45 protein-coding genes are annotated in these 57671 nt (G+C 37.2%); 24 read left to right on the top strand and 21 right to left on the bottom strand.

From position 1 onward, the window contains the following. Positions 1 to 295 precede the first annotated feature (295 nt). The 7 genes from AC6CHH_RS07100 to AC6CHH_RS07070 all read right to left on the bottom strand — a co-directional run bounded on the left by AC6CHH_RS07100 (position 296) and on the right by AC6CHH_RS07070 (position 8895). Complete coding sequence (locus tag AC6CHH_RS07100) at positions 296 to 1651, bottom strand: FGGY-family carbohydrate kinase (protein WP_498281224.1); 1356 nt, start codon at positions 1649 to 1651, stop codon at positions 296 to 298. 9 nt (positions 1652 to 1660) lie between these two features. Further along, positions 1661 to 2935, bottom strand: coding sequence for a sugar isomerase (locus AC6CHH_RS07095; protein ID WP_498281221.1), 1275 nt, complete (start codon positions 2933 to 2935; stop codon positions 1661 to 1663). A 27-nt stretch (positions 2936 to 2962) separates the two neighbouring features. Next, complete coding sequence (locus AC6CHH_RS07090) at positions 2963 to 5077, bottom strand: bifunctional aldolase/short-chain dehydrogenase (protein WP_498281218.1); 2115 nt, start codon at positions 5075 to 5077, stop codon at positions 2963 to 2965. 12 nt (positions 5078 to 5089) lie between these two features. Beyond that, complete coding sequence (gene rhaT / locus AC6CHH_RS07085) at positions 5090 to 6166, bottom strand: L-rhamnose/proton symporter RhaT (protein ID WP_498281216.1); 1077 nt, start codon at positions 6164 to 6166, stop codon at positions 5090 to 5092. A gap of 202 nt (positions 6167 to 6368) precedes the next feature. Beyond that, positions 6369 to 6998 carry a 3-oxoacid CoA-transferase subunit B gene (locus AC6CHH_RS07080; RefSeq protein ID WP_498281213.1) on the bottom strand — a complete coding sequence of 210 codons (630 nt, stop codon included), beginning with the start codon at positions 6996 to 6998 and terminating at the stop codon, positions 6369 to 6371. A 3-nt stretch (positions 6999 to 7001) separates the two neighbouring features. Beyond that, positions 7002 to 8180, bottom strand: coding sequence for an acetyl-CoA C-acyltransferase (locus AC6CHH_RS07075; RefSeq protein WP_498281211.1), 1179 nt, complete (start codon positions 8178 to 8180; stop codon positions 7002 to 7004). After that, complete coding sequence (locus AC6CHH_RS07070) at positions 8173 to 8895, bottom strand: CoA transferase subunit A (protein WP_498281209.1); 723 nt, start codon at positions 8893 to 8895, stop codon at positions 8173 to 8175. The genes AC6CHH_RS07075 and AC6CHH_RS07070 overlap by 8 nt, the downstream gene beginning before the upstream one ends. A 432-nt stretch (positions 8896 to 9327) precedes the next feature. Between AC6CHH_RS07070 and AC6CHH_RS07065 the strand changes: the two genes are divergently transcribed. From AC6CHH_RS07065 to AC6CHH_RS07055, 3 genes are all read left to right on the top strand, one after another. Beyond that, positions 9328 to 9915, top strand: coding sequence for a hypothetical protein (locus tag AC6CHH_RS07065; protein ID WP_498281207.1), 588 nt, complete (start codon positions 9328 to 9330; stop codon positions 9913 to 9915). 139 nt (positions 9916 to 10054) lie between these two features. Continuing rightward, on the top strand, positions 10055 to 10981 hold the full coding sequence (locus tag AC6CHH_RS07060; RefSeq protein ID WP_498281205.1) for a hypothetical protein: 927 nt from the start codon (positions 10055 to 10057) through the stop codon (positions 10979 to 10981). Beyond that, on the top strand, positions 10978 to 11661 hold the full coding sequence (locus AC6CHH_RS07055; protein WP_498281203.1) for an ATP-binding cassette domain-containing protein: 684 nt from the start codon (positions 10978 to 10980) through the stop codon (positions 11659 to 11661). The genes AC6CHH_RS07060 and AC6CHH_RS07055 overlap by 4 nt, the downstream gene beginning before the upstream one ends. Positions 11662 to 11716: 55 nt before the next feature. Here the strand turns inward: AC6CHH_RS07055 and AC6CHH_RS07050 are convergent, their stop codons facing one another. Next, positions 11717 to 13501: a M14 family metallopeptidase gene (locus AC6CHH_RS07050; protein ID WP_498281201.1), complete on the bottom strand. Its 1785-nt coding sequence runs from the start codon at positions 13499 to 13501 to the stop codon at positions 11717 to 11719. 11 nt (positions 13502 to 13512) lie between these two features. Then, positions 13513 to 15126, bottom strand: a complete 1614-nt coding sequence (locus tag AC6CHH_RS07045) for a DUF8731 domain-containing protein (RefSeq protein ID WP_498281199.1) — start codon at positions 15124 to 15126, stop codon at positions 13513 to 13515. 483 nt (positions 15127 to 15609) lie between these two features. Between AC6CHH_RS07045 and atpD the strand changes: the two genes are divergently transcribed. The 16 genes from atpD (at position 15610) to AC6CHH_RS06965 (ending at position 33520) form a co-directional block, all read left to right on the top strand. Further along, on the top strand, positions 15610 to 17112 hold the full coding sequence (atpD, locus tag AC6CHH_RS07040; RefSeq protein WP_498281197.1) for a F0F1 ATP synthase subunit beta: 1503 nt from the start codon (positions 15610 to 15612) through the stop codon (positions 17110 to 17112). 22 nt (positions 17113 to 17134) lie between these two features. Then, a complete protein-coding gene (atpC, locus tag AC6CHH_RS07035) occupies positions 17135 to 17383 on the top strand; it encodes an ATP synthase F1 subunit epsilon (protein WP_498281195.1) in 249 nt (82 codons plus the stop codon). Between the two features lie 365 nt (positions 17384 to 17748). Next, positions 17749 to 18639 carry a branched-chain amino acid transaminase gene (locus tag AC6CHH_RS07030; RefSeq protein WP_498281193.1) on the top strand — a complete coding sequence of 297 codons (891 nt, stop codon included), beginning with the start codon at positions 17749 to 17751 and terminating at the stop codon, positions 18637 to 18639. Then, positions 18623 to 20323 (top strand): dihydroxy-acid dehydratase, encoded by a 1701-nt coding sequence (ilvD, locus tag AC6CHH_RS07025; protein ID WP_498281191.1) that lies wholly within the window; start codon positions 18623 to 18625, stop codon positions 20321 to 20323. Before AC6CHH_RS07030 ends, ilvD begins: the two co-directional genes overlap by 17 nt. A gap of 135 nt (positions 20324 to 20458) precedes the next feature. Beyond that, positions 20459 to 22201: a biosynthetic-type acetolactate synthase large subunit gene (ilvB, locus tag AC6CHH_RS07020; protein WP_498281189.1), complete on the top strand. Its 1743-nt coding sequence runs from the start codon at positions 20459 to 20461 to the stop codon at positions 22199 to 22201. A gap of 2 nt (positions 22202 to 22203) precedes the next feature. Then, positions 22204 to 22794: an acetolactate synthase small subunit gene (gene ilvN, locus AC6CHH_RS07015; RefSeq protein WP_498281186.1), complete on the top strand. Its 591-nt coding sequence runs from the start codon at positions 22204 to 22206 to the stop codon at positions 22792 to 22794. 47 nt (positions 22795 to 22841) lie between these two features. After that, positions 22842 to 23309 (top strand): DinB family protein, encoded by a 468-nt coding sequence (locus tag AC6CHH_RS07010; RefSeq protein WP_498281183.1) that lies wholly within the window; start codon positions 22842 to 22844, stop codon positions 23307 to 23309. A 41-nt stretch (positions 23310 to 23350) separates the two neighbouring features. Beyond that, positions 23351 to 24832: a ketol-acid reductoisomerase gene (ilvC, locus tag AC6CHH_RS07005; RefSeq protein ID WP_498281181.1), complete on the top strand. Its 1482-nt coding sequence runs from the start codon at positions 23351 to 23353 to the stop codon at positions 24830 to 24832. A 96-nt stretch (positions 24833 to 24928) separates the two neighbouring features. Beyond that, positions 24929 to 26326, top strand: coding sequence for a 3-isopropylmalate dehydratase large subunit (leuC, locus tag AC6CHH_RS07000; protein ID WP_498281179.1), 1398 nt, complete (start codon positions 24929 to 24931; stop codon positions 26324 to 26326). 19 nt (positions 26327 to 26345) lie between these two features. Next, positions 26346 to 27128, top strand: coding sequence for a methyltransferase domain-containing protein (locus tag AC6CHH_RS06995; RefSeq protein WP_498281176.1), 783 nt, complete (start codon positions 26346 to 26348; stop codon positions 27126 to 27128). A 59-nt stretch (positions 27129 to 27187) separates the two neighbouring features. Then, on the top strand, positions 27188 to 27769 hold the full coding sequence (leuD, locus tag AC6CHH_RS06990) for a 3-isopropylmalate dehydratase small subunit (RefSeq protein WP_498281174.1): 582 nt from the start codon (positions 27188 to 27190) through the stop codon (positions 27767 to 27769). Positions 27770 to 27772: 3 nt separating this feature from the next. Then, positions 27773 to 29236 carry an ATP-binding cassette domain-containing protein gene (locus tag AC6CHH_RS06985; RefSeq protein WP_498281172.1) on the top strand — a complete coding sequence of 488 codons (1464 nt, stop codon included), beginning with the start codon at positions 27773 to 27775 and terminating at the stop codon, positions 29234 to 29236. Positions 29237 to 29239: 3 nt separating this feature from the next. Then, complete coding sequence (gene leuB, locus AC6CHH_RS06980; protein ID WP_498281169.1) at positions 29240 to 30319, top strand: 3-isopropylmalate dehydrogenase; 1080 nt, start codon at positions 29240 to 29242, stop codon at positions 30317 to 30319. Between the two features lie 28 nt (positions 30320 to 30347). Further along, positions 30348 to 31508 carry a 2-isopropylmalate synthase gene (locus tag AC6CHH_RS06975; RefSeq protein ID WP_498281167.1) on the top strand — a complete coding sequence of 387 codons (1161 nt, stop codon included), beginning with the start codon at positions 30348 to 30350 and terminating at the stop codon, positions 31506 to 31508. Between the two features lie 47 nt (positions 31509 to 31555). Continuing rightward, positions 31556 to 32809, top strand: a complete 1254-nt coding sequence (gene ilvA / locus AC6CHH_RS06970) for a threonine ammonia-lyase IlvA (protein WP_498281165.1) — start codon at positions 31556 to 31558, stop codon at positions 32807 to 32809. 189 nt (positions 32810 to 32998) lie between these two features. Beyond that, positions 32999 to 33520 (top strand): DUF2911 domain-containing protein, encoded by a 522-nt coding sequence (locus tag AC6CHH_RS06965; protein ID WP_498281163.1) that lies wholly within the window; start codon positions 32999 to 33001, stop codon positions 33518 to 33520. A gap of 56 nt (positions 33521 to 33576) precedes the next feature. Here AC6CHH_RS06965 and nrdF read toward each other — a convergent pair whose 3' ends face one another. The 10 genes from nrdF to AC6CHH_RS06915 all read right to left on the bottom strand — a co-directional run bounded on the left by nrdF (position 33577) and on the right by AC6CHH_RS06915 (position 46998). Beyond that, positions 33577 to 34563 carry a class 1b ribonucleoside-diphosphate reductase subunit beta gene (gene nrdF, locus AC6CHH_RS06960; protein ID WP_498281161.1) on the bottom strand — a complete coding sequence of 329 codons (987 nt, stop codon included), beginning with the start codon at positions 34561 to 34563 and terminating at the stop codon, positions 33577 to 33579. Between the two features lie 102 nt (positions 34564 to 34665). Further along, positions 34666 to 36771 (bottom strand): class 1b ribonucleoside-diphosphate reductase subunit alpha, encoded by a 2106-nt coding sequence (nrdE, locus tag AC6CHH_RS06955; RefSeq protein WP_498281159.1) that lies wholly within the window; start codon positions 36769 to 36771, stop codon positions 34666 to 34668. Continuing rightward, positions 36731 to 37138 carry a class Ib ribonucleoside-diphosphate reductase assembly flavoprotein NrdI gene (nrdI, locus tag AC6CHH_RS06950; protein ID WP_498281157.1) on the bottom strand — a complete coding sequence of 136 codons (408 nt, stop codon included), beginning with the start codon at positions 37136 to 37138 and terminating at the stop codon, positions 36731 to 36733. The genes nrdE and nrdI overlap by 41 nt, the downstream gene beginning before the upstream one ends. A gap of 23 nt (positions 37139 to 37161) precedes the next feature. Further along, positions 37162 to 37395 carry a glutaredoxin family protein gene (locus AC6CHH_RS06945; protein WP_498281155.1) on the bottom strand — a complete coding sequence of 78 codons (234 nt, stop codon included), beginning with the start codon at positions 37393 to 37395 and terminating at the stop codon, positions 37162 to 37164. 570 nt (positions 37396 to 37965) lie between these two features. Next, a complete protein-coding gene (locus tag AC6CHH_RS06940; RefSeq protein ID WP_498281153.1) occupies positions 37966 to 39603 on the bottom strand; it encodes a RagB/SusD family nutrient uptake outer membrane protein in 1638 nt (545 codons plus the stop codon). 11 nt (positions 39604 to 39614) lie between these two features. Continuing rightward, positions 39615 to 42638: a SusC/RagA family TonB-linked outer membrane protein gene (locus AC6CHH_RS06935; protein ID WP_498281151.1), complete on the bottom strand. Its 3024-nt coding sequence runs from the start codon at positions 42636 to 42638 to the stop codon at positions 39615 to 39617. A gap of 243 nt (positions 42639 to 42881) precedes the next feature. Beyond that, positions 42882 to 44060, bottom strand: coding sequence for a glycoside hydrolase family 76 protein (locus tag AC6CHH_RS06930; RefSeq protein ID WP_498281149.1), 1179 nt, complete (start codon positions 44058 to 44060; stop codon positions 42882 to 42884). Positions 44061 to 44084: 24 nt separating this feature from the next. Continuing rightward, positions 44085 to 45803 (bottom strand): GMC oxidoreductase, encoded by a 1719-nt coding sequence (locus AC6CHH_RS06925; protein WP_498281145.1) that lies wholly within the window; start codon positions 45801 to 45803, stop codon positions 44085 to 44087. A gap of 3 nt (positions 45804 to 45806) precedes the next feature. Next, positions 45807 to 46286 carry a gluconate 2-dehydrogenase subunit 3 family protein gene (locus tag AC6CHH_RS06920; protein WP_498281143.1) on the bottom strand — a complete coding sequence of 160 codons (480 nt, stop codon included), beginning with the start codon at positions 46284 to 46286 and terminating at the stop codon, positions 45807 to 45809. Between the two features lie 52 nt (positions 46287 to 46338). Then, positions 46339 to 46998, bottom strand: a complete 660-nt coding sequence (locus tag AC6CHH_RS06915; RefSeq protein WP_498281140.1) for an HAD family hydrolase — start codon at positions 46996 to 46998, stop codon at positions 46339 to 46341. Positions 46999 to 47193: 195 nt separating this feature from the next. Here AC6CHH_RS06915 and AC6CHH_RS06910 point away from each other — a divergent pair, with 195 nt between their 5' ends. The 4 genes from AC6CHH_RS06910 to AC6CHH_RS06895 are packed head-to-tail and all read left to right on the top strand — an operon-like array spanning position 47194 to position 51505. Beyond that, on the top strand, positions 47194 to 47805 hold the full coding sequence (locus tag AC6CHH_RS06910) for a fumarylacetoacetate hydrolase family protein (protein ID WP_498281138.1): 612 nt from the start codon (positions 47194 to 47196) through the stop codon (positions 47803 to 47805). A 2-nt stretch (positions 47806 to 47807) separates the two neighbouring features. Further along, on the top strand, positions 47808 to 49529 hold the full coding sequence (locus tag AC6CHH_RS06905; RefSeq protein WP_498281136.1) for a M23 family metallopeptidase: 1722 nt from the start codon (positions 47808 to 47810) through the stop codon (positions 49527 to 49529). A gap of 12 nt (positions 49530 to 49541) precedes the next feature. Further along, positions 49542 to 50006, top strand: coding sequence for a thioredoxin-dependent thiol peroxidase (gene bcp / locus AC6CHH_RS06900; protein ID WP_498281134.1), 465 nt, complete (start codon positions 49542 to 49544; stop codon positions 50004 to 50006). Between the two features lie 29 nt (positions 50007 to 50035). Next, positions 50036 to 51505: a glycine--tRNA ligase gene (locus AC6CHH_RS06895; RefSeq protein ID WP_498281132.1), complete on the top strand. Its 1470-nt coding sequence runs from the start codon at positions 50036 to 50038 to the stop codon at positions 51503 to 51505. Between the two features lie 81 nt (positions 51506 to 51586). On the opposite strand, the gene AC6CHH_RS06890 is transcribed toward AC6CHH_RS06895, so the two are convergent. Next, on the bottom strand, positions 51587 to 53902 hold the full coding sequence (locus AC6CHH_RS06890) for a glycoside hydrolase family 95 protein (RefSeq protein ID WP_498281130.1): 2316 nt from the start codon (positions 53900 to 53902) through the stop codon (positions 51587 to 51589). Positions 53903 to 53904: 2 nt separating this feature from the next. After that, a complete protein-coding gene (locus AC6CHH_RS06885) occupies positions 53905 to 55806 on the bottom strand; it encodes an alpha-L-fucosidase (RefSeq protein ID WP_498281128.1) in 1902 nt (633 codons plus the stop codon). 179 nt (positions 55807 to 55985) lie between these two features. Between AC6CHH_RS06885 and AC6CHH_RS06880 the strand changes: the two genes are divergently transcribed. Continuing rightward, positions 55986 to 57479, top strand: a complete 1494-nt coding sequence (locus tag AC6CHH_RS06880) for a catalase (protein WP_498281126.1) — start codon at positions 55986 to 55988, stop codon at positions 57477 to 57479. Positions 57480 to 57671 lie beyond the last annotated feature (192 nt).

The raw sequence follows: 57671 nt of genomic DNA, 5'->3' as shown, positions 1-57671 counted from the left end.
AACAAAGCAATTATTTATCAATTACTTCTTAAGTATAAAAGTAGTTATAGTTAGATTTTTATGCATCCTGCACCATCCTGTAACAATATTTAAAAAACTGTAAATCAATATGTTAAATAAATAAAATTCCATAAAAAAAAGTTGATAATTTTACATGGAACATTAAAAACAAAGAAGCCCCTCTGGCGAGGAACTTCTTTGTGAATCAGGCAAGTTGATCACCTTGTGAAGAAGATCAGATCGCAGGAGCGATCTATAGATGTTGCCTATATATAAATTATTAACAAACCCATTTTTAAGTCCTGAAAAACCGAAGTTCAATCAGGTCATTGGGAATAGGTAAACTATTCCAATGTTCGTGAATCACTAGTGCCGCACCTATGGCCGTTGCTTGTGCCATTGAAGCAGCATATATTTCAATATGCGGATATTCTTGCGCCAAGAGATTCATGTAAATATTGTTTTTACTAAATCCACCATCAACAAAAATACGAGTGGTATTTTCTTGTGATAAAATTAGATTAGTTGATTTAATTTGCGCTTTTACCAAGTGCATAATCATAACATGGTAGGCGAAAATATAATCCGAAAATTGGCTCAAATCTACCTTTGAGAACGACTCAAGGTCCTCTGAAATTTGATTCATGTCAACAGATTTAACTATTTGCCTATTGATTTCCATATTGCGAAATTTTGCTGTAGTGACATCGAAAAAATCAGCAATTCTCTTAGATTGAACATCATGTTCATGGCCTGCAAAGAGTCTTGACGCTTTTACAGGAGTTCCAGCATAGGAAAGGTAGAAAAGGCAATCTTGTTCCAATTCCTTTTTCGTTAAAACAGAGTTGTTGAACGGATTTAACGAAATACACCATGTTCCAGTAGAAATTAAAACAAAAGGTTCATGAAAGTTTAATAAGTACGGAATCAAAGCTGCCGAACTATCGTGCAGACCGCCACCAATCTTAAAGGTACTTCCTGGAAAATTAGCTGCAAAGATTTCATCCGATTTCACAATCGGCGCCAATTTTTTATCGATCCCATGATCTAAAACCCATTGGTGATAGTGATGTTTATTAAAATCCCACAACGCAGTATGACAGCCAATACTGGTCATATCTGAATACATTTTACCCGAAAGTAAAAAACTAAGATACTGGGGCAAATGCAAAGCATATTTGACCCGTTCATAAAGCATTGGCCGCTCGTTTAATAATCGATATATCTGAAGGCCTGAATTTAGACTTCCTAAAACTGGAGAAGCTGTGCTTAAACTAAACTGCTCAGTGCCTCCAGCACTATCATGCAATGTTTGCATTAAATCCTCGGGATACTCTTTTAAATAATTATATAGCGGTGTTAAAGGTTGGCCATCCTCTGCGATATACACGAAACTTGCACCATAGGATGTAAAATTAATAGCCTTCACATCAAATTCAGTCTTTCGAAAAATCTCATGCAAGGAGTCAAAAACAGAAAGACGTAAACTTTCCAAGTTTTCACACAGGTCTCCATCTTCATCCTGAGTTTCCAAAAACCGCGCTGATTTCTCAAAAACAATTTGATAGTGCTCATCAAACAAAAAAAGCTTTTTGTTCGTTTTACCTACATCAAAAATAGCAACAACCGGTATTCTCTTCTTTTGGATCATCCTGATATTCTATAAACCTGTAGCTTTAGTGTTTGACCCTCTTTGCTTGATTAGCTCCTCTCGAATACCCAATTCATTAAAGAGACCAATTGGATCCAAAGCCGCTCCATTATTTAATCTTGCCTGAGCTACTAACGCACGTACATCCGTGCGGAAAGTGTCCTGTAAAATTTGCTGCGCGAGAACAATATCGTTGTTTTTTTGAGCCTGCGATAAAGCTACACGGTCTACAAGCAAAGCTTGCGCATAAGCAATCATAATCGCCTCAACAGATTGCAGTAAATCCACTAAAGGATCCTTTAAGTTATGAGAAGCATCAATCATCCACCCCAAACCGGTTGCATGATCCAAACCTCTTGCATCCATTCCCTCTACGAGTTCATTAAAAATCAAGAACAATTGATATGGCTTAATACTTCCAGCGGTCAAATCGTCATCAGCATACTTACTATCGTTAAAATGGAAACCGCCTAATTTACCTTCCATCAGCAACAAAGAAACAATTTGTTCAATGTTAGCATTGGGAAGATGGTGCCCCAAATCAACTAAAGTGTAGGCTTGAGGACCTAATTTATTTGCCAATAACAAGGATTGTCCCCAATCTCCTATAGTCATCGAATAAAAGTAGGGTTCAAAGGCTTTATATTCTATAAATAATTTCCAATCTTTCGGCAAATGTTTATATATTTCCTGTAAACTCTCCAATGTGTTTTGAAATGCCTGACGAAAATTCAATTGTCCTGGGAATGAAGAACCATCGGCCAGCCAAACTGTTAATGCTTTGGAACCCAAGGCAATTCCATGGTTAATCACTTCAATATTATGATCAACAGCTTGTTTTCTCACCTTAGGATCAACATGATGTAAGGATCCATATTTATAACTATACTCTTGTGTTTCTTGGTCCTGAAAAGTATTTGAGTTGACCGCATCAAACTGAAGATCATAACTGGCGGCTAATTCTTTTATTTTGCTGGCATCCTGGGGAATATCCCAAGGGATATGCAAGGAAATAGCTCCGCTGGATCTATTTAAGGCATGTAATAAACCTACGTCTTCAATTTTCTGCTCCAAATTACCTGGCTCCCCTTTCCCTGAAAAGCGTCCGAAACGCGTTCCTCCAGTTCCCAATGCCCAACTTGGGATAGCGATTTGAAATTTTTGAAGTTTTGCAACAATCTCTTCCGTTTGTGGTAACTCTTCACTGATAAATTTAAAGGCACGAGTATGTTTCGCCTCTAACGTTTTATTATGTTTAAGGATATCTTCACTATGAATTCTCATTGTTTTTCTAGTTTAATTTTTAAGCGACTAACGCACAAATGCCATTGCAACTCCCCCATCAACATTAATCACATTCCCTGTAGATTTATTCAATAAACCTCCAACTAATGCAAAACATGCATTTGCAATATCTTGAGGTAAAATAATTTCATTTAATAGGGTACGCTTAGCGTAGAATGCGGGTAATTCCTCCACTTTTACACCATATGCTTTTGCTCGGCCTTCAGCCCATCCTCCGGCCCAGATATTGCTATCAGAAATTACGGCATCTGGATTGACTACATTCACGCGGATCTTAGCGCTACCCAACTCAGCGGCATTCAGTCGGCTCAAGTGCAATTGTCCGGCTTTAGCGCTACCATATCCTGCATTATTAGGCCCACTAACAAGTGCATTTTTACTAACTACGTTAACGATATCTCCACCAATTTGCTGCGCTTTCATGACCTTTACAGACTCACGAGTAACAAAAAATTGCCCTTTAACCAAAACGTCATACAATAAATCAAGATCTTTAGCCGTATGTTCTTCAATCGATTTTGAAATGGACAATCCTGCATTATTCACCACAATATCAATCCCCCCAAAATACAAACTCGCGTTTTGGAATGCAGCAGTAATTTGATCTTCATTGGTGACATCTAAAGAGACAGATGCAACATTATCCTTACCAAATAATTCAACAAACTCTTTCTCAGCAGCCTGTAAACGCTCCGCATTCAAATCGTTTAGTAGCACAACAGCACCTTCTTGCGCAAATTTCTTAGCAATAGCCTTTCCAATTCCACCAGCACTACCGGTCACCATGGCGATCTTTCCAGAGAGTGCTTTCGGTTTAGGCATACGCTGTAATTTAGCCTCCTCCAATAACCAATATTCAATATTAAAGGCCTCCTGTCTAGGTAAAGAAGTATATTCACTAATTGCCTCAGATCCCTTCATTACGTTGATTGCATTCGTATAGAATTCGGCAGCAACCCTCGCGGTTTGTTTGTCCTTTGCAAATGCAAACATACCTACTCCAGGATAAATTATAATAACTGGATTTCTATCACGTATAGCAGGGCTATTAGGATGTTTACATGTTTCATAATAGTCTGTATACATCTGACGGTACGCCTCAAAAAGAGGTGTTATTTTATCCTTTACTTCCTGAATATCCGAAAGATCTTCTTGAGTTTGTAAGTTTAATATTAAGGGTTGAATCTTTGTCCTCAAAAAATGATCAGGACAACTGGTGCCCAACGGGGCAAGCTTGTCTAAATCATTGGAGTTAATAAATTCTAAAACCCGAGAATCATCCGTAAAATGTCCAATCATATGGCGTTCACTTGAACAAAAACCTCTTAAAATTGGTGCTATTTTAGTGGCTTGGCTTAAACGCTCTTCAGGCGATAAACTGTCTACTTTTTTCCCTCCAAACACGGGTCTTTGTTTACCAAAATTCTCTTCTAAATAATTAGCACAAGCTTCTATAACATCCAATGAATTAACATAACAGTCATATGCCGTATCCGCCCATGTAAATAAGCCATGTGAGCCTAACATAATTCCGCGAATTCCAGGATTCGCTTCCAGACATTCTCGAAGTTGTAACCCCAAATCAAATCCTGGTTTTTGCCAATCTACCCAACCAATTGTTCCTTTAAACAATTCTTTGGTAATCTTTTCTCCATCCTTAGCAGCTGCAATTGAAATGGCCGCATCGGGATGTAGGTGATCAATATGTTTGAAAGGAAGAAAACCGTGTAAAGGCGTATCAATTGAGGGTGCCTTCGAATTTAAATCAAAAATACAATGATTAAACAATTCCACCATTTCATCCTCATACTCAATACCTCGATATACATTTTCTAAATTGCGTAAACGATCTACATACAAAGCAGCAAGACCAGATTTTTTTAAGGTTCCAATATCACCTCCGGATCCTTTTATCCACATCACCTCTACCTTTTCACCTGTTAAAGGATCATTATCCATTACTTTACAGGAAGTGTTTCCACCTCCATAATTCGTAATTCTCAAATCCGAACCTAAAATGTTCGATCGATATAACAATAAAGCAACTTCATCCCCTTGCAAGGTTTGAGCATGCTCATCATTCCATAAATAGTTAACGTGCTTATATGTTTTCAAAGTCATAAATTTTTTAAGTTACACCTCTAATGTTTTAGCGAATCCCACAATACAGATAGACAGTATTATAACAGCTATCCCGGCTATAATAGCCCGATAGGTTGGTTTACTAACTCCTTTCCATTCCTTCAATACAATGCCCCATGCATTGGATATTAATATGATAAAAGCCATATGCAAGATCCAAGAGCTTGCTCCATTCCCTAAACGGCTCTCCCCCATTCCGTAAAAGAAGAACTGAAGGTACCAGGTTGTTCCAGCCACTGCACAAAGAAGAAAGTTTTTGGTCAACGGGCTTGAAGACTTACGATAGTCAGTATATGATTTGTTTTTAATCAATAAATACATACACCATAAGAAATTGGTCGTAAAACCACCCCAAAGAATTACAATATAGGTTACATTGTTTTGGAACAAAAATTCACCTTGATCTGGATTACTTGCTTTCCAAAGATCATTGGCTAGCTGAGCCATCGGCTTTCCGGATTCGATTCCGAAATTAAAACAAGCACTTAAAATCCCTGAAATAATAGCAACAATGATTCCTAGACCAAAATTATAATCTGCTTTTGCTTCTAAAGATATGCTACCTAGACTACGTTCTTTTAGTATTCCAGCCTTCGCACATAGATAAATCCCTATTATACAAACCAATAGGCCAATCATCACACAGATACCAGCTTGATTCGTAAAAAAATAATCTATACCGTGTTTATCTGGAGTTTTATTAAAATAAAAATAAATAGCTGGCATCAAGGATCCAAATACCATGCTCAACCCAAGAATAATACTGCTACCCAATGAGACACCAAGGTAGCGAACACCTAGGCCATACGTTAACCCGCCAATTCCCCAAAGCAAACCGAATAAAAAAGTATAACCTAAGGTACTTGCTTGAGCACTTTGAATAATCTCAGCAAAGCCGGGAATGGTAAGCCAAGCGGCAATTGGTGGAATAATGATCCAAGAAAACAATCCCCCTAGAATCCACATTGCCTCCCAAGACCAACCTTTAACTTTTTTATAAGGGACGTAAAAACTTCCCGATGCGAATCCTCCAATAAAATGAAACAAGACTCCTGCTAATGCATTCATAAACTTCTTTTAAATATATATGATTTAGGTTATAATATAAATCTAAGATATTCCAAATTTTAGAATCAACTGTTATGGACTGTCATGGGATTCCCTTTTTTTTTACGTATTTTTTTATTCGCTCGAATTCAAAAAAAGCATTGGAAAACATCCAATGCCTGAAATCACGCTAAAGAAAAATCAATGTGAAAGTTTATCTTCACTAAATAAATACTTTACCAGCTGTGCTCTGCCTAACCATATCCAAGGATACACCCTCGTGTAATTCAACCACTTTAAAGCCTCCTTGTTCCATTATATCAAAAACGCCAAGTTCGGTAACGATTTTTTTTACGCAACGTAAACCTGTTAAAGGAAGCGTACATTCTTTTAAAAGCTTTGATTCGCCTGCTTTATTTACATGCTGCATGGCAACTATAATATTCTCAGCGCTGGAAACAAGATCCATTGCCCCTCCCATTCCTTTGACCATTTTTCCAGGAATTTTCCAATTGGCGATATCTCCATTTTCAGAAACCTCCATGGCCCCAAGGATTGTCAAATTAATTTTCCGAGAGCGAATCATTCCAAAACTCATGGAAGAATCGAAAAAAGCCGAACCCGCAAGAGTAGTGATGGTTTGCTTGCCGGCATTAATCAAATCGGGATCTTCCTGCCCATCAAAAGGAAACGGTCCCATACCGAGTAAACCATTTTCGCTTTGTAGGACCACATGAATATCATCAGGAATATAGTTTGCCACCAATGTAGGAATGCCAATACCAAGGTTAACATAGTATCCATCCTTAATTTCCTTTGCAATACGCTTTGCAATTCCGTACTTATCTAACATAGCTTAACATTTCTTAATGATTATTGCACTTGCACCACCACCACCATTACAGATAGCGGCCAATCCAAGATTTCCATTTTCCTGTTTTAAAATGGAACATAAAGTAACAATTATCCTGGTCCCTGAACACCCCAAGGGGTGCCCAAGGGATATTGCCCCACCATAAACATTGATTTTATTTTCGGCGATATCTAGTAATTTAGCATTGGCTAGACCTACTACTGCAAATGCCTCATTAAATTCAAAATAATCAATTTGAGCTAAATCTAATCCAGCTTTCTTCAATACTCTTTGCGTAGCTATGGCTGGGCTGGTAGTGAACCATTCGGGAGACTGCTCAGCATCTGCATACGCAATGATCTCGGCTATTGGATTCAACTTTAATTCGTTAAGCTTTTCCTCTGAGACCAGAATTAGAGCAGCGGCACCATCACTTAAAGTAGATGCATTGGCTGCTGTAATCGTACCATCAGATTTAAAAGATGGCCTTAATTGGCTGATTTTATCGAAATTAACCGTTTGGTACTCTTCGTCTTGATCAACCACAACTACTCCTTTTTTAGATTTCACTTGAATAGGAAATACCTCATTATTAAATTTCCCAGAATCCCAAGCAATCTTACTCCGTGTATAGGACTGTATCGCAAATACATCTTGTTGTTCGCGGCTTATAGTATATTTCTCTGCACATAATTCAGCACAGTTGCCCATGGCCTGATCAGAATATACATCTGTCAGACCGTCCTTTAATAAACCATCTATTAGTTTTTGATCACCAAACTTACCACCCCATCTAGCTACTGGATCGTAATAAGGGACTCCGCTCATACTCTCCATCCCGCCGGCAATAACCACATCGGCATCCCCCAAAAGAATTTGTTGAGCGGCTATTGAAACAGCCTTCATTCCACTAGCACAAACTTTATTAATTGTCGTAGCAGGAATACTATCGGGCAATTCAGCAAATTTAGCAGCTTGTCTGGCTGGAGCTTGACCTAAATTCGCTTGTAAAACTGTGCCCATGTATACCTCATCAATGTGATGTTTTTCTAGACCAATCGCATCTATAGTTGCCTGAATAGCCTTTGCACCAAGTGCTGTAGCAGAAAAAGAAGATAGTCCCCCACCAAAACTTCCCAAAGCGGTGCGTTTAGCTGCTACGATAAATACTTTCTTATTCATTTTCATTCCTATTTCTTACGGTTTTTTGTTCAATACGTTTTTCATAACGTTCTCCCTGAAAGATCTTTTGAACAAATATTCCTGGTGTATGAATAAAGTTAGGATCCAATTCTCCAGGTTCAACCAATTCTTCCACCTCAGCAATGGTATATTGACCACACATGGCAACCGCATGATTAAAATTTCGAGCAGTACCTCGATAAATTAAGTTGCCCATTTTATCTCCTTTCCACGCTTTGACAAAAGCAAAATCAGGTTCAAAGGCATATTCCATAAGGTAGTCCTTCTCAATGCCTTGAAAATTAAATCGGCGAACCTCCTTTCCAATTGCCACCTCGGTGCCCACTCCAGCCGGGGTATAGATAACGGGTAATCCATAGCCGCCTGCCATTAAACGCGTTGCTAATGTACCCTGAGGGATTAAATCCACTTCCAACTCACCAGTTAACATCTGCCTTTCAAACTCTGCATTTTCACCAACATATGAAGCAATCATTTTTTTAAGCTGCTTATTTTTCAACAAAAGTCCAAGTCCAAAATCGTCGACCCCTGCATTATTACTAATACAGGTTAAATTCTTGGTTCCTTTAATTATTAAGGCTGCAATTAGATTTTCAGGAATACCGCAAAGACCAAATCCACCGAGGGAAATAACCATTCCATCCTTCACATCTTTAATTGCCTCCAAAGCGCTTGATACTGTTTTATCAATCATATTGCAATTTGGATTATTTGAAAAATTATTTTTGGTCATAATCACTATGAGCCAGTAAGTTTATAATCTAAAAGAAGTTTTCATACAATTAATAAATGCATGAAATTCAGTATAAATTTAAGGAAATTAAGTTAAACCATTCAGATTCAATAATTTTTAATATTCCCTCAAAAATTTCATAATTACCTTCAAAAGTTGGCATCAAAGAACGCATGATATTACAATTGAACGAAGAAATCTTCGGATTCTTAAAGACAAAACAGTTCGACATGAGCTTTGTTTTTAATGACAAACTCCTAAGAACTACAGAAATAAGAAGTAGCAAAAAACATTTTTAGATATCAGCTCGGTAGTGGGAAATTATTAATTTACTTTAGTATGTCTAATTAAATTACTAAACTTGGCCTATAAAGCAAGAAATTACCATACATTATGCGATTATTATCTATTATTTTATTGTTTTGGGTATTAAGCCCATCCGTTTTTGGTCAAACATTACAACAAAAACTAATGACCTCAAGTTTGGACAGTCAATTTGTATATTTAAGTTTACAATCTCGATCTCAGGACGCGAGTTTCAAAGTTATACGAAAAACCAATCTCGAAATCATCCGTCGAAACGTTAGAGATTCCTTAAAAACATACAAACAACAGATTGCAACATTAAAAGGAAATGCCTCAAGTTCAGTAGGTAACATTCAAAACCTTAAAGACTCAGTATCAAACCTTTCAACCTCCCTAGAACTCGAACAAAAGAAAACCAATAGCATTTCTTTTCTAGGCATCGATTTCGCCAAAGGTTCTTACCATACCATGGTATGGTCAATTATTATTGTATTAGGTGCAGCTTTTGCAGGAACGTTATTTGCTTTCCGAAAAGCGAAAGTAGATACAGATGAGTCAAAATCGACTGTAAACGAATTGCAAGAGGAGCTTCAGACACTGCGTAAAAAAACAATGGAAAGAGAGCAACAGTTAAAAAGACAGTTATTAGACGAACAATTAAAAAGAAATTCTTAGAGTCTAATCATACATCCATCAAAAGACTTAGTTTAATTACCAAGTCTTTTGGTGAATTTAGAATCATTGGAGATTTTTTTTAATTTTTTAATTCCATTACATTCAAGGTAAAAAACTCATCCAAAGAAAATAACAATTCATGAATCCAGTTTTCTATCCTTATTTCAGACTTCAATTCAAAAGAATAAGACGAAATATAGAAGACGCAGGATTTCCTATGATCCTTTTCTACCCTGCATTTCTGGGAATCTATTTTTTGCTCTATCAATTCCTAATCCTTTCCCCAAATTGGTCCATTTACCTCATTACGTTATTAAACATCCAAGGTCTCTTTAGCTTATCAGATTCTAGTAGGACCGATTTTCTTAAAATCACCTTCCTTAAAAGAGATTTTTATATTATTAGAGGGATTGAAAACTTATTGCTTGGTGCTGGAACCATATTCATCTTGATTTTATCACACCATTATATATATGCTGTAATCAATTTTATTTTGCCCATTGCATTTATATTCAGTAAGCCTCCCTCAATTTGGGGACAAAGCATTCCAACCCCATTTACAAAAAAACCATTTGAATTTATTCTTGGCCTGCGAAAAACATGGTTGATACTGATTATCATTTATTCCCTATCGATTATCGGTTTTGTGTATGGAAATGAAAATCTAGTCCTTTTCTGTTTATTTTGCATTTGTCTATGCACTTTCACGTATTATCAGGAACCTGAAAATTTGATCATTCTCTGGAACAATAATAGAAAACCTAAGCTTTTTTTAATTTATAAAATTTACAGAGGACTGTTTCAGTTAACAACTTTACTTTCTCCCATTGGGGTATCTCTTTTGATCTTTTTTCCTGAATCCTATTTAAAAATCCTATTGGTTTTGGCCTTCGGCTACTTGTTGATCACCTTTGTAATTTGCCTTAAATACGCCGTTTTTCCACGAAAAATAAATGTAACAGATGCTTTGATCGTGGGTTTATGTTTGTCCTTTTTCCCATTAATATTGGCTATCATTCCATATTATATAATTAAAGCGCAACAAAATCTTAAGAATTTACTATGATAAGCCTAAAAAATGTCACCAAATCTTATACAAACAATACGGTCTTAAACGGGATTGATTATACATTCGAACCCGCAAAAGTATATGGAATAATTGGCGAAAATGGAGCTGGAAAAACAAGTCTCTTCCGCTGTATAGCTGGTCTAGAAGATTATAAAGGAAGCATCCTTGCAGACAAAAAGCCTTTAAAAAATCATTTGGGATTTTTGACCTCCGATCCCTATTTTATGTCAAAGATGACCGCCCAGGAATATCTCTACCTTATGGCAGATGCGCGAAAAATTAAAATCGAAAAATTGGAAGAAAAAAATATTTTTGAACTACCTATGCAACAATATGTCTCTAGTTATTCTACTGGAATGAAGAAAAAGCTAGCGCTCATGGGTATTCTCATCCAAAATAATGATTATTTCATTCTAGATGAACCTTATAATGGTATTGATTTAGAGAGTAGTATCATGTTAACGGCCATCATTTCGAACATAAAAAAAGCAGCAAAAACGGTATTGATTTCCTCGCATATATTTTCAACGCTTAAGGATACTTGTGATGAAATACTAATTTTGGAAAATGGACTGTTTAACAAGGTTGTAAATAAAACAGAATTTAAAGAATTAGAGGAAGAGTTAAAGAATAAAATTTTATTAAAAAATATAGACAAATTACATTTTAATGGTTAAAATTAGCAAGAACAGACTTCCTTAATACCCTGCTCTTGCTATTTGATCCGCTATGCTATGAACTTGTAGATTCTTTGCGGATAATGTGCTCCAATAGGCCACCCTTTGGACTATCAATAACAATTTTTTTATTCTCGGGATTTCCTTTTACGATCCACCTTACTTTAACAGCACTCATTCCCTCAATAGTTGGAATTTCAATTTGATGAGGCTTAAATATCTGTTCCCTGGTCTGATTAAAATCACTGTTTAACACCTGCATTCCAGCAACTACTTCTACCCCTTCTAGTCGAATATGATTTGGCCGCTCAATTTTATGTTTGACATCATGATCTGAATGAGTTGGAATTATTCTTGCATTCCAAACGGTTGCATTAACTTCATAAAGATTAGAACCTAAAGATTTCACCGTGGTTTCTAAAACCTCCAGTTTTGGCATTTGATAGGCGTGATAGATCGTGAACGCTGCATTTCGATGCGCATCTTCCATCAACAAAAATCCCGGATGATTTCGGGTATAATTTTTTTTGGCGCCGCCAATTTCTATTTTTCCAAATTGGGGGTGGTCAAACTCTTTCCAGGATACATAAGCATCTCCAAACATCAACAGTTTATCAAATTCTAAATATTCATCACTTTGAGATAGTCCAGTATCAGACTTTTTATTAAAAAGTTTGTATGTAGTCATGAGTTCATTTGAAAAAGTGAAAATGCCACGGGTGAGGGCAAGAAAATCAATTTCCCCACCAAAAACAGTGTAAAGATCCTTATGAATAACGATATAATCGTATCCTGGAAGCATTTTAGATCCTGTACTGCCAATGGCATCATATACTCGAATATCCTTTGGCGAATAAAATCTATCATCAGCAGCAGCACCTGGCCCGCGTAGAATCATACCTCCATAATTATGATACGACTGTGCTCCTGCAATATTTGGATGTGCATAGACAAAGTTCTTTACTGCCTGTGTTTCAGGCAATGTTCCAGGATAATATAACGCTCCTCGCTGTATATAATTTGGTTGCCAATTCCAACCCCAATCCCTATTAGGGTCGTAAGTACCGGTAATATCTTCATTCACTAAACCATCGCCATCATTATCAAGACCTTCAAAACCCAACATCTCGTATTCGCCAGGCTCTCCGGCCTTTGCTGGAATCATTCCATTTGGATTATCTGGATTTTCATTATATCGTCCGGTTTTCGATTTTCTTCGCATCATCACAATCTGTCCATCCTTATCTAAATCATCGTAAAGATCTTCCGCTACCAATCCGTCTCCATCGTTGTCGAAAGGCCTTCTTCCTGTCCTTGATGAATGCATCGTATTCGGTTCATGGATAAAATATTCCCTTGAATCTGGATTTATAGTGGGTGCAATGTAAAATACCTTATCCTTTAATAAATCCTTAATAAAGGGGACTGATTGAAAATTTTCAACCAAATACCATGCAGTATACATTGAGATTTCAGAACCTTGCAATTCATTCGCATGAATATTTCCATCAATCCACATCGCTGGTTTATTTTCGGACTTTCCTTGAGTAAAATCAGTGATCGTCAACACAAATATGTCCCTACCTTCATAGCTTTTCCCAATGGATTCATATTTCACCAAGTCCGGATAAGACTTTTGCAATTTCTCGTAAAATTCCTCCATTTGTTTAAGGTCGTGATATCGGCTCCAGTTCATGTTTACTTTCGGATTGGAAGGTGAACCAATAGCCCTTAATCCTGCAATTTCTTTTGGCATATCCTCTGTTTTCTGCTGTGCAAAAACAGAATTAATTGAGAGTACCACTACAATATATAGTATCTTAGAAGTCAATAATTTCATATCCAAAGGGATTAAAGGTTAATATCAATGATTTTTTCTCCGGCAGAAGGACATCCGACAATTAATTGTATTTTACCCTTCCCCTTAATTAGCCAAGACATGGTATTCGAACCTCCAGCAGCAAGACTAGGATACAATTGAAGGCGCTTTCCACTTAAAAACTTTTGGTTCTTTTGTATTTCAATTACTGATTTTAGCTTGGAAACATGCTGAATTTTATCGGCAATTTCTGGATAGGTTGGCATCAATCCTACATTATAAACTTGAATTTCAACTCGAAATATTTCATCACCTAAGGGAGTAATTTTTGGTTGGGAGAATTCCAAACTAGCCATAGATTTAGCCAATTTCAAAACAAATTCAGCATGGAGCTCCCCTGATTTTTCCAGGTGGGCGACAGGTGGATTGTGTTTAAAAACAGAAACCATCCCCCCAATTTCGACCTTTTGGTTTGGAAAATCTGGATGAGAGATTTCCTTCCATGGCAACAAAGCCCCTTGGATATGATTGCTTTTGATCCAGTTTACAAATTTATCATCCTGGGTTTTTATATATGGGATCGTTCTGGTTTTACTAGTATCGGACGGAATCCACCATCCAGGGGTAACAAAACTAAATTTCCCCGTATGGTAGTAAATTGTATTTGAAAAACTGCCTTTCTTAGCAGAAAGTTTAGGAGCGCTACCCATGGGCTTCAGCAATTCATTGTAAAATTGGCTAACCATTGTTGAAACCGCCACATCATTCTTTGTCCAAGATGCTACAATCCGTTCATTTGCTCGATGCTGATCAAATTCCTCTGGACTAGAAAGATTGTTCTGCAATCCAAAATGGATGACAGAAGCGATTTGAGGGTAATCAAAAATCAAATCAATGATTGCTCTGGTTTCTGGTTCAGAAGCCGCATAATCTCCCGATTCCGGTTCAAAAAAAGGATAATCAAAAGTGAAATTTCTATCAATATTAACGCCGGATTCGTCATCTTCTGAGATGTTACCATCCTGATCTAAATCGACTCCTTCAGTCAGTAGTAAATAGGATCCCACTTCGCCTTTACTGCGGTCTGCTAGTACCATATAGTGTTCATCTTTACCGTGGGAGTTAAAAGAACCTGCTGGTGATTTGATTCTCATTTGTGAAATTACCCCATCATTGTTCAGGTCGTCTTGAGGATCTTCGTCTTGACGTCCGTCTCGGTCATTATCAATTGAACGGCCATTACCAGAACTCCAGGTAAGCGCCTGAGAATTGCGTTTGTAAGCATCTACATTTAAGATCGGTACAACCCAAATCGATTTACGCGCTAAAAGTGCGTTCAACTCTTGTTTTGGTAAACCTAAGATATTCTCAATAACCTGAATCGACTGAATAGTGCCTGCTGGATGCTGACCATCAATACCTGCGACTAAAAGCAAGGTGGGTTTGGGAGAATCTCCTAATTGAATTTTTATGATTGGAATATCCTGACCCGAATAACTCTTACCAATGGAGGATTTTACTAATAATGGATTGGACGATATACGCTGGATTTGCATTTTCAGTGCGTCAAAATTAGGATAATCCCATTGTGCACTGACATAAAATGGAAAGCTAGCACAAAACAGTAATAAAAACCAATATTTCATATTTAAGTTGTTAGTTCGTGGCTAAAACTAATGAAATAATCGAACATTCAAAACAGGAGAGATCAGTAACAAGTTTGATATATAACAACATCCGTAGAAGCATTGAAATGCAAGCAAAAAAAACGAAAATTTATCTAGAGGTAAAAAAGAAAAAGAAATAGTTACACAAGGGGAAAACTCAACAAAGAAATTAATCGGACCCGGTATTCATTTGGATGGACATTTTACCAAACTTGATAGGGCAATTTAATTTTATTAAATGCTTAAAAGTGATTTCCAATGGATTATTAAGTCATAATAAACAGCCTCTTAAGGTTAGATTTTAATCGCTTTAAATTATAAAATAGGATACCAAAAAAAAAAATAAAATTAAATATGCATATCCCTTTTGGTTTTAAGGAGATAAAACTTATTTTTGCATTCCAAAATACGGATGTAAATAATCTGTTTTTAAATTGATTAATAAATTTTAGTCCCTATAACATGCCCAATATTGGTAAAATAGCGCAAATTATCGGCCCTGTAGTTGACGTCAACTTTGCCGACAATGAAAATCTTCCTAAGATTTACGACGCTTTGTACATTGAAAAAGAAAATGGACAGCGAGTTGTATTAGAAGTACAACAGCATTTAGGTGAAGAACGAGTTCGAACAATTGCAATGGATGCAACCGAAGGATTAGTTCGTGGTATGAAAGTGTTTGATACTGGAGCACCAATAAAAATGCCTGTTGGCGAAGAAATCAAAGGTCGTGTATTCAACGTTGTTGGTGATCCAATTGACGGTTTAAAAGCTTTAGACAAGTCTAACGGTCGTTCTATACATAACGTTCCACCAAAATTTGAAGATTTATCAACTGAATCAGAAGTACTTTTTACAGGTATCAAAGTAATCGACTTATTAGAACCTTATTCAAAAGGTGGTAAGATTGGATTATTCGGAGGTGCTGGAGTAGGTAAAACAGTATTGATTCAGGAATTGATTAACAACATTGCAAAAGGTCATGGTGGACTTTCCGTATTCGCGGGTGTTGGTGAACGTACTCGTGAAGGTAATGACTTACTTCGTGAAATGTTGGAGTCAGGCATTATCAAATATGGTGATCATTTCATGGAAGAGATGGAAAAAGGTCAATGGCCTTTAGATTCTGTTGACCTGGAGTTAATGAAAGAATCCAAATGTACTTTCGTTTTCGGTCAGATGAATGAGCCTCCGGGTGCTCGTGCTCGTGTTGCACTATCTGGTCTTACAATTGCCGAATATTTCCGTGATGGAGATGGCGAAGGTCAAGGTCGTGATATCTTATTCTTCATCGATAACATTTTCCGTTTCACACAAGCAGGTTCTGAGGTATCGGCATTATTAGGTCGTATGCCTTCAGCTGTAGGATATCAACCTACATTAGCGACAGAAATGGGCTTGATGCAAGAGCGGATTACGTCCACTAAGAACGGATCAATCACCTCTGTACAGGCCGTTTACGTTCCTGCAGATGATTTAACTGACCCTGCACCTGCAACAACATTTGCTCACTTAGACGCAACAACGGTATTATCTCGTAAAATCTCAGAGTTAGGTATTTATCCTGCGGTTGATCCATTAGATTCTACCTCACGTATCCTTTCTCCAACCGTTTTAGGAGATGAGCATTACAATACAGCTCAACGCGTAAAAGAAATTTTACAACGTTATAAAGAACTTCAGGACATCATAGCGATCTTAGGTATGGATGAACTCTCTGAAGAAGATAAATTAACTGTACAAAGAGCACGTCGAGTTCAACGTTTTCTATCCCAACCTTTCCATGTGGCCGAACAATTCACGGGTCTAAAAGGTTGTCTGGTAGACATTAAAGATACCATAAAAGGTTTCAACATGATTATCGACGGTGAAGTGGATCAATATCCTGAGGCAGCATTCAACCTAGTAGGTGGTATTGAGGAAGCAATTGAAAAAGGTAAAAAACTATTAGCAGAAGCAGTATAAAATTGTATATACTAATATAAGTATGAATTTAACAATAATAACTCCAGACAAATTAGCATTCGAAGGTCCAGTAACTGCTGTTACTGTTCCAGGTTCAGCGGGGTCCTTTCAAATTTTGAAAGATCACGCAGCTATTGTGTCAACGCTAGAAGATGGCAAAGTCATTATTAAAAATGGTAGCCAGGAAAACACCATTATTATTAAAGGTGGTGTGGTCGAGGTAAAGGAAAACAATATCATTATTTTAGCAGAAGGAATTGCAGAGCAATAGTTAAAAAAATAAAAATAAAGTAGCCCTTAAGACTTCACGTTTTAAGGGCTATTTTTTTGCAGTTTGTTCTTGATTTTTGTCATTTCAGGAAGAATTATCGTCAAAAGTTGAAAAAATTCAAAAATGAAAAAATATACCAATTTTAATTCTAGTCTACAGACAACAAAATTAAAATACACATATTTAAAATTTAGTAAAATAAAATTCTAAATAAACATTATATGCAATATAAAAAACTTTATTAAAATTCTCTCTTTGCCTATTGTAAAGAATTTTTATTCAAGCTAACTTACAATTGTAATAAACACAAGCTCGTTTGTAACGATTTTGAAGATGTAGAATGTAAGGGATTTCAAAAAAGGATTATGCAGTATTACAATCAAGACACTTTGATTTATTTGAACACTGAGTTTGTCAAGGCAAACGATGCAGGGGTTGACCTATTTGGACAGTCTTTACATTACGGTTATGGAGCGTTCGAAGGGTTACGCGCATACAGTACTCATAATGGGACCAGAATCTTCAAGGCAGAAGAACATTTTGAGCGTTTAAAGAATTCATGCAAGGCAATTGGGCTTCCTTATCAATGGGATAATCGTTACCTCATTGAGAAGACATATGAACTTTTAGAGATCAACAATCTTCGAGCAGCCTACATTCGTCCGTTAATTTATTCAGGAGCAAATATGCATTTGACAACCTCAAACTCATCGAATTTGATGATTGCCGCTTGGGAATGGGGACCCTATTTAGGTCAAAACTTAGTGCGTGTTAACATTTCCAAAATCCAGCGGCCTAATCCAAAGTCTTTTCCTACGGACGCCAAGGTTTCTGGTCAATATATCAATTCTATCTTGGCCACTAGTGATGCCATAAAACAAGGCTTTGATGAGGCTTTATTAATGGATCAAAACGGATATGTTGCGCAGGCTTCCAGTGAAAATCTGTTTATAGAAAAAGATCACAAATTATTCACAGCTCCTTTAGGAAACATCTTTCCTGGAATTAGTAGAGAAACGGTCATTGAAATCTGTAAAAGCTTGAATTTTGAGATTATTGAAAAACACTTAACAGTAAAGGATATTTATGAAGCGGACAGTGCCTTTTTGTGTGGTACCGCAGCCGAAATAATTGGAATAAAACAAGTAGACGATGTAATCTTTGCAGAGGAATGGGAAGACTGCCTCGGTTCATCAATTCAACGAAAATATAAAAACTTAGTATTAGAGCAAGAGAATTATGAAGTCATCATCTGACAACCAAAAAGGAATCAACAAGTACAGCCGAATCTTTACACAAGACAAAACACAACCGGCAGCCAAGGCCATGTTATATGGGATTGGGTTAACTGACGCCGATATGGACAAGGCGCAGGTCGGTATTGCCAGTATGGGTTACGACGGGAATACCTGTAATATGCATTTAAATGATTTAGCACAGGTCGTCAAAAAAGGTATTTGGAATAACGATCTAGTTGGATTAACCTTTGGTACGATCGGGGTAAGTGATGGAATGAGTAATGGAACAGACGGCATGCGCTACTCTTTAGTTTCCAGAGATGTTATAGCCGATAGTATAGAAACTATTTGTGGGGGCCAATATTATGATGGTGTGGTCGCCATCCCAGGATGTGACAAAAACATGCCAGGAGCGATTATGGCTATGGGTAGATTAAATAGACCAGCTATTATGATCTATGGGGGAACTATTGCCCCAGGTCACTACAAAGGTGAAGAGTTAAACATTGTTTCAGCTTTTGAAGCTTTGGGTAAAAAAATTGCGGGAACCATTTCAGATGAGGATTATGATGGCGTAATCCGTCACACATGTCCCGGCGCGGGAGCGTGTGGAGGAATGTACACGGCAAATACAATGGCATCGGCTATTGAGGCAATGGGGATGAGCTTACCGTATTCATCTTCCAACCCAGCCACTTCAGAAGAAAAAATGAATGAATGCCTTGAAGCAGGCAAATACATGCGTATTTTATTAGAAAAGGACATTAAACCTTCTGACATTATGACGCGCAAAGCATTTGAAAATGCGATTCGTATTATTGTCATATTGGGAGGCTCAACCAACGCTGTCTTGCATTTCATCGCCATGGGTAAATCTGTAGATATTGAAATTACCCAAGATGATTTTCAAAGAATGTCTGACGAAACTCCAGTTTTAGCAGATTTTAAACCTTCAGGAAAATACCTTATGCAGGATCTTCATCAATACGGTGGTATACCTGCTGTGATGAAATATTTATTGGACGAAGGTTTACTTCATGGAGATTGTTTAACCGTTACTGGAAAAACTATTGCACAAAATTTAGAGGGGGTAAAATCAATCATCGAATATAACCAGCCGATTATAAAGCCATTGAGCGAACCCATTAAAGCCACAGGGCACCTTCAGATTCTTTATGGAAACTTAGCAGAACTCGGTTCTGTCGCCAAAATCTCAGGAAAAGAAGGTGAAAAATTCACCGGACCGGCACGAGTTTTTGATGGAGAACATGATTTAGTAAGAGGTTTAGAAAGTGGACGAATCAAGCCAGGCGATGTTGTCGTGATTAAAAATGAAGGACCAAAAGGTGCTCCAGGCATGCCAGAGATGCTTAAACCTACATCTTTGATCATTGGAGCTGGTTTGGGAACATCTGTTGCCTTAATCACTGACGGAAGATTTTCGGGTGGTACACATGGTTTTGTGGTTGGTCATATAACTCCTGAGGCCTATCAAGGAGGTCTAATCGGACTCGTATTTGATGATGACATCATTGAAATTGATGCCGTTAACAACAGCATTAACCTAAAGATTTCTGAGCAAGAGATAGAAAGAAGACGTGCTAATTGGAAACAACCAGCCTTAAAAGTCACCAAAGGTGTTTTATATAAATATGCAAAATCCGTTGCAGATGCCTCTCAAGGTTGTGTGACTGATTTGTAAAAAGAGAATAAACCCCAAGCCGGAAAGCCTGTGGGATAATGATTAAAAAATTGAAAAAAAAAGACCTTTGAATGCATGAAGTAAAGTGTTAGCAACACACCTTTTAAATTCTAAAGTCGAAAAAAAGAATATATTATGAGTACACTTGAAAAAACGGAAACTCAAGAATCCAAAACTATAGCCGCGAACACACAAATTAGTGGGTCCCAAGCTGTATTGGAAGCCTTAATCCATGAAGGAGTAGAAACCGTATTCGGATACCCAGGAGGTGCAATTATGCCCATTTACGACGCCTTGTATGACTACAATGACAAGCTGCAACATATCCTGGTCCGCCACGAACAAGGAGGAGTTCATGCTGCACAAGGGTTTGCACGCACATCTGGAAAAGTAGGTGTAGCCTTTGCTACCAGTGGTCCAGGTGCTACAAATTTGGTAACAGGTTTAGCAGACGCCATGATTGATAGTAACCCAATTGTTTGTATCACAGGACAAGTCTTCGCCTCTCTATTGGGAACAGATGCCTTCCAGGAAACAGATGTGATTAATATCACAACTCCAATAACCAAATGGAATTATCAGGTCACCGATGCATCAGAAATTCCAAGTGTACTTGCTAAGGCTTTTTATATCGCTAAAACGGGTCGTCCAGGTCCAGTCTTGATCGACATAACCAAGAATGCACAATTGCAAATATTTGATTACTTAGGATATGAAACCTGTAATCATATTCGTAGTTATAGACCTGCCCCTATTGTCAGAAATGAATATATTCATCAAGCGGCTCAATTAATCAACGAAGCCAAAAAACCATTTGTTCTTTTTGGTCAGGGAATCATCTTAGGTAAAGCCGAAACCGAATTTAAAGCGTTCATTGAAAAAGGAGGTTTTCCATCGGCCACAACGGTTATGGGCTTAAGTGCTCTGCCCACAGACCATCCTTTACATGTTGGAATGTTGGGGATGCATGGCAATTATGCTCCAAACGTAATGACCAACGAATGTGATGTATTGATCGCTATTGGAATGCGTTTTGATGACCGAGTAACTGGTCGATTAGACAAATACGCTAAACAAGCGAGAGTTGTCCATTTAGACATTGACCCTGCCGAGATTGATAAAAATGTAAAAGCAGAAGTTCCGGTTTGGGGTGATTGTAAAGAAACCCTCCCGCTACTAACCTCATTGATCCAAAGCAATGATCACCGAGCTTGGCTTGAAAAATTCCGTGAACTCGAAAAAGAAGAAATAAAAGAAGTTATTCAAGAGGAACTAAATCCTACTTCTGATATTTTAACAATGGGTGAGGTCATAAAGGTTTTGAATGAATTAACCGAAGGAAATGCAGTCCTAGTAACCGACGTAGGTCAACACCAAATGGTAACTTGCCGATATGGAAAATTCAACAGCTCCAAATCAAGCGTAACCTCAGGAGGTCTAGGAACTATGGGTTTTGGTTTACCAGCGGCTATCGGAGCTTGGTACGGATCACCTGAACGGGATATTGTCGCGATAATAGGAGACGGAGGAATTCAGATGACCATCCAAGAACTAGGGACAATTATGCAGTTTGGTGCGAAGGTTAAAATATTAATCTTAAACAATGAATTCCTAGGAATGGTTCGTCAATGGCAACAATTGTTCAATGACCGACGGTATTCATTTGTTAATATTACCAGTCCAGACTTTGTGGCCGTAGCCAAAGGGTATTATATAGAAGGGAATAAAATTTCTGATCGCAAAGATTTGAAAAATGCATTAAAAACCATGTTAGATTATGATGGTGCTTACTTATTAGAAGTAATGGTAGGTAAAGAAAACAATGTTTTCCCAATGGTAGCACAAGGAACTAGCGTTTCTGAAATTAGACTGAAGTAAAAATGGAAAAAAGAGAATATACCATCACGCTGTATACTGAAAATTCGATCGGTATGATAGGCCGAATATCCGGAATATTTTCAAGACGTAAAATAAACATCGAGAGCTTGAACACCTCCCCCTCGGAGGTAGACGGTATACATCGTTTTACGATCTTGATCAGCGAATCTGAGGAGGTTGCACGTAAACTTTGTCGTCAGATTGAAAAACAAGTAGAAGTGTTAAAAGCGTATTTCAACACGAATGATGAACTGATCTGGCAAGAACAGGCCTTGTACAAAGTACCGGCTAACATGATTGCGGAGAAAGCATATGTAGAACGATTATTACGTCAATATGGAGCAAACGTGGTCGTGATCCGGAACGATTATATTGTTTTTGAAACAGCAGGTCACCGAGAAGAAATTGACCGTCTAACCTCCGAATTGGGAAAATATAATCTTATTGAATTCGTACGAGGTGCAAGAATTGCAATCATTAAGGATAGTGCGGGATTCCATACCAAACTAAAACAATTTGAAATTAACGAGCCCTCTCAGGACACTGTTGAAAATGAATTTTTAGATCAACAGGACAGGGTCTTTACCATGTAAGGGCAAGGCATTTCAGGTAGGTAAAATTTAATCTATAAAAATTTACAATGAATCATATATTTAAGTTTACGCTGGATTCAAGGAAAGCATTTATCAAACTAATTGATGAATTAAGCTTAACACAATTAAATGAAATTCCTGATGGTTTCAACAACAACATCATTTGGAACTTTGGGCATATTGTGGTGAGTACGCAGATCCTTTGTTATGTGCGTACAGGAATTCGGCCAGATACATCGGTAATAAAATATGCAGATGCATATGCAAAAGGCTCAAAACCAAGTTATTTTGTGGATCAAAACGAAATTGATGAATTAAAAATTCTAGCTTTAGAGACTATCCCGCTGATAGAGGCCGATTACTTAGCTGGAAAATTAAAAAACATCACACCTTTTGGTACATCAACCTTTGGTAACCAACTCAATAGCATTGAAGATGTATTATCAGCCTGTGTAGGGCATGATAATCTACACTTTGGCTATGCAATGGCGCAAAATCGCATAATTAACAAATAAAAACATACTCAGAACTGAAAAATATTTTAATAAGTAAAACAATGGCAAATTATTTCAACACATTACCTCTAAGAGAGCAATTAAACCAATTAGGTGTAGCAGAATTTATGAACTCATCAGAATTCTCTGATGGAGTAAATGCTTTAAAAGGTAAAAAGATCGTAATCGTAGGTGCCGGTGCGCAGGGATTAAACCAAGGTTTAAATCTAAGAGACAGCGGACTAGATGTATCATATGCATTGCGAAAAGAGGCTATTGAACAAAAAAGAGATTCATGGAAAAATACAACGGATAACAATTTCACCGTTGGGACCTATGAAGAATTAATTCCTTCTGCAGATCTTGTAATCAATTTGACCCCAGATAAACAACATACAAACGTAATCAATGCGGTCATGCCATTGATGAAAGAAGGCGCAACCTTGTCCTATTCTCATGGATTTAATATTGTCGAGGAAGGTATGCAGATACGTCCTGATATTACAGTAATCATGGTTGCCCCTAAATGTCCAGGATCTGAAGTTCGGGCTGAATATTTAAGAGGTTTCGGTGTTCCTACATTAATCGCAGTTCACCCTGAAAATGATCCACAAGGAAAGGGTTGGGCTGAAGCAAAAGCATATTGTGTTGGCACAGGTGGTCATCATGCAGGTGTACTTAAATCTTCTTTTGTAGCGGAAGTAAAATCTGACTTGATGGGTGAGCAAACCATTCTATGTGGTTTATTACAAACAGGCTCGATTCTTTCATTTGATAAAATGGTAGAAAAAGGTATTGATCCGGGCTATGCGTCTAAATTGGTACAATACGGAGTTGAGGTAATCACGGAAGCCTTAAAACACGGAGGAGTTAGCGGTATGCTCGATCGCTTAAGCAATACAGCTAAGGTAAAAGCGTTCGAATTGTCTGAAGAATTAAAAGATATTATGCGTCCATTATTCCAAAAACATCAGGACGACATTATGTCTGGTGAATTCAGTAAAACAATGATGGAAGATTGGGCAAATGCAGATGCCAATTTATTAAAATGGAGAGCAGAAACAGGCGAAACCGCATTCGAAAAAACTCCGGCAGGCGATGTTAAAATAGAAGAGCAAGAATATTTCGATAATTATGTGTTAATGTCTGCTTTTGTTAGAGCAGGTGTTGAGTTAGCATTCGAGACTATGGTAGAGGCTGGCATTAAACCAGAATCAGCGTATTATGAATCCTTACATGAAACCCCGCTTATTGCAAATACGATAGCTCGTAAGAAATTATTTGAAATGAATCGTGTAATTTCTGATACAGCAGAATACGGTTGCTACCTATTTGATCAGGCGTGTAAGCCACTTTTAGCTGATTTCATGAAAAAGATAGACACAGATGTTGTTGGAAAGAATTTTAGTCAGGGGAAAGATGGTCGTGTTGATAACGTTAAATTAGTTCAGATCAACGAGGTATTACGTAATCATCCTGTTGAAGTGGTTGGAAGAAAATTGCGTAAAGCAATGACAGCGATGAAGGCCATCAAAACAATTTAATTTTTCGTAAATTAGTTGGCTTATTTAGGGGTAAAAATATGAATTTTATATTTTACCCCATTTAATATTACAAACCGATAAGAGTATTATAGAAAAATGGGAAAAACGTTAGTAGAAAAAATTTGGGATGCACATCTGGTCAAGGAAGAAGAAGGATTTCCGGATATGCTATATATTGATACCCACCTAATTCATGAGGTGACTTCCCCACAAGCATTTGATGGATTACGCAAAAGAGGACTGCCTGTATTCCGACCAAATCAAACCGTGGCAACAGCTGATCATAATGTCCCAACATTGAACCAGCATTTACCCATAAAAGAAGAATTATCCCGCTACCAAGTGGATATGCTCAGTAAAAACTGTAAAGAGTTTGGAATCGAGTTATACGGTTTAGGCCATCCTTATCAAGGTATAGTACATGTAATTGGTCCAGAACTTGGAATTACTCTTCCAGGTAAAACCATGGTTTGTGGCGATAGCCACACTTCAACACACGGCGCTTTCGGTACAATTGCTTTCGGCATTGGCACCTCCCAAGTAGAACAGGTATTTGCTACGCAATGTCTCTTGCTTCAGAAACCGAAAACCATGAAGATTGAAGTTGATGGAGATGTACAAAAAGGTGTAGGAGCCAAAGATATTATCCTCTACATTATCTCTAAAATATCTGCTGCCGGAGGTACAGGATATTTTGTGGAATACGCCGGTTCTGCTATTAGAGCATTAAGTATGGAAGGGAGAATGACTATTTGCAATATGAGCATTGAGATGGGGGCTCGAGGCGGTTTAATCGCACCTGATCAAACAACTTTTGACTATATCCAAGGTCGCCAGTTTGCACCAAAGGGCGAGCAGTGGGATCAATCTCTTGCTTACTGGAAAACATTGTATTCAGATGATGATGCAGAGTTTGATGCTGTTTTAACCTTTAATGCAGCTGATATTCAACCCATGATCACCTATGGCACAAATCCAGGAATGGGAATTGGAATTACCCAAAATATACCAACCACATCCTCTCAAGCGGAAAGCGAACAACCTTCCTATCAGAAAGCACTAAATTACATGGGCTTTAATGACGGAGATCCTTTAATTGGAAAGCCCGTTGATTATGTGTTCATCGGAAGTTGTACAAACTCAAGAATTGAAGACTTACGTGAAGTTGCAGCGTTTGTTAAAGGAAAACATAAGGCTGAAAATGTTGAGGTTTGGATTGTACCCGGATCCAAACAAGTTGAAGCCCAGGCTAAGATTGAGGGTATAGATAAAGTCTTTGAAGAAGCGGGTTTTATTCTTCGTGAGCCAGGATGCTCAGCATGCCTTGGAATGAATGAAGATAAAATACCTGCGGGAAAATACTGTGTATCCACATCCAATAGAAATTTCGAAGGAAGACAAGGACCGGATGCTCGCACCATGCTAGTCAGTCCATTGACTGCCGCCGCAGCTGCTGTAACTGGAAAAATTGTAGATATAAGAGAACTCGTTTAAAGATGTTATCCAACCAACTATGTTAAAAAATAAAATAATCCATCGTAAAGACCAAAATGCAGAAGGTATATTTAATCAACGAAGTTTGACAATCGACTACCGGACACTTTTGCCTCTACTAAAATCTGGATTACGCGTTTTAGACATCGGTTGTGGAACAGGGTCTATAAGTAAGGATATCGCTATAGCGGTTGGACCCCAAGGACATGTCATTGGCATTGACAATACCGAAAGCTTTATTTTACAGGGAAAAGAATTATTCAATGATATAAAGAATCTGGAATTAATTCATCTCGATGTGTTGGAATATTGTCCGGCAGAAAAATTTGATTTAATTATTTCTGCCAGAACCTTTCAATGGGTCAGCACGATAGACCAGGTTTTAACGAAAGTCAAAAGCTGGCTAAACCCAGAAGGTAAAATATCCATTCTAGACTATGACCATACGGCCATTCAATGGGTACCTGAAATTCCGCAAAGCATGCAACAGTTTTATCAAACCTTTCTTCATTGGAGGCAAGAAGCAGGTATGAATAATGCAATAGGCAAAGACCTACCAAGTATATTATCCAACCATGGATTTACTCAAATCGAGTCCCATGTTGCTGATGAACACTATTTAGCTGATCAAAAGGAGAAATTAGCAGTGTGGTCAAAGGTAGCAGGTTCCAGACAGATGGTAGAAGAAGGTTATTTAAAGGAAGAAATAAGAGTAGATGCTATCCAAGATTATGAGACTTGGATTCTTCAACAGGCAAAATCGATGACCATGCGATTGTGGGACGTTCACGCCTCTTTATAAAAAAATCCCTAAATCAACAATTAGTCTGAATTTAAGATTTCTAAAATTGAATTAGTACAATGAAAAAATTTGAAAAACTAAACTCTCGTGTAGTTCCTCTACCGATTGAAAATATTGATACAGACCAAATCATTCCAGCGCGTTTTTTAAAAGCAACTACACGTGAAGGCTTTGGTAACAATCTCTTCCGTGATTGGCGTTACGATAATAACGATCAACCTAAGAAAGATTTCATTATGAATAACCCAACTTATTCAGGAAAGATCTTAGTAGCCGGTAAAAACTTTGGATGTGGATCTTCGAGGGAGCACGCAGCATGGGCTATCGAAGACTATGGTTTTGATGTTGTGGTGAGCTCATTCTTTGCAGATATCTTCAAAGGAAATGCATTAAACAATGGTGTCTTACCAATCACAGTGTCTGAGGAATTCTTAGAAAAAATATTTGATCAAGTATTTGCAAAACCAGAATCCTTGGTTGAGGTTGATTTAGAAAATCAAACCATAACGCTTTTGGACACAAAAGATCAGTTTTCTTTTGAAATAAATCCATATAAAAAATCATGTTTGATTAACGGATACGATGATATCGATTATATCATAAACCATAAATCAGATATAGAAAATTTCGAAAAAAAATAGATAATGCCAGAATTCGTCCGGATAGTAGATCTTAACATATCATACGGTCAGCATGCTGTATTAAAGGGATTGTCTTGGGCAATTTTTCCAGGTGAAAATTATATTTTAGGGGGTAAAAGTGGTTCTGGAAAAACGACGTTGGTCAAAGCCATTTCGGGCGGTCTAACAGGTATTTCAGGAATAAAGCTTGAGTATGGAGAATGTTATTCACCTTCAACACAAACTATTTATATTCCTAATTGGTATCAGTTTACCAATTTAGAAGGGGACCGTAATTTCTATTATCAACAAAGGTACAATCGCCAACAGGACCATGACACCTTAACGGTTAAAGCGGAGTTAATGGCCTTTGCACAGAAAGAAAAATTAGACTTCAATACAATTGAAGATAAAATAAAAGCATTTGGATTTGAAGATCAATTGCATTCTCAATTAATTGAATTGTCAAGTGGTGAACATAAAAAACTTCAATTACTCAAAGGATTATGGCAAAAACCAAAATTACTGATTATCGACGAGCCATACACTGGTTTAGATAGAGATTCAAGAATTACATTAAATCAATTCTTAGATGAGTTAGTTGAGCATGGTGGACAATTAATTCTAATATGTAACGAAAATAATTTACCGAAGACCATCAACAGGTTTGCGCATATTGTGCAAGGGAAGCTCGAAACAGTGAGCAGATTTGATGAATTGATCCAAGATCCCATCCGAAAACGAAAGGAACTTCCTGCCTTCCTAAGGCAAAATCCCAAAGATCAAAATCAACGAGTTGCAAAACTCAAGGATGTTACGATACGTTACGGCCATAAGGAAGTATTAAAAGAGGTTAATTGGGAGATAAAGAATGGAGAGAAATGGTTACTAACGGGACCAAATGGTTCAGGTAAATCGACTCTTTTAAGTATCATAAATGGAGATCATCCTCAATCCTATGGTTTAGATATTGAATTATTCGAAAAAAAACGAGGTTCTGGTGAAAGCATTTGGGATATTAAAAAAAAGATAGGTATGGTGTCTGCGGAATTGCATTGGTATTTCGACCAAAATGCAACGGTATGGCATACCTTAGCCTCAGGATTTTACGACAGTATTGGATGGTTTATTGATGTTAAGTTTAGTGAAAAAAAACAGATTGAAGAACTCATGGAATATTTCGATCTAACTGAACATAAAAATCAGCTTTTGCACTCGCTTCCGTTGGGGAAACAAAGATTAACTTTATTGGCTAGAAGTATGATTAAAAATCCGCCATTATTAATACTTGATGAACCTTGCCAGGGCTTAGATAGTTCTCAAGCAAAGTATTTCAATCAAGTCGTGGATGAGCTTTCCCAACATGGGAAAACCCTGATCTACGTAGGGCATTACGAAAGCCAATTGCCTGAATGTTTAGTGAATAAAATAGTATTGAATAAAGGTCAAGTAATTGCCTTAGAGCATAAAATAGAAAACGTTTTATAATATATGAAGAAGAACATTCTTATTATTCCAGGAGATGGAATTGGACAAGAAGTTACAACTTGGGGTAAACAAGTTCTAAATACAATTGCAGAGAAATTTAATCATGAATTTATTTTTCAGGAAGCAATTATGGGTCATACTGCAATTGAAGAAACTGGAGATCCATTACCGGAAGAAACGCTTCAAAAAGCGAGAACATCTGATGCTATTTTATTCGGAGCAATCGGTCATGCGAAATACGACAATGATCCGAGTGCTAAAATTCGTCCAGAACAAGGATTATTAAAAATACGTAAAGAATTAGGTTTATATGCAAACCTGAGACCTATTCTCTTGTTTGATGAATTGCTGGATGCCTCTAGTTTAAAACCAGAAGTTTTAAAAGGAACAGACATCCTATTTTTTCGGGAATTGACCGGAGATGTGTATTTTGGAGAAAAAAAACGTAACCAAGAAAACACGTTTGCTTCAGATTTGATGAATTATCACAGGTATGAAGTAGAAAGAATAGCTAGAAAAGCGTACGAAGCTGCTAAATCTCGTAATAAAAAACTATGTTCAGTGGATAAGGCCAATGTTCTTGAAACCTCAAGACTATGGAGAGAGGTGGTACAAGAAATTGCTAAAGATTATCCCGATGTAGAAACTGAACATATGTTTATCGATAATGCTGCGATGCAATTGGTCAAGAATCCAAAGAAATTTGATGTTGTGCTAACAGCCAATTTATTTGGAGACATATTAACCGATGAAGCCTCACAAATAGCAGGGTCAATGGGTATGTTAGCTTCTGCATCCATTGGGGATGGAACGGGATTCTTTGAACCTATTCATGGATCAGCTCACGATATTGCAGGGCAAGACAAAGCGAATCCATTAGCCTCCATCCTCTCGGCCGCATTAATGCTGGACATTGCATTCGGTCTACAAGCTGAAGCTAAAGCCATCACGGCAGCGGTTGCCCAAACGCTAAAGGCAGGTTGGAGAACTGGCGATATTGCCAATGCAGACACCCCTATAGATAAAATTTTAGGAACGCAACGCATGGGTGAAAAAGTAATAGAATTTTTAAAGCAGAATTAATCAAGGTATAAACATAAATCTTAAAAATATGTTACACGATCCTAATCACTTATACATTTTCGATACGACCTTACGTGATGGTGAGCAAGTTCCAGGGTGTCAATTGACAACTCCAGAAAAAGTCGAAATTGCCAAAGATTTGGAACGCTTAGGCGTTGATGTTATTGAAGCCGGGTTTCCCGTTTCTAGTCCTGGCGATTTCCAGTCAGTTGTGGAGTTATCAAAGGCCGTAAATGATGTGATCATCTGCGCGCTTACTCGGGCCAATAAAAATGATATTGAGGTAGCTGCTGAAGCGTTGAAATATGCTAAGAGACCGCGTATACATACGGGTATAGGTTCCTCCGATATGCATATTAAATATAAATTTAACAGCACCAGAGAAGAGATTCTTGAACGTGCTATTTCTGCGGTAAAGCATGCAAAATCATTTGTGGAAGACGTTGAGTTCTACGCAGAAGATGCAGGCCGTGCAGATTTAGCTTTCTTAGCACAAATGATTGAAGGCGTAATAAATGCTGGTGCTACGGTGGTTAACATTCCCGACACCAATGGATATTGTTTACCAGACCAATATGGAAGTAAGATCAAGTATTTAAAAGAGAATGTTAAAAACATAGATCAAGCTATTATCTCAGCCCACTGCCATAATGATCTTGGCCTAGCTACCGCGAATTCAATTGCAGCAGTTCAAAATGGAGCCCGTCAAGTTGAATGTACAATTAATGGAATTGGAGAACGCGCTGGAAATACATCCTTGGAAGAGGTGGCTATGATACTAAAAGTCCATAATCAAACTTTTGGTGGATTATCTTCGAATATAGATAGCAAAATGTTTACCTATCTCTCTAGAAAAGTGAGTAAAATGATGAACATGCCTGTACAACCCAACAAAGCTATTGTTGGTCGCAATGCATTTGCACATAGTTCTGGAATCCATCAAGACGGTTTTCTAAAACACCGAGAAAATTATGAGATCATTCGTCCAGAGGATGTCGGTTTAATTGAAGCAGACATTATTTTAACAGCACGATCAGGCCGTCATGCTTTAAAACATCACCTAGAGCGGTTAGGATATCATCTAGACAAAGACTCTTTATCAGAATGTTATGAGCGTTTCTTAATATTGGCTGATGCTAAAAAAGAAATTATAGATGAAGATTTACTCAATTTGGTGAAATCTAACTAACAAATGGGCTTAAAACTGCCCTAAATCACTTAAACCAACGATATAGAATGAGTTTGGATCTATCGACATTAACAATAGACTCTATACAAGCAAAAGATAGAATCAAAGAGGTTATCAGGCGAACACCGTTGCAATTTAACTTGCATCTCTCGGAAAAATATGGCGCAGATATCTACCTTAAAAGGGAGGATTTGCAAGTTGTGCGGTCCTATAAATTACGTGGAGCCTTTAACAAAATAAGTAGTCTTACAGCAGATGAAAGAGTACGTGGAGTGGTTTGTGCAAGTGCAGGAAACCATGCTCAGGGGGTAGCCTTATCATGCAAAAGATTAGACATTAAAGGGATTATCTTTATGCCTGGCCCTACCCCGCGCCAAAAAATTACCCAAACTGAAATGTGGGGAAATGGTAATATTGAGATTGTACTTACTGGAGATACCTTTGATGATTGCCAAAAAGCAGCAATACAATACACTCTAGAAAATAACATGACTTTTATTCCTCCATTTGATGATTTAAAAATCATTGAGGGACAAGGGACCGTGGCTGTAGAGATTCTTGAAGATTTACCTGAAGTAGATGCTCTATTTATTCCAATAGGTGGTGGTGGTTTATCATCAGGGGTTAGTTATCATATGTATAAGAATGCTCCACATGTTAAATGTTACGGTGTTGAACCAGAAGGTGCTCCCTCTATGCAAGCGGCACTGGATAATGGCGGACCAATTGAGTTGGAACATATCAACAAATTTGTAGACGGGGCAGCAGTAAAAAAAATTGGAAACTTAAACTATGAAATAAGCTCACAATTATTAGACAGTGTAAAATCAATTCCCGAGGGTAAGATCTGTACGACAATCCTAGAATTGTACAATAAAGATGCAATCGTAGCGGAACCTGCAGGAGCATTATCTATCGCTGCTTTAGAATTTCATAAGGAGGAAATTAAAGGTAAAAAAATAGTCTGTATCGTTTCGGGAGGAAACAATGATATTGATCGAATGAGCGAGATAAAAGAACTTTCTTTATTATATGAGGGGTTCAAACATTACTTTATAGTTCGCTTCCCACAACGACCAGGAGCTTTAAGGTTACTCGTAACCGAGGTACTTGGTCCAAAAGATGATATTACACGTTTTGAATATATAAAAAAAACAGAACGTGAACGTGGACCAGCCTTAATTGGTATTGAATTAAATGATCCCGGCGACTACATCTCCTTGATAGAACGTATGAAATCTTACAAATTTGATTTCATTGAAATCAACAAGGATCAAACATTGTTTGAATATCTTGTTTAATTCAGAATCATCAAAAAAAATTTTAATATAAGTAGTTAACGGTATGCAATACATACCGTTATTTTTTTACTATAATGAAACGACCTAGTTAATAAAAAAAAATAAAAACGCATAAGTTTCTAAAAATCAACAACAATTTAACCTATTTTTAGTTTTATTATAGAATTCACAACTAAAAAGGAGACACTCATGAAAACAACCACTATTGTAATTTTATTCAGTATGCTTTGTTTATTTAGCTACGCCCAAAACAAAGCAAAGGGTCCCAAAGCAAGCCCTGCAGACAGTTCTATCGTCACTACTGAGGACGGAGTAAGGATAGCAATACACTACAGCAGTCCTTCTTTAAAAGGCCGAGAAATAGGTGTAGACATTGCCAAAGTTGGTCAGAGATGGAGGACTGGAGCAAACGAGACGACTACTGTGGAGTTTGATAAAAACGTAACTATAGAAGGTCAAAAATTAGCCGCTGGAAAATACGCTCTCAACACTATTCCTGGAGAACAGTCGAGCACTATAATTTTTAATTCAAAATGGGATCAATGGGGAACTAAATACGATGAAAAAGATGATGTTTTAAAAATCGAAGTTCCTAATAGAACCAATCAAAAAGTTCAAGAACGATTAAAAATTGAAGCAAATAAATCAGGAAAAATTTTATTGGACTGGGGTCAGTATGGCTTATCATTAGATGTGAAAGCGGACAAATAGCCACTAAATTTTAAACGAATAAATAAAAGGGCCAAAAAAATTTGGCCCTTTTATTTTTAGATATCTACAGAAGCGTCCATCATAAAATCATCGTTCATTAAATGAACAATCTCAGTGGATTTCTCATAATTAGTAGATTTTTTAGAGAAAAAATCGTGTTGTGTTGTCTCCGTGTTCAACCCGTTCAATACAATCGGGTTAACTTGTTTAACCTCAAAAATTGGATCAAAACCCAAATTCATTAAAGCCTTATTTCCATTGTAACGCACATATTCTTTAACCTCAGCTGTTAATCCAATAACAGTATATAATTCTTCTGTGTATTTTATTTCATTCTCATACAGATCATTTAACAGGGATAAAAAGCGCTCTTTTACTTCGGACTTATTCGGTAATTTAGCATAAACCTCCTGCGCCATCAATCCAACAAATACACCATGTATTGATTCATCAGCTATAATCTTTTTGATAATATCGGCAGAGGCAACCATTTGACCCTGACCACATAACCACAGCGGCAAAAAGAACCCAGAATAAAACAAGAATGATTCCAATAGAACAGACGCACCCATAGCCATAAATAACTCTTCATCATTTACGTTTTCTTTATCGATTGCACGATAATATTTGTCAATAGTAGCCGCTTTAAATTGCAAAAATTTATTCTCCGAAACCCAGCCAAATACATCATTGATTTCATTTGTTGTAGAAACTGTAGTAAAAATGGTGGAATAAGATTTAGCATGAATTGCCTCCATCATACACATATAAGACATTACAGCTTTATTCTGCAAAGAATCTATATGATCAATGATTTTGGGCATGCCTGTATGACTTTGAAGAGTATCTAATAGAGTAAGACCTCCTAATGCCTTTTTATAGCATTCTTTCATATCCCAGCTTAAGCCTTTCCAGCTATCAATATCCTTGGAAGGAATATATTCCGTATCGATCCAGAACTGTCTAATATTCTGCTCCCAGAACATCAACGCATAATCGTTGTCTGGCGTATTCCAGTTTACTGCGGTAAATTGTTTACTCATTTATCTGTCAATATCATCTGTCAAAGAAGCTGAATTAGCTCCGTGCAATACGGAATCAAATCAGCTTCTAAAATTATTATTTTTATTTTTTTTGCTACAACACTACGCCGAACAAGAAATACATTCTTCAATTGTTGATTTACGGGTTCGTGTATAATACAAAGATTTTAAACCCAATTTATGACCATAAATATAATACTTCGCCAAATCACGTGTTGAATCTTTTGAGTTTGTATGCAAAATCGTAGAAACACCCTGATCAATATGGCGTTGAATAACGGATACCAACTTGAGTACTTTCATTTGATCCATATCATAAGCTGATTTGAAATAGAAGTAATTATCATTGGTCAAATAAGGCATTGGATAATATGTAGTACTATCTCCGTACTCTCTAACTTCAATGATATCCACTATTGGCATCACTGATGCGGTCGCGTTCATAATATAAGAAGTAGATTGGTTAGGAGCGATTGCTAATCGGTACGCATGGTAAATACCATGTTCAGCCACCTTAGCTTTCAAATTTTCCCAATCCACCTGGGTAGGAATATAAACACCCTCGAACATTTCTTTTACCTTATCTGATTTAGGTAAATAATCACGTTCTACATATTTATCGAAATATTTTCCGTTTGAATAATCAGATTTTTCAAATCCAACAAAAGTAGTTTGGCGCTCTTTTGCGATTTCCATGGAAGCCTCAATCGAATAGTAATTCATCATCATGAAGAAAGTATTAGCGAAATCCAAAGCTTCATTAGATTCATACATCACAAAACTCTTTGCTAAATAACCATGAAGATTCATAGCACCCAGTCCCACTGAATGAAGTTCACGATTCGCTTTTGCAATAGAAGGTACCATTTGAATATCTGTCACATCAGAGACAACAGTTAAGGCTCTCATTGCTGTTTTAACCGTCTCTTTGATCCGCTTATTGTCCATTACTGTTGCAATATTCAATGAACCTAAGTTACATGATATTCCATAACGAATTGTGTCCTCTTCACCATATATGTTGATATCTGAAACCTCAGAAACCTGCATAATTTCAGTACATAAATTTGAAAATTTCACCTTGCCAATACCATTTAACGCATGTGCACGATTCGTGTTCTCCTTAAAGAAAATATAAGGGTATCCAGATTCTTTTTGTGTTTGCGCGATTTTCACCAACATATGGCGCGCATTAATTTTTTTCTTTTTAACGTTAGGATTGGTGATCAACTCATCGTACATCAAATCCATATCTACTTCATCCAGAGCGATACCATACTCCTGCATCACCGTATGCGGATAAATTAAATAGCATGGTTCATCCTTTTCCGCTAATTCCATGAATTTGTCCGGTACAATGATACCTATTGAAAGTGATTTAATCCGTACTTTTTCATCGACATTGATTTTCTTACAATCCAAAAACTCTTCAATATCAGCATGAAAAATATTAAGATACACGGCGCCAGCTCCAGGACGTTGTCCCAACTGATTGGCATAAGAAAATGTATCCTCCATAATTTTCATAATCGGTAAGACACCTCCTGCGCGACCGTCTACACCTTTGATAGCCTCACCACGAGCACGAATTTTAGAGATATTAAAAGATACCCCTCCGCCAATTGAAGAAAGTTTCATGGCAGAATCCACAGCATAACCGATACCATTCAAATTATCTCCAATTTCATCAAGAAAACAGGACACCAATTCACCGGAACGTTTCTTTCCAGCGTTCAAGAAAGTCGGGGTAGCTGGTTGATATTCTTGATTAATCATAATTTCAGCGTACTCAATTGCTTTTTGTACACCTGATTCTCTGGCTAAGAAAAGTGAAACCGCAACAACACGGTCCTCATAGCGTTCCAAAAACTTTTCACCCGAGTCATCGCGCAATGCATAACTCTGGAAAAATTTAAAGGCAGCCATAAAAGATTGAAAACGGAATTTTTTCGAATAAACGAAGTTAAAAACCTCCTCCATCTGTTCAAAAGTAAACCATTGATAAAAATCAATGTAATAGTTGTTCTCAACTAAATAATCTATTTTTTCCTTCAAATTGTAAAAAAACACAGTGTTTTTGTTTACATATTCAAGGAAATAGGCCTGTACAGCCTCCTTGTCTTTGTGCAAGCTAAACTCGTCATCATGTTTAATCATGATTTCGTTGTTAAGCAATATCCAATTTTTCGCTACCTCGTTTGCTATCATAGTATTGATTTTTTATGATGTCAATAAATTGATTAATATCCTCCATTGTGCCAGAAAGTTCAAATTTCATGGCCAAAGGAATTTCAAAATTATCTGCAAGTTTATCTGCTGCAATGGCAAAATTTCTGCCCCAGTTTCGATTCCCACTAGATGTTACTGAATAGATCAACTCTCCTGCTCTATTCATAAAAGATTCTGTCTTCTCTGGAACCTTACCAAAATTGGTTGTATAGGTCACTAAATGACCTGGTCCATTAATATCCATATCTTCCTGAATTTTAACAGCAGTCCATCCGGTAATTTGAATCACTTTGTGTATAAAGCGTTCCACATTCCCAGTTTTAGAATCGTAGTATAAATAAATCATAGCTCCTTAAGTTTATATGATTTCTACAAAGCGATTTGGTCTAGTTCTTCAGGTTTAAATCCAATTATTCGGTTCTTTATTTCATCATCCTCCAATACCAAAACTGTAGGAACAGTACGGACCTTAAACTTAACGGCTAATTCCGGCTCATCGAAAGGATTAATGGTTTCATAGGAAACACCTCTGTTGTCAAGGTATGCCGATACTTGTGCGCATGGCGCACAGTCATTTTTTTCGAATTTAATGATTCTTGCCATGTTATATTAAGTTTAAAAAGAATTTTAGCTGATATAAGCCTAAGTCCCTTAGATAATTAAAAAAACGTTTGATTTGAGAAGACTCAATTCTCAAGTAAAACAAATATCACTTATTTTTTGTGCCTCCGCTAACATGACTTTTCCACATCGAGAATAAAAAAAGGGACAAAACCCACCCAGTCACCTCAAAAAATTGATAAGCCACTGTTCTTCAGTATCATAATTATGTTGATAACTTTGAGTTGAGGTTCTGAAAGGGCTTTTAGCACATTACTATTTTGGTTTTTTTACTGTCAAAAGTAGCTTAATTTTTTGTTTATTTGCTGTAAATTTCTTATAAAAATATAACCCTAAAAAATTGGATTTCTTATGGTTCATTATCTAGAATTTTTTTCCTAAAAACCAGGATATAAAAATTGAATTCAAAACATAATGCAAAATATTATCGAATAAAGAAAATCGAAAATGTGAATTATATTCGCTAACAGCATCAAGCACAAACCAATAAAAAAAAACAGGTTTACAATTGAATTTGTAAACCTGTTTTAGATTTAATGACAGAGATAATTATCAATAACCAGGGTTTTGTTTCAAACCTGGATTAATTGCCATTTGTGTTTGTGGAATTGGAAATATTTCCTTATTCGGATCACCGGTCGGTTGATGATCCCACCAAGTTCCAGTCGTATACTTACCAAATCTAATTAAATCTGTTCTACGTTTACCCTCGAAAATGAATTCTCTTCCTCGTTCAGCTAGTAATTCGTCCATGGTTAGACTTGCCGTGGTATATTTATTAGCGCTCCAATCTTGTGCAAGGAATGCACGTACTCTCGAAGAATTGATTAAATCTACAGCAGCTTGATTAGCAACACCATTATTTTTACGCATGATGGCTTCTGCCTTATTAAAATAAATTTCTGTTAGTCGATAAATAATGTAATCGTTCTCTTGGTAATTTTCATCACTAATTCGACCTGATTTATATTTATTAAATCGTGCTCCAGAGTTTTCTTCCCCTTCAGACATTGAACCAGGAGACGTTTTATCACCTTCACTCTCTCTACGAATAGAGTTCACATAAACCAGTGGTTTTCCAGAATATTCTTCAGTTCCATTTACAGGAGTAGTTGTTCCATATTTATATTGAGGACCGAATAAAAACCAATCTTTCTTTCTAAGGTCTTTCTGATTATAGGCATCAAAAGCAGTTGGAATTACCACAAATGCATTCCATCCACCATAACCAACATCAAGTACTTCCTTCATGTAATCATAGCTCATAAAGAATCCCCCCCAATCAAAGGTGAATCCACCTTTTCTACTAAATTGAAATTGGAATAAAGACTCAGGATTAGCATTATTTGTATTAGAAAATACTGCATTGATATTAGGTGATAACTTAGGAACACCTCCAATACCACCACCAGCACCTGAAATTACTTTATCTGAGGCCGCAATACATTCGTCCCACATGGCTGTGCCTATCCATTTTTGAGCATTAAGATAGAGTTCAGATAACATGGCATAGCCAGCAGCTTTGTTCACCTTACCAATTGTTTCAGAATCTAATGCTGGGAGATTCGGCACTTCTCGTTCAAGTTCTTCCATGATAAACTGGAATACTTCCTTTCTTTCCTTGGTTTCAGGGTTAGTTGGTTTCTCAATCACGTTCTCAGTAGTTACCGGAACATTACCCCACATATCCATGATTTTCATATAATGAAAAGCACGAAGGACTTTTAACTGAGAAAGCACTTCCTTATGTTCCTCAGGTGTCAAACCAATAGCTTCTAGGTCTAATGTTTCTATATCTTGGATAGCGCCATTTATAAACCCAACACCGGTATACATCAATTCCCATCCCGTACGCATTCTATTCTCATTGTCCGTCCAAGTATGGTAATGCATTCGGAAATGATCTCCACCGTCATATCCATGTCTCCCTTTTTGAGGCCACGCTAACTGATCAGCAGACAGCTCTGAATGGTAGTAAAATCCATTATTACCAGTTGGTGCTAACCAAGCTTGCATGTGTGTAAAAGGGCGTAAAGCGGCTTGCATTACCTCCAACTTATTTTTATAGAAAGAATCCTTTTCTAATTCACTGTATAAATTTTCATCTAGATTCGTACAACTAGATAAACTCGCCGAGGCAATCAAAGTTGCAACTGCAAATCGAATTTTATTTTTATTTAATAATTTCATCTTCTTCTACATTAAAAACCAATATTTAACCCAAGTGACCAAGACTGTGTCCTAGGATAGAAACCTCTTGAATCAATACCACCATCAAAACCTGTATCTTGTAATTCAGGATCAATACCAGAATAGGAAGTAATCGTTGCCAGATTTCTCGCTGTTAAGTAGACATACAAATTCCTAACATGAGGAGTTTTTAAACCAAAATTGTATCCCAAAGTAACATTGTCAATTTTCACAAAAGATCCATTTTCCAAGTAATAATCAGAATACTGAGGATCATCCTTTAATTCACTATTCTTACCGAATGCAGATTCAAAAACATTGTTAGGTAACCATTTTTGATTTCCAAAATACATGTCTGCAGAATTCAAGATATCATATTTAAATTTACCCCTTAAAAATACACTTAAATCAAATCCCTTATAGCTGATTCGGTTACCCAATGACACTTGAAACTTTGGAATACCATTACCGATATAGGTTAGATCGTCGTTGTTAATTTCAGAAGCAGGTGCTGTTGAACCATCTGCCTTATAAAAAAGCCATTTACCTTGATCATCAAATCCTGCAAAACGTTTTCCATAGAAGGATCCTACTGATCCACCCTCTTCCAAACGAATAGCATTACCGAGGTTACCTGGAGAAGGAAGACCTCCAAACTCAATCCAGTTACTCTGAAATATATCAGAAGATAATTTGGTTAATTCATTCGTTTGATAATTTCCAGCAAAATCAACTTGCCAAGTAAACTGATCGTTTGAAATCGGCGTTCCGGTTAGTTGTAATTCTACACCTTTATTTACAACCTCACCTACATTATACCAGATACTGTTTTGAACATAAGCAGGCAGTTGCGCTTTATAATCATATAATAAATCCTTGGTACGACGGTTATAAAAATCCAATGCACCTGTTAATCTATTATTAAACATAGCAAAATCAACCCCAATGTTGGTTTCAGCTTTTTGCTCCCATTTCAAATCAGGATTTGGATTTGAGGCAACACCATAAGTTTGATAATAAATATCATTCTGAGGATACACACCACCAGTTCCTAGACGGATTAAAGACAGGTAATTAGGAATACCTTGATTACCCGTTACTCCATAACCTGCACGCAGTTTTAATTCATTCACGACCTCTTTATTGGTGAAAAAATCTTCGTTTGAAATCGTCCAACCTGCTGAAACAGCAGGGAAATTACCCCATTTATTATTCGCACCAAAACGAGAAGACCCTTCTCTACGTAGAATAGCAGTAACAAAATATTTCCCAGCATAATTATAATTAACACGGCCAAAGAAAGCAATTAAGGTATTGTCATCCTTAAAGGAAGCCATCCCTGGTCTTGGTAATTTGTCATTGGTCAATGCAGTCCCTGATCCCATGTTCCAATCTAAGAATCCGTCTGTAGTGAACCCATTATTAGACATTTCGAAATACTCAGAAGTTCCATACTGATAACTGTAGCCCAAAAGCCCTGTCACGGTGTGATCTTCATTAAAAGTCTTGTTATAATCAACAGTACTCTCAAAAGTTTTCGTCCAATTTAAATCGTTTCTTTTTAAGGCATACGCCATACCTTGGTAATCGGAGGTTTGTCTCTGGTCCCAATCCAGCGTTGAACGATATCTTCGGTCATTCCAATTATCACGAACATACGAACCAAATGCAGAGACACTCAACTCATCTAAAATTTTGAATTTTAATCTAGCATCACCAGAAAAAGTCTGTTGGTTACGATCTTCTATACGATGAGCCAATCTACTCAACGGGTTGTAATTATTATAATCCTGTGTTTGGTAGAACGTTCCATCTGTATTGAAAATAGGCGCTGTTGGATTACGTTGAATTGCTTGTTCAAAATCACCCGTTTTCCCTCCTAATAAATCAGCCTTATTAAAATTGGCGGCCACATTCGCCGAAAAGGTTAATCGATCTGCCAGACCAGTTTGTGTAAAATTAAAACGTCCGCCAAATTGTTCTTTATCGTTTTGTTTCGCTATACCTTGAGCCTGTTCGTAATTAAAAGAAGCACGATAGGTAGAATTTTCACCCCCACCACTAGCTATGAAATTATGGAAATGAGAAAAATTATCTTTATTAATCAATTCATCATACAAATCAGTTGTTGCGCCCAAATCCAATTCAGGTTTATTCAATCCATTCACCACTTTATCCCTAAATTCACTAGCCGAGAGCATACTTGGCTTACGATTCACAATCTCTGTTTGAGCGTATGTCAGATATTCGAATTGTGGTGCACCAGCCTTTCCTTTTTTAGTAGTGACTAAAATTACACCCCCATTACCTCGTGTACCGTAAATAGCTGCAGCAGAACCATCCTTAAGGACGTCAATAGATTCAATATCTCCTTGCTTGATCAAATCCAAACTACCCCCTGGGATACCATCGATGACCACCAAAGGACTGTTGCTACCTTTGACAGAGGCCATACCACGCAATTGAATATTAGTTGATGAATTTGGATTGCTTCCTTGGGTTCTGGTGACATTCAAACCAGCCACTTTGCCCTGCACCAATTCCATTGGGTTTCTCATTCCCCCTTTGTTAAAATCTTTTTCTTTTACGGTCGCCACTGCAGAAGTAATTTCTTTCCGTTTTTGGGTACCATAACCAACCACCACAACCTCATCTAATGACTCCGAATCTGGAGTTAAATTTATTTGAGCTTGTTCACCTTGGACTTTAAAATTTTGACCTTGAAATCCGAGATAGCTGATTTGCAACACATCACCTGTTTCGGCTGCAATAGAGAAATTACCTGAAGCATCGGTTTGGGTACTCTCTTGCTTACCTTGCACCCGAACGGTAACACCCGAGAGAGGTTTTCCCGTTGAACTATCTTTTATTATTCCTTTAACTGTCTGTTGAAGAACGGACAGTTCGATTCCGTTAACCTCAGATAGCGGTTTTTCATACGAATAACCGTAACTGCAGGCCATCAGAGCAAAGCATAATACACTTCCTCTTACAAAGCCTGTTCGGTACAATTTTGTACTGTAAATGTTTGGCATGTTAATTAACGTTAATGGTTTATTAATTTAATAGGTTTATTACACAATAAATAAGACTAAAACGTTTTAGTTACTAGGAAACATTGTGATAATAGATATAAATCCTAATATTTGAAACGTAATAATTATAATATTATTGCCTAATACTACTTTGAATGAGAGAAAAGTAGCAAAAATAAGTTTAACACAGAAAAAAAATCAAAAAAATTTTTCTGTGTTAAGGAAAAACCTATTAGCAAGGAATCAAAAGTGAGAAAGACGGGCGTACATTTCCACTTTGGCAAATTGATCCAATAACCATTTTTTTTCTTCTTTCTTTTGAGCGGACCAATCTTTATAAAACAATCCATTTTCATCACGGAGATTATCCCATGCATAATCAAGATTTGCTTGAAACGTTTTCAAATAAATGGGGTTATTATCTTGTTCATACAAGGCTTTATATCCCCGAAGCATAACGGCAATAAACCAACTATCCGAATTTTTCAATAATTTAAACCTCTTCCCCTTATGATCAGCCTCCCCAAAAAAGAAATAGTGATGTCCAGATTCTGCGATTTCCTGAGCTTGTTTCAAATAATCTTTCTGATTCGTAGTTTCAAACAATAAAACCGCAGCTTGAATCATTTGGCCAGAATTATAGGCGTATTTTCGCTTATCCACCTTCCCAGAAAGATTTATATTATCGAAATATAATTTATCTTCAGGATCCTGCAGATTCTCTTTAGTCCATTGGTATAGAGTCTTTCCGAGCTCCAAGTATTTAGTGTTTTTAGTCGCCTGATATAATTTTAACAGGAAAACAACACCAGGAGCATTTGAACAAGTGTTTTTAGATTGTTTGTTTTGTTCACACCAATAGATTCCGCCACCTAATTTTTCATCCATTCCAGAGGCAACAAAACGCCAGATCATTTCAGCCTTCTGGAGATACATTTTATCTTTAGTCAGCAAAAATAGATCTGCAAAATCGATACCTAACCAAACGTTATCATCATAAAACCGATCTGATTGTTTAGCAGAATTTACGTAAGAGGCATAGCCATATGGCTCTCGCTTATCAAAATACTCTTCTAATCCATCCAAAACAACCCCATTTATTGCTTTTAAAATAGCTGGATCTTGAAAAGATTCATACCGCGCTACTTGAGCAGACAATGAACCCGAAAAAGGCCAGAGATAAGAATATGGGTTTGCTTTTGATTGTTGTTCGTTTGTAGCTAAATAACTAGCCTGATAGCGCTGGTCAAAAGGATAATTCTCCCGAAGCAAAGCACTATTTGAAATGGAGAAATGAGCATAGATACTGTCTAGGGTTTCTTTTGCTCGCTTATCATTACTCCTCACAAGCTCTATATTTTGTGCATAAAGATTGACAGAGGTATACACACACATAAACAGGAAAACAATTTTAATTTTCATTAATTATAAAGGTTTAGTCAAAAATTATTTAAGATTTAGCTTCTTCATTTCAGAAATAGCGTAATCAGCCGCTCTAGCAGTAAAAGCCATGTAAGTCAAAGAAGGATTTTGAGTCGCGGTGGAAGTCATACAGGCCCCATCCGTTACAAATACATTTGGGCATTCATGAAGTTGATGCCATTTATTAAGCATGGAGGTTTTCGGATCATTTCCCATTCGCACTCCGCCCATTTCATGGATGTCCAGGCCAGGAGCTTGCGAACTTTCATTTCTTTTAATATTAATAAATCCAGCGGCGGTAAACATTTCTTCCATGGTGTCCAAGTAATCTTTTTTCATTTTCGCATCATTTTGGTCATAATCCACAGAGATATTCAATAATGGCATTCCATAGTCATCCTTTTGATTCCTATCTAAAGAAACGAAATTTGTTTCCTTAGGAATAGTTTCTCCCATCATGTGAGAACCTACCCCCCAATTTCCATAAGTAGGGTTCAATATATTTTGCTTTAATTTCTCTCCAATCGGGGATTGATCAGACTGACTTGATCGATATGCACTAAACCCTGCGGCATAGCCACGTAAGAAATCTGTTTCTTGTTTTAATAGGTTACGAAAACGAGGTATGTATCCCCCACCTGCGGGATTTCGTCCATCTGTTTTATAGTCTAGGAAGTCCTCAAATTCAGCTGAAATTCTTGCACTATAATTATGGAAGGCGACGAATTTACCTAACGTACCACTGTCATTGCCTAGACCCTCAGGAAATCTATTAGATTTTGAGTTTAACAATATCAAATTTGAGTTTAGAGCAGCCGCATTTAAAAAGATGATTTTGGCAAAAAAATCAATTTCTTCTTTACTATCCTTATCTATAACTTTTACACCAATTGCTTTTCCTTTCTGTTCATCATACAAAATTGAATGAACAACTGAATCCGGTCTTAGGGTTAGGTTTCCTGTTTTTGCTGCCCAGGGTAAAGTCGAGGCGTTGGAACTAAAATATCCACCAAAAGGACACCCTCTTTGACAAAGTTTGCGATTTTGACATTGGACCCGGCCTTGATCTAAATGAATTTGATTGGGCTCAGATAAGTGTGCGCACCGAGCTGAAATCACCTTTCTACCGGGATATTTATCTTCAATTTTTTGTTTAAAATATTTCTCCACGATATTCAATGGATAGCCTGGAAGAAACTCTCCATCGGGTAATTCCTCCAAACCATCTTTATCCCCTGCAATCCCAGCAAAACGTTCAACATAGTCATACCATGGCTTAATATCTTGATAGCGAACCGGCCAATCAACAGCAAAACCATCACGTGCAGGGCCCTCAAAATCAAAATTAGACCAACGTTGTGTTTGACGCGCCCATAACAACGACTTCCCCCCTACTTGATAGCCCCGAATCCAGTCAAATGGTTTTTGTTGAACATAGGGATGTTCATCATCTTTCACAAAAAAATGCGCTGCATCTTCATGAAAGGCATAACAACGATTGACAATGGGGTTCGCCTTTTGAATAGCGTAGGGTATTTCATTTCGATGTTCAAATTCCCAAGGATATAAATTCGTGGTCGGATAATCCTTAATATGCTGAACATCTCTACCCCTCTCTAATACCAAAGTTTTCATGCCTTTACCGCAGAGCTCTTTAGCCGCCCAACCACCTGATATTCCAGATCCGATCACTATGGCATCATAGGTCCGGTTATTCTTTGATTCTATAGATAAATTTGCCATAGCTTAAGCATTTATTTTCACGGCCCCACGGTATCTCCCAGGGACTAATTCATAGACTAGTTTATTCTTCATGACATATTCGGAATTCCGGTATCCTTGAATCGTCCTGTGTTTGAGCAGCTTGAAAAACACATCCTGGGCATCCAAAGCCATTAAATAGGATTGTAAATCATTCATCTCTTTCCCGTTGACTTCCTGCGCTCGCTTCAAGCCTTCGATAAAAAGGTTCTGATCTTCTGGACTAGCACAATCGTCAATCATTTTCATAACAAATAAATGCAGTTTTAATTCCTTAGCGCCAGGTGAATCCGTTTTGGGAAGGATCGCCTCAACTAATTCCGCTAAGAATTCCTCGTCAGATCTTAGCAGTTTAATATGATTAAGTTGAATCGAAGTAGCGGTTGATCGCAAATCACAAGAAGTTGCAATCATCATCCCGCCAGCAACTACAAACATTTGTTTGATAACTGTCCGTCTATTCATAAGGTTTATACATGTATAACCTAAAATTACAAATAAAACGGAATATTCAGTTTTAAATTAGCTTAAGCAACGAATTTTTTACCTCTGCTAAATCGTTTAATAATAGATCTGCATTATGTAATCTTTGTCTTTCTACAGTTTGCTTACTCACAGCAATACAGAATAAACCTGCTGCCTGAGCAGCAACGCAACCAGTCAGGGTATCCTCAATGACAACAATTTCATCTATAGGCACCTGCAATTTTTCAGTTGCAAGCAGATAAGGTTCAGGATTAGGTTTGGGATTCTCAACCGTTTCACGGGTCACAAAAAATGAAAAATATCCCAACAATTTATGCGCTCCCAAGACGGTCTCTACAGTTGTTTTATAACTTGAGGTAACTAATCCAATTTTCAGTCCTCTTTCCATTAATTCATCCAAAATCTCTTTTGCATGTGGCATCAACCTAATCGTTCTCATGTCGGCTTTGTTGTAAGCTGCTCTAGTAGCATACCATAAATCCTGTTCATCTACTTGTAAGTTATGAACAGCGTTCAACATTTTCACATTATGACTCAAAGTATGTCCTGCAAATTCACGAACCCAATCATCGAAAGATATAATAAATCCATAATCTTCCTTTAAGATAGGTGCCCAATTGCTATAATAAAAATGCTCTGAATCGATTAATGTACCATCCAGATCAAAAAGGACTGCTGTAATTTTATTCATGGCACAAAACTAGGAATTGTTATATTAAATTACCGTTATTATTCTACTAATAGCCTTTTAAAATCAACAAATGACTAATGGTTCTTGGGGTTAACCGGTCTTGGATCATTTGCCAAACCCCCACAGTTTTGCTAAGTTTGTTTTTAGGACTTTAGATACGCTAAAAGTTCTGGCTTAACTCAATTCTATAAACAAATGAAGATCATAGCTGTCGGCAGAAATTACATAGATCATGCAAAAGAACTTAACAATCCAATTCCAGAAAAACCAGTCATCTTTCTAAAACCAGATACAGCACTGCTGAAGGATAATAAAGATTTTTATTATCCAGACTTTTCAAAAGATATACATTATGAAGTTGAACTTGTTATTCGAATTTGCAATGAGGGAAAGCATGTGTCTAAAAAGTTTGCTCATAACTATTATGATGCGATTGGATTAGGTATAGATTTTACGGCAAGGGACATTCAGTCTGAACAGAAGGCCAAAGGATTACCCTGGGAATTAGCGAAGGCTTTTGACCAATCAGCTGTTATCAGCAAATTAATTCCAAAAGAAGAATTTAATAACACTGCCGAACTCAACTTTTCTCTCGAGAAAAACGGTGAGATCGTCCAGCAAGGAAATTCAAAAGACATGATCTTCGATTATGAGACTTTAATCGTTTTCATTTCCCAGTTCATTACTTTACGAAAGGGGGATTTAATTTATACAGGCACCCCAGCAGGTGTCGGTGCAGTTTCAATAGGTGATAAACTGGTTGGATTTTTAGAAGAGAAGAGCATGTTTAGCTGTCAGATTAAATAATTATGAAAAACATTACATCATCACTCTTATTGGTTTGCAGCCTGTTTGGGACGACATTTGCCCAACATACTAATATTATAACCTCAAGGAGTTATCCTCAAAATTATTTTCGTAACCCATTAAATATCACTCCAGATGCCTCAGGAACTTTCGGAGAGTTGCGTTCCACACATTTTCATGCAGGGGATGATTATCGAACGCAACAGAGAATTGGTTTACCGTTGCATGCAGCAGCCCAAGGCTATATTTCACGTATAAGAGTTCAAATCGGAGGTGGAGGAAACTCGGTCTATATTACACATCCAAACGGATATACAACGGTTTACTTGCATATGGATAAATTCAGTGATTTAATAACCAATGTCGTTCGAGCCGAACAATATAAATTGCAACGTTTTGATGTGGACTTAGAACTTAAAGAAAACCAAATCAAAATAAATAAGGGGCAAATCATAGGAAATGCAGGAAACACAGGTGGATCTGCTGGGCCACATCTGCATTTTGAAATAAGAGATAGTAAAACCCAACATCCCCTAAACCCTCAACTTTTCGGATTAAAATTTAAAGACAACTATGCACCAACAATTCATGGTATTACTCTTTATGATTTAAACGAAGATTTATTCAATGAGCATACTCCTCGCAGGCAACAACAAGTAAAGGTTCTAGGATCTAACAGGTACGCATTGGCTTCATCAGAAGTAATTTCAATCCATGGTAAATTTGGTATAGGTATCAATACAATTGATAGACACCGCGCTGGAGGTTTTAAAAATGGGGTGTATTCTATCGAATTATTTTTAGATGGAAAGAATATATCCACAGTTCTTTTTGAAGAGTTAGATTTCAATACCTCCTCTGCCATTCATTCGTATGTTGATTTTGCACATTTTAAAAAAACCAAAATCAAGGTTCAAAAAAGCTTTAAAGATCCCGGAAATCCACTCGAAATTTTCAAGCATCTAACAAACGATGGAATCATTGAACTAACCGACCAACAGGTCCATAATCTAAAATATGTTGTTAAGGACGTACACGGAAATTGCAGTGAATTAAACTTCAAGGTCAAAAATAATCCAGCGCACAAAGCAAAGCAAAATCCTCCAAAAGGAACCATGTTTGTATATAATAAGGCAAATACATTTTCATCTGATGAAATGGAAATTCAAATCCCCCCTGGTGCATTATATTCAAACCTCGATTTTATTTATGACTCTAGTGTAGCTAAACCAAAGGATTATTCCAATATTCACCATGTGCATAACGAATTAACGCCTTTATTCTCTAGCTATAACCTGCGCATTAAACCAATAGCCTTACCCAAACACTTGGAATCAAAGGCAATGATCGCATCCGTGCAAGCAGGATCTGTGGGCGGTAAATTTGAAAATGGATGGGTGACGGTAAACACAAAATCGTTTGGTTCTTTTTATGTGAGTGTGGATACCGTTGCTCCAAGTATTACTCCTAGAAACTTCGGGAATGGTAAAAATGTGAGCGCTCAATCCAAAATAGATTTCACAATTCGAGATAATTTTTCAGGAATACAATCTTTTAATGGATATATCGATGGCCAGTGGGTACTCATGGAATACGATTCTAAAAATCGTCATTTATGGCACAGATTTGACCCATCCCTGGAAAAGGGCAAACATAACTTCAAGTTGATTGTAAAAGATTGGAAAGATAACCAGAACATTTATCAAGTATCATTTACAAAGTAAAAAAGAAAGAACATGACAACATTAAATATTGGAGACAAAGCTCCTGAAATTAGCGCGAACAATCAGAATAACCAAGAAGTTAAACTTTCTGATTTTAAAGGTAAAAAAGTGATCCTTTATTTCTATCCTAAAGACAATACTCCAGGATGTACAACTGAGGCTTGTAACTTTAGAGATAACTACCAAAGTTTACTCAAAGAAGGTTTTGAAGTTATTGGTATTAGTGTAGATAATGAACAATCTCATCAAAAATTTATTTCAAAATATGATCTTCCCTTTAACTTGTTGGCAGATACAGATCAGAAGATTGTTAATGACTATGGGGTATGGGTTGAAAAAAATATGTACGGAAAGAAACATATGGGCACTGCAAGAACCACTTTTGTCATCGATGAGCAGGGTTACATTCAAGAGATTATAAAAAAAGTAGACAATGCTAATGCGAGTCAACAAATTAGGGACTTATTGTCAAAATAATTCGAACGAATACATTATATTTGCCTCTTATGAGCAAGCAAACAGACGATTTTTTTAAAAATATTATTTCTCATGCTAAGGAATATGGTTTTGTATTTCCTTCGAGTGAAATTTACGACGGCTTAAGTGCTGTTTATGATTATGGTCAGTTAGGTTCTGAATTAAAAAACAACCTAAAGACCTATTGGTGGAAATCAATGGTGCAATTAAATGAAAATATAGTCGGAATTGATTCTGCTATTTTCATGCATCCAACAACATGGAAGGCTTCAGGCCATGTAGACGGATTTAACGATCCGATGATCGACAATAAGGATTCTAAAAAAAGATACCGTGCTGATCAGTTGATTGAGGATAAAATCGATCGATATGAGAAAGATGGGAAATCTGAAAAGGCCACACAATTACAAGAAGAATTAGATAAGGCCTTAAACAAAGATGACTTAGCTGGGCTAAAACAGATTATTGAGGATCACAATATAGTATGTCCTATTTCAGGCACTAAGAATTGGACTGAAGTTCGTCAATTTAATTTGATGTTTGCAACCCAAATGGGTGCTATGGCTGATGGCGCTGAACAAGTCTACTTACGTCCTGAGACAGCACAAGGTATATTTGTAAACTTCCTAAATGTTCAAAAGTCAGGAAGAATGAAAATCCCATTTGGAATCGCTCAAATTGGTAAAGCGTTCCGCAATGAAGTAATCGCTCGTCAATTTATCATGAGAATGCGTGAGTTCGAACAAATGGAAATGCAATTTTTCGTACGTCCAGGATCTGAATTAGAGTGGTATAAGAAATGGAAAGATGCTCGTCTAAACTGGCATTTAGCTTTAGGATCTGAGCAAAACAAATATCGTTTTCATGACCATGTTAAACTTGCGCATTATGCAAATGCGGCTGTGGATATTGAATACGAATTTCCTTTTGGATTTAAAGAAGTTGAGGGTATACACTCCAGAACAGATTTTGATCTAAAACAGCATCAAGAATTCTCAGGAAAAAAACTTCAATACTTTGATCCTGAAATCAACCAAAGCTATAACCCATATGTGATCGAAACTTCAATAGGATTAGATCGCTTATTCCTTACCGTATTAGCAAACTCATTGGTCAAGGAAGATCTTTCGACCCCAGATAAACAAGATGCAAGAGTAGTATTGAAATTTCATCCGGCAATCGCTCCTGTTAAAGCGGCCATATTCCCGTTGACCAAAAAAGATGGTCTACCAGAGAAAGCAAGGGAAATTATGAATATCTTAAAAATGGAGTATAATATCCAATACGATGAAAAGGATTCCATAGGAAAGCGTTATCGTCGCCAAGATGCAATTGGAACGCCAATCTGTATCACAGTGGATCATCAGACCTTGGAAGATAATACAGTAACAATTCGTCACAGGGATTCAATGGAGCAAGAGCGCGTTGGCCTGCATGAATTAGGGGCTATGATTGGCGACTTAGTAAGCATGAGTAATTTGCTTAAGAAACTTATTTAAATAGAGTAAACGTTCTTTATTAACGCATAAAGGAGCTTATTAGTAGCTCCTTTATGCGTTATAACCTAAACAACAATCAATTTAAATTATGTGAGATCGTTTCTCTCCGTTTACCAGAATCTCAATTTTTTTACCTTTGAGACCATGAACTTTGAAGCTTGTCACTTTCCCATTTTTCCAGCTGAAATCGATTGTATAATTTCCTCTAGCACGAAGCCCTTTTACGGATCCTTGTTTCCAAGGTTTTGGCAAGGCAGGTAATAAATGAACATATCCATCATGACTTTGAAGAAGCATTTCTGCAATGCCAGCCGAACCGCCAAAATTTCCATCAATCTGAAAAGGAGGATGTGCACAGAAAAGATTTGGATATGTTCCTGGTCCGACATCCTGAGAGCCTTCAAGAATTGCGGGTTGCAATAGTTGACGTAATATTTCCAATGCATGATCACCATCATGTAATCTCGCCCAAAATAAAATTTTCCACGCTCTAGACCAACCAGTTCCTTCATCTCCCCTGCTCTGCAGTGTTTTTTTCGCAGCCTGAGCCCATTCTGGTGTAGTGATTGGAGAAATAAAGTTTGCAGGGTACAGTCCATATAAATGAGAAACATGTCTATGCTTAGGTTCAACCTCCTGATAGTCCTCTAGCCATTCCATCACTCGACCTGAAGGACTGATTACCACTGGAGGAGGAATCTTTACCAGATCTTTTTTTAAACCCAATACAAACTCGTCATTTAAACCCAAAATTTCGTCTGCTTGGATCACCGAATTATAAAGTTCCCGAACAATTTGGTTGTCAATGGTTGGTCCCATCACCACAGATGCTCTTTTACCGTTTGCTAATTTAAAAGCATTTTCTGGTGATACCGAGGGTGAGGTAACCAACCATCCTGTTTTAGGATCTTGAACTAAAGTTGCTTTATAAAATACTGCAGCGCCTTTCAATACGGGGTATATACGTTGTAAATAGGCCCGATCTTGCGTGAACAAATAATGCTCCCACAAATGATTACACAGCCAGCCTGAAGCTGTGCTTGAACCCCATGAGGCCACCTCACCTGGAGCCGTATACCCCCAAACATTGGTCATCATGTAAACAACCCAGCCTGGAGCATTATAATAAGCCTTTGCGGTATTCTCTCCTTGTTTTGCTAAATTCGAGATCATTGAAATAAAGGGTTTGTGGTATTCTGAAAGGTTGTTCACCTCCACACCCCAATGATTCATTTGTGCGTTAATATTGAGATGATAATCCCCATTCCATGGAGTCTGTATTTGATGTGCCCATAATCCTTGTAGATTAGGGGGCAATGCATTGGGGAAATCCGGAGCCGTACTTGATAAAGTTAAATAACGGCCAAATTGATAATACAAGACTGCCATTCCATTATCCTGAGATGGATCTTTATAAAAATCGGCTAACCGATCCTGTGTTTGTGCATCCGAACGTGAGGTTTCATCGTGGATTGTTAATGAGACTCTATTGAATAGTGAGGCATATTTTTGAAAATGGTTTTTCCAAAGCTTTTTATAATTCTGCTTTACAGCCGTTTGGATTTGATTTTCAACATATTCAACGGGATCATGACCATAATAGCTTGTTGAGGCCGAAAACAAAACGGTTACCTGATCTGCCTTTTTAACGATGAGTTGATTGTCATATTCGCTTAAGCTTCCTCCTTTGAGGATCAGTTTAATTTTGGCCGCAAACCTAATCCCTTGTCCTCCATTTCCATTTGGAAGTACTCCCTTGATGGTAATTTCATCCCCTTGAATATCGTATTCCTTGATATTCTCATCTCGATAAAAATGCATAGCAAACCCAATTGCCTTCTTCTCACTAGCGGTCAGATGAATAACACCAACATTTTTATCAAAAGATGTAAAGTATTCTCTTCGAAAATGAATATTATTACTACTAAATGAGGTAACAGCTTTTGCTTGGCTAATATCCAACCATCTTTTATAGTTGGTGACCTGGTTTTGGTTAAAATGTTGGAAATTTAAGAATCCAAAATTTTGAAAACAACCATAAGGAGCATTTGCACCTGAACCATGGGCAGAGCCTTCTCCGACACACACAAAATTTTTATTAACTAAAGCCTCAGCTTCAACATTCTTCGATTCAAATAGCAACTTTTGAATAAGTGAAACACTGGTGCTAGCCTGAAAATTATTTGCCTGTTGAGGACTACCCGACCACATTGATATTTCATTTAATACAATATTCTCGTCTTGGACCTTTCCATTTGGCATCATGCCGATTAGACCATTTCCTAAAGGCAATGTTTCTTCCCATCTCTGAGCTGCCTGATTGTAACTTAGTTTAAGATCCTGTGCTCGGATACCACTAAAGGACAATATTAAAATAACAACATAAAATACTCTCATAACTAATATAGGTATACATTAAATTCCGCTATAGAAAAAGATTCATCATTACTTAGGTTTTCAATTGGAAAGAACCTCAGGTAACGAGCCCGTTGAACTGATCCGAAATCAATAGTTTGTGGTGTAGCATTTGCCCGAATGTTTGAAAACTCTCCACCGGCAACTGTTTGCCATTTTTTCCCATCTAAACTAATCATCACTTTGTATTTAGAAGGAATCCCTTCCGTTTTCCCATCTTGTCTAGGAACGTATTGAATTCCGGTGAGGCTGTGAATTTTTGGAAATTGAATTTCGACAAACTTATTCGGTGTTAACCTGGTTTCCCAAATGCTAGTTAAATCATTATCTAATGCATTCTTAAAATTGGGGTCTCCATTTTTAAACGATATTTCATGAGCTTTTAATTTATTGCGTAGATCTTGCTCTAATTTAAAATCAGATTTAGCTTCCTTAAACAGAGCAAATTCACTTAAAGTAGGGGCGACTGGTGCAAAGAGTTTCACTCTTAATTTATCTGTTTTGATACTTCTTGGAAGTTTTATTAGTCGATTAGCTCCTATACTGCTCGCGCGTGCAATCAAAACCCATTTGTTGTTTTGAAAAACCTCAACTTGCACACTGTCCAATCGTTGTCCTAATTTAATATTCTCCCGTAAACGAATCAAGTCAAATTCTTGCGTTTTAGGCAATGAGATAGTAATCTGGGGATTTAATACACTATCATCAGAGGCATAATAAGAATAACGGTCTGCATCAAACAATTTTTTCTCAGAAAAGATACCGTGATTTTCACGAACATTACTTGCTTGGGCTTTAGCACCTTTACTTAAATCATTCGAAAACGTTTTCTTCATTTTATCCCCAAATGATTTTAACGAGCGTACATCATTATCATGCAATATCCCTTGCGGGGTTGGCGCTAGCCCAAGATTCATTCCCCCTCCTCTACCGACAGATTTTAAATATATTTCAAAGAGTTGATCAGGGGTTTTAACTTGACCGTTTTGATCCTCATGATAAAACCAGCCCGGTCTCTGAGGAACATCACACTCTACCGGGATCCAAAACTCTCCATTCCGATTTCCTGTGGGTAAATTTGAATTATCTACTGAACCAGGAACAGGTTTTTCTCCATTTTTACCTTTAGGAGTTATAGTAGACCAACTTGTTTCTGATGCAAATCCTTTTTCATTCCCTACCCATCTCATATCCGGCCCAACGTCAGAAAAGATCATTGCCATAGGTTGAAGTTTTCTAATAATCGGCCAAGTCTTTTCCGTCCATTCATAATAGGTAGACTGATCAATTACACGCTTTTCATTTTTGCCGCCATAATAACCATCTCCACCATTCGCGCCATCATGCCAGGAGGTAAATAATGGACCATATTGACTCATTAATTCTGTTAATTGTTCCCTATAGGCATCTGTATAGGCCGAGGTTCCATATCGTGTATCGTTACGATCCCAAGCTGATAAATACACGCCAAACTTTAGACCATTATTATGAGAAGCAGTCATAAATTCCTTCACCATATCTCCTTTTCCGTCCTTCCATGGCGAGCTTGAAATACTGTAACTGGTCGTCTTGGTTGGCCAGAGGCAAAAACCATCGTGATGTTTAGCAACAGAAATTAATCCCTTAAAACCACCGCAAGCAGCTGCCTGGGCAATTTGATTGGCATCAAAATGGGTTGGATAAAAGATTTCCGGTTTGGCATCTCCAAAGCCCCATTCCTTATCTTGGAAAGTAGTTGGTGTAAAGTGTATTAACGTATACATTTCCATTTCATGCCACTCCAGCTGCCTCTGGGAAGGAACTGCACCGTAAGGTAGCGGTTCGTTTTGAGCGAAAGCCAAAAGGGGACATACAATAAGTAAATTAAAGAATCTTGATTTTTTCATAAATGTGTTCTAATCGAGGGCCCAAGATACATATCTTGAATTAGGATATTAAATAGGTAATGTTTATACATGTATAACATAATAATAATATTCAACTATGGCATATCAATTTAAATGATATCTTATCCACGGTAATAAAGATTAAATTTGGATAGATACGTAACTATAATCTCAAAAATATGGAAAACGAAAATAAAAAAAAGATTACAACTTCTGTTGGCGCACCAGTAGCTCATTATCAAGATAGTTTATCTGCAGGACCTAGGGGGCCGTTATTGCTTCAAGATTTTTTTCTTCATGAAAAATTGGCCATATTTAACAGGGAGAGAATCCCCGAACGTGTTGTGCACGCGAAGGGTTCGGGAGCATATGGTACTTTTACTGTAACCAATGACATCACCAATTATACCCGCGCCAAATTCTTAAACAAGATTGGAAAACAAACCAGAATGTTTATCCGGTTTTCTACTGTTGGTGGTGAGAAGGGTTCGGCAGACACAGAACGTGATCCAAGGGGTTTTGCCGTAAAATTTTACACCGAGGACGGAAATTATGATTTAGTTGGCAATAATACACCGGTTTTCTTTATTAAGGACGCACGAAAATTTCCAGACTTCATTCACACGCAAAAGAGAGACCCTTATACAAATTGCAAATCTGCGAACATGTTATGGGATTTCTGGTCCCTGAATCCGGAATCACTTCATCAAGTAACAATTTTGATGTCCGATAGAGGAACACCAGACGGATATAGACATATGCATGGTTATGGCTCACACACCTACTCCATGATTAATGCGCAGAACGAGCGGATCTATATCAAGTATCATTTTCGCACACAACAAGGAATAAAAAACTTAACCAGTCAACAGGCTAGTGATTTAAAATCAAGCGATGCCGATTATGCTCAACGAGATTTACATACTTCTATCGAAGAAAAAAGGTTTCCAAAGTGGACATTATTCATTCAAGTAATGACCGAAGAACAGACGAGATCATTCAAATGGAATCCCTTTGATATTACCAAAGTTTGGTCCCAAAAAGAATATCCATTAATTGAAGTTGGCGTAATGGAACTCAATGAAAATCCTGACAATTATTTTGCCCACGTGGAACAAGCTGCTTTCGCTCCGGCAAACATAGTGGATGGTATTGGATTTTCTCCCGACAAAATGCTGCAAGGACGAATTCTCTCATATCCTGATGCCCATCGATACCGTTTGGGTGTTAACCACAATCAGATACCAGTAAATCGTTGTCCAGTTATGTCGAATAATTACCACCGTGATGGAGCCATGAGAGTGGATGAGAATGGAAGTTCCAATGTTAATTATTTCCCAAATAGTTTTGATGACAGCTTTGAAGATAAATCGTATGCAGAACCGGCAAGTCAATTAGACAGTTTAATTGCTGATCATTACGATAGAAATGAAAATGATAATGATCATTACACTCAACCAGGTGATTTGTTTAGACTATTAGACCAGCAGCAAAAACAACATTTAATTGCGAATATTGTCGATTCAATGGCCGGCATCCAAGGCCTTAAGAAGGAAGAAATTATACAGAGGCAATTGTGTCATTGGTTCAGAGCTGACATCGCATTAGGACTGGGTGTTGCACAAGGATTAGGTTTGTCAATGGATAGCTTATCACAACATTTGCCCAAATAACTATTTTAATACAAATAAATACACGACAACAGGTTATCTCCTGCTAGCATGACCTGTTGTTTTACGTGTTATTAACCAGTATTTGATTCCTATTCTCCTAGGTGGTTTACATATCAACACGACAATCCAAAATCGAAATCAAGATTTATACATTCTGAATACGTCCTTTCTATCACCAAATGGCTTACTTTT

It is taken from the genome of Sphingobacterium sp. GQ94, assembly GCF_059758715.1.
This window is presented reverse-complemented; position numbering and strand designations above follow the sequence as displayed.

What these genes read in the sequence shown, in the direction of transcription:
- AC6CHH_RS06995 (WP_498281176.1), top strand. Translation starts at nt 26,346, where the DNA reads ATGTTAAAAAATAAAATAATCCATCGTAAAGACCAAAATGCAGAAGGT.
- AC6CHH_RS07095 (WP_498281221.1), bottom strand. Translation starts at nt 2,935, where the DNA reads ATGAGAATTCATAGTGAAGATATCCTTAAACATAATAAAACGTTAGAG.
- AC6CHH_RS06885 (WP_498281128.1), bottom strand. Translation starts at nt 55,806, where the DNA reads ATGAAAAAATCAAGATTCTTTAATTTACTTATTGTATGTCCCCTTTTG.
- AC6CHH_RS06910 (WP_498281138.1), top strand. Translation starts at nt 47,194, where the DNA reads ATGAAGATCATAGCTGTCGGCAGAAATTACATAGATCATGCAAAAGAA.
- bcp (WP_498281134.1), top strand. Translation starts at nt 49,542, where the DNA reads ATGACAACATTAAATATTGGAGACAAAGCTCCTGAAATTAGCGCGAAC.
- ilvB (WP_498281189.1), top strand. Translation starts at nt 20,459, where the DNA reads ATGAGTACACTTGAAAAAACGGAAACTCAAGAATCCAAAACTATAGCC.
- ilvN (WP_498281186.1), top strand. Translation starts at nt 22,204, where the DNA reads ATGGAAAAAAGAGAATATACCATCACGCTGTATACTGAAAATTCGATC.
- AC6CHH_RS06880 (WP_498281126.1), top strand. Translation starts at nt 55,986, where the DNA reads ATGGAAAACGAAAATAAAAAAAAGATTACAACTTCTGTTGGCGCACCA.
- AC6CHH_RS06905 (WP_498281136.1), top strand. Translation starts at nt 47,808, where the DNA reads ATGAAAAACATTACATCATCACTCTTATTGGTTTGCAGCCTGTTTGGG.
- AC6CHH_RS07075 (WP_498281211.1), bottom strand. Translation starts at nt 8,180, where the DNA reads ATGAATAAGAAAGTATTTATCGTAGCAGCTAAACGCACCGCTTTGGGA.
- AC6CHH_RS06895 (WP_498281132.1), top strand. Translation starts at nt 50,036, where the DNA reads ATGAGCAAGCAAACAGACGATTTTTTTAAAAATATTATTTCTCATGCT.
- AC6CHH_RS06975 (WP_498281167.1), top strand. Translation starts at nt 30,348, where the DNA reads ATGTTACACGATCCTAATCACTTATACATTTTCGATACGACCTTACGT.
- ilvA (WP_498281165.1), top strand. Translation starts at nt 31,556, where the DNA reads ATGAGTTTGGATCTATCGACATTAACAATAGACTCTATACAAGCAAAA.
- AC6CHH_RS07030 (WP_498281193.1), top strand. Translation starts at nt 17,749, where the DNA reads ATGCAGTATTACAATCAAGACACTTTGATTTATTTGAACACTGAGTTT.
- AC6CHH_RS06935 (WP_498281151.1), bottom strand. Translation starts at nt 42,638, where the DNA reads ATGCCAAACATTTACAGTACAAAATTGTACCGAACAGGCTTTGTAAGA.
- nrdE (WP_498281159.1), bottom strand. Translation starts at nt 36,771, where the DNA reads ATGATAGCAAACGAGGTAGCGAAAAATTGGATATTGCTTAACAACGAA.
- AC6CHH_RS06965 (WP_498281163.1), top strand. Translation starts at nt 32,999, where the DNA reads ATGAAAACAACCACTATTGTAATTTTATTCAGTATGCTTTGTTTATTT.
- AC6CHH_RS06890 (WP_498281130.1), bottom strand. Translation starts at nt 53,902, where the DNA reads ATGAGAGTATTTTATGTTGTTATTTTAATATTGTCCTTTAGTGGTATC.
- AC6CHH_RS07050 (WP_498281201.1), bottom strand. Translation starts at nt 13,501, where the DNA reads ATGAAATTATTGACTTCTAAGATACTATATATTGTAGTGGTACTCTCA.
- ilvC (WP_498281181.1), top strand. Translation starts at nt 23,351, where the DNA reads ATGGCAAATTATTTCAACACATTACCTCTAAGAGAGCAATTAAACCAA.
- nrdI (WP_498281157.1), bottom strand. Translation starts at nt 37,138, where the DNA reads ATGATTTATTTATACTACGATTCTAAAACTGGGAATGTGGAACGCTTT.
- AC6CHH_RS07045 (WP_498281199.1), bottom strand. Translation starts at nt 15,126, where the DNA reads ATGAAATATTGGTTTTTATTACTGTTTTGTGCTAGCTTTCCATTTTAT.
- AC6CHH_RS07100 (WP_498281224.1), bottom strand. Translation starts at nt 1,651, where the DNA reads ATGATCCAAAAGAAGAGAATACCGGTTGTTGCTATTTTTGATGTAGGT.
- AC6CHH_RS06915 (WP_498281140.1), bottom strand. Translation starts at nt 46,998, where the DNA reads ATGAATAAAATTACAGCAGTCCTTTTTGATCTGGATGGTACATTAATC.
- AC6CHH_RS06925 (WP_498281145.1), bottom strand. Translation starts at nt 45,803, where the DNA reads ATGGCAAATTTATCTATAGAATCAAAGAATAACCGGACCTATGATGCC.
- AC6CHH_RS07010 (WP_498281183.1), top strand. Translation starts at nt 22,842, where the DNA reads ATGAATCATATATTTAAGTTTACGCTGGATTCAAGGAAAGCATTTATC.
- ilvD (WP_498281191.1), top strand. Translation starts at nt 18,623, where the DNA reads ATGAAGTCATCATCTGACAACCAAAAAGGAATCAACAAGTACAGCCGA.
- AC6CHH_RS07090 (WP_498281218.1), bottom strand. Translation starts at nt 5,077, where the DNA reads ATGACTTTGAAAACATATAAGCACGTTAACTATTTATGGAATGATGAG.
- AC6CHH_RS06985 (WP_498281172.1), top strand. Translation starts at nt 27,773, where the DNA reads ATGCCAGAATTCGTCCGGATAGTAGATCTTAACATATCATACGGTCAG.
- atpC (WP_498281195.1), top strand. Translation starts at nt 17,135, where the DNA reads ATGAATTTAACAATAATAACTCCAGACAAATTAGCATTCGAAGGTCCA.
- leuC (WP_498281179.1), top strand. Translation starts at nt 24,929, where the DNA reads ATGGGAAAAACGTTAGTAGAAAAAATTTGGGATGCACATCTGGTCAAG.
- AC6CHH_RS07080 (WP_498281213.1), bottom strand. Translation starts at nt 6,998, where the DNA reads ATGTTAGATAAGTACGGAATTGCAAAGCGTATTGCAAAGGAAATTAAG.
- rhaT (WP_498281216.1), bottom strand. Translation starts at nt 6,166, where the DNA reads ATGAATGCATTAGCAGGAGTCTTGTTTCATTTTATTGGAGGATTCGCA.
- AC6CHH_RS07070 (WP_498281209.1), bottom strand. Translation starts at nt 8,895, where the DNA reads ATGATTGATAAAACAGTATCAAGCGCTTTGGAGGCAATTAAAGATGTG.
- leuB (WP_498281169.1), top strand. Translation starts at nt 29,240, where the DNA reads ATGAAGAAGAACATTCTTATTATTCCAGGAGATGGAATTGGACAAGAA.
- leuD (WP_498281174.1), top strand. Translation starts at nt 27,188, where the DNA reads ATGAAAAAATTTGAAAAACTAAACTCTCGTGTAGTTCCTCTACCGATT.
- AC6CHH_RS07055 (WP_498281203.1), top strand. Translation starts at nt 10,978, where the DNA reads ATGATAAGCCTAAAAAATGTCACCAAATCTTATACAAACAATACGGTC.
- nrdF (WP_498281161.1), bottom strand. Translation starts at nt 34,563, where the DNA reads ATGAGTAAACAATTTACCGCAGTAAACTGGAATACGCCAGACAACGAT.
- AC6CHH_RS07060 (WP_498281205.1), top strand. Translation starts at nt 10,055, where the DNA reads ATGAATCCAGTTTTCTATCCTTATTTCAGACTTCAATTCAAAAGAATA.
- atpD (WP_498281197.1), top strand. Translation starts at nt 15,610, where the DNA reads ATGCCCAATATTGGTAAAATAGCGCAAATTATCGGCCCTGTAGTTGAC.
- AC6CHH_RS07065 (WP_498281207.1), top strand. Translation starts at nt 9,328, where the DNA reads ATGCGATTATTATCTATTATTTTATTGTTTTGGGTATTAAGCCCATCC.
- AC6CHH_RS06945 (WP_498281155.1), bottom strand. Translation starts at nt 37,395, where the DNA reads ATGGCAAGAATCATTAAATTCGAAAAAAATGACTGTGCGCCATGCGCA.
- AC6CHH_RS06940 (WP_498281153.1), bottom strand. Translation starts at nt 39,603, where the DNA reads ATGAAATTATTAAATAAAAATAAAATTCGATTTGCAGTTGCAACTTTG.
- AC6CHH_RS06920 (WP_498281143.1), bottom strand. Translation starts at nt 46,286, where the DNA reads ATGAATAGACGGACAGTTATCAAACAAATGTTTGTAGTTGCTGGCGGG.
- AC6CHH_RS06930 (WP_498281149.1), bottom strand. Translation starts at nt 44,060, where the DNA reads ATGAAAATTAAAATTGTTTTCCTGTTTATGTGTGTGTATACCTCTGTC.